The 56448-nt window shown below is 63.3% G+C and carries 52 protein-coding genes, 1 tRNA gene and 1 pseudogene (2 of these 54 cut by a window edge); 15 read left to right on the top strand and 39 right to left on the bottom strand.

Features of this window, described 5'->3' with window-relative positions; genetic code table 11:
• The 8 genes and pseudogenes from NKI18_RS13035 to rsfS all read right to left on the bottom strand — a co-directional run.
• Positions 1 to 1215: pseudogene (locus NKI18_RS13035) on the bottom strand (D-amino acid dehydrogenase); its annotated part reaches 63 nt to the left of the window's first position; the annotation flags it as partial.
• A gap of 117 nt (positions 1216 to 1332) precedes the next feature.
• Positions 1333 to 2484 carry an alanine racemase gene (gene alr, locus NKI18_RS13030; RefSeq protein ID WP_352618058.1) on the bottom strand — a complete coding sequence of 384 codons (1152 nt, stop codon included), beginning with the start codon at positions 2482 to 2484 and terminating at the stop codon, positions 1333 to 1335.
• Between the two features lie 28 nt (positions 2485 to 2512).
• Positions 2513 to 3034 (bottom strand): RNA pyrophosphohydrolase, encoded by a 522-nt coding sequence (locus NKI18_RS13025; protein WP_352618061.1) that lies wholly within the window; start codon positions 3032 to 3034, stop codon positions 2513 to 2515.
• Between the two features lies 1 nt (position 3035).
• Positions 3036 to 4232, bottom strand: a complete 1197-nt coding sequence (locus NKI18_RS13020) for a divergent polysaccharide deacetylase family protein (RefSeq protein ID WP_352450874.1) — start codon at positions 4230 to 4232, stop codon at positions 3036 to 3038.
• Positions 4233 to 4435: 203 nt separating this feature from the next.
• Positions 4436 to 5761 carry a S41 family peptidase gene (locus tag NKI18_RS13015; RefSeq protein WP_023678065.1) on the bottom strand — a complete coding sequence of 442 codons (1326 nt, stop codon included), beginning with the start codon at positions 5759 to 5761 and terminating at the stop codon, positions 4436 to 4438.
• Positions 5762 to 7105: a murein hydrolase activator EnvC family protein gene (locus NKI18_RS13010; protein ID WP_353019843.1), complete on the bottom strand. Its 1344-nt coding sequence runs from the start codon at positions 7103 to 7105 to the stop codon at positions 5762 to 5764. It lies immediately after the preceding gene.
• A gap of 151 nt (positions 7106 to 7256) precedes the next feature.
• Positions 7257 to 7739: a 23S rRNA (pseudouridine(1915)-N(3))-methyltransferase RlmH gene (gene rlmH / locus NKI18_RS13005; protein ID WP_352618068.1), complete on the bottom strand. Its 483-nt coding sequence runs from the start codon at positions 7737 to 7739 to the stop codon at positions 7257 to 7259.
• A 61-nt stretch (positions 7740 to 7800) separates the two neighbouring features.
• On the bottom strand, positions 7801 to 8178 hold the full coding sequence (gene rsfS / locus NKI18_RS13000; protein ID WP_023678068.1) for a ribosome silencing factor: 378 nt from the start codon (positions 8176 to 8178) through the stop codon (positions 7801 to 7803).
• Positions 8179 to 8417: 239 nt separating this feature from the next.
• On the opposite strand from rsfS, the gene NKI18_RS12995 reads away from it, so the two are divergent.
• On the top strand, positions 8418 to 9275 hold the full coding sequence (locus NKI18_RS12995) for a mechanosensitive ion channel family protein (protein ID WP_352454940.1): 858 nt from the start codon (positions 8418 to 8420) through the stop codon (positions 9273 to 9275).
• A gap of 29 nt (positions 9276 to 9304) precedes the next feature.
• Here NKI18_RS12995 and NKI18_RS12990 read toward each other — a convergent pair whose 3' ends face one another.
• The 5 genes from NKI18_RS12990 to obgE all read right to left on the bottom strand — a co-directional run bounded on the left by NKI18_RS12990 (position 9305) and on the right by obgE (position 15257).
• The gene (locus tag NKI18_RS12990) at positions 9305 to 10594 is read right to left on the bottom strand and encodes an MFS transporter (protein WP_352618073.1); all 1290 of its coding nucleotides are present in this window, start codon (positions 10592 to 10594) and stop codon (positions 9305 to 9307) included.
• A gap of 255 nt (positions 10595 to 10849) precedes the next feature.
• Entirely contained in the window at positions 10850 to 11437 is a 588-nt protein-coding gene (locus tag NKI18_RS12985; protein WP_031212055.1) for a nicotinate-nucleotide adenylyltransferase, read from the bottom strand.
• Positions 11438 to 11768: 331 nt separating this feature from the next.
• Positions 11769 to 13055: a glutamate-5-semialdehyde dehydrogenase gene (locus tag NKI18_RS12980; RefSeq protein ID WP_352618076.1), complete on the bottom strand. Its 1287-nt coding sequence runs from the start codon at positions 13053 to 13055 to the stop codon at positions 11769 to 11771.
• A gap of 13 nt (positions 13056 to 13068) precedes the next feature.
• Positions 13069 to 14223: a glutamate 5-kinase gene (proB, locus tag NKI18_RS12975; protein ID WP_352618079.1), complete on the bottom strand. Its 1155-nt coding sequence runs from the start codon at positions 14221 to 14223 to the stop codon at positions 13069 to 13071.
• Between the two features lie 2 nt (positions 14224 to 14225).
• Entirely contained in the window at positions 14226 to 15257 is a 1032-nt protein-coding gene (gene obgE / locus NKI18_RS12970; RefSeq protein ID WP_352618081.1) for a GTPase ObgE, read from the bottom strand.
• 171 nt (positions 15258 to 15428) lie between these two features.
• On the opposite strand from obgE, the gene NKI18_RS12965 reads away from it, so the two are divergent.
• Positions 15429 to 16298, top strand: coding sequence for an endonuclease/exonuclease/phosphatase family protein (locus tag NKI18_RS12965; protein ID WP_352618084.1), 870 nt, complete (start codon positions 15429 to 15431; stop codon positions 16296 to 16298).
• A gap of 10 nt (positions 16299 to 16308) precedes the next feature.
• Here NKI18_RS12965 and NKI18_RS12960 read toward each other — a convergent pair whose 3' ends face one another.
• The 3 genes from NKI18_RS12960 to NKI18_RS12950 form a co-directional block, all read right to left on the bottom strand.
• The gene (locus tag NKI18_RS12960; protein WP_023678076.1) at positions 16309 to 16896 is read right to left on the bottom strand and encodes a GNAT family N-acetyltransferase; all 588 of its coding nucleotides are present in this window, start codon (positions 16894 to 16896) and stop codon (positions 16309 to 16311) included.
• A gap of 120 nt (positions 16897 to 17016) precedes the next feature.
• Positions 17017 to 17286 (bottom strand): 50S ribosomal protein L27, encoded by a 270-nt coding sequence (rpmA, locus tag NKI18_RS12955; RefSeq protein ID WP_023678077.1) that lies wholly within the window; start codon positions 17284 to 17286, stop codon positions 17017 to 17019.
• A gap of 99 nt (positions 17287 to 17385) precedes the next feature.
• A complete protein-coding gene (locus NKI18_RS12950; protein ID WP_352618089.1) occupies positions 17386 to 18093 on the bottom strand; it encodes a 50S ribosomal protein L21 in 708 nt (235 codons plus the stop codon).
• A gap of 351 nt (positions 18094 to 18444) precedes the next feature.
• Here NKI18_RS12950 and NKI18_RS12945 point away from each other — a divergent pair.
• A tRNA-Ser gene (locus tag NKI18_RS12945) sits at positions 18445 to 18534 on the top strand.
• 75 nt (positions 18535 to 18609) lie between these two features.
• Here NKI18_RS12945 and NKI18_RS12940 read toward each other — a convergent pair.
• Entirely contained in the window at positions 18610 to 19185 is a 576-nt protein-coding gene (locus NKI18_RS12940; RefSeq protein ID WP_352618092.1) for a DUF308 domain-containing protein, read from the bottom strand.
• Between the two features lie 77 nt (positions 19186 to 19262).
• The gene (locus NKI18_RS12935) at positions 19263 to 19862 is read right to left on the bottom strand and encodes a TetR/AcrR family transcriptional regulator (RefSeq protein WP_352618095.1); all 600 of its coding nucleotides are present in this window, start codon (positions 19860 to 19862) and stop codon (positions 19263 to 19265) included.
• A gap of 725 nt (positions 19863 to 20587) precedes the next feature.
• On the opposite strand from NKI18_RS12935, the gene NKI18_RS12930 reads away from it, so the two are divergent.
• Complete coding sequence (locus tag NKI18_RS12930) at positions 20588 to 21505, top strand: alpha/beta fold hydrolase (RefSeq protein ID WP_352618098.1); 918 nt, start codon at positions 20588 to 20590, stop codon at positions 21503 to 21505.
• Between the two features lie 210 nt (positions 21506 to 21715).
• The gene (locus NKI18_RS12925) at positions 21716 to 21934 is read left to right on the top strand and encodes a hypothetical protein (protein WP_352618101.1); all 219 of its coding nucleotides are present in this window, start codon (positions 21716 to 21718) and stop codon (positions 21932 to 21934) included.
• On the opposite strand, the gene NKI18_RS12920 is transcribed toward NKI18_RS12925, so the two are convergent.
• The gene (locus tag NKI18_RS12920) at positions 21931 to 23079 is read right to left on the bottom strand and encodes a hypothetical protein (protein WP_352618104.1); all 1149 of its coding nucleotides are present in this window, start codon (positions 23077 to 23079) and stop codon (positions 21931 to 21933) included. The two genes, NKI18_RS12925 and NKI18_RS12920, sit on opposite strands and share 4 nt — an antisense overlap.
• A 180-nt stretch (positions 23080 to 23259) precedes the next feature.
• Between NKI18_RS12920 and NKI18_RS12915 the strand changes: the two genes are divergently transcribed.
• The gene (locus tag NKI18_RS12915; protein WP_353019841.1) at positions 23260 to 24219 is read left to right on the top strand and encodes a DUF1186 domain-containing protein; all 960 of its coding nucleotides are present in this window, start codon (positions 23260 to 23262) and stop codon (positions 24217 to 24219) included.
• A 45-nt stretch (positions 24220 to 24264) separates the two neighbouring features.
• On the opposite strand, the gene recQ is transcribed toward NKI18_RS12915, so the two are convergent.
• The 10 genes from recQ to uxaC form a co-directional block, all read right to left on the bottom strand.
• Positions 24265 to 26100 carry a DNA helicase RecQ gene (recQ, locus tag NKI18_RS12910; RefSeq protein WP_352618109.1) on the bottom strand — a complete coding sequence of 612 codons (1836 nt, stop codon included), beginning with the start codon at positions 26098 to 26100 and terminating at the stop codon, positions 24265 to 24267.
• Between the two features lie 148 nt (positions 26101 to 26248).
• Positions 26249 to 28015 carry an AIPR family protein gene (locus NKI18_RS12905; RefSeq protein WP_353019839.1) on the bottom strand — a complete coding sequence of 589 codons (1767 nt, stop codon included), beginning with the start codon at positions 28013 to 28015 and terminating at the stop codon, positions 26249 to 26251.
• 404 nt (positions 28016 to 28419) lie between these two features.
• Positions 28420 to 28758, bottom strand: a complete 339-nt coding sequence (locus NKI18_RS12900; RefSeq protein WP_352618117.1) for a cupin domain-containing protein — start codon at positions 28756 to 28758, stop codon at positions 28420 to 28422.
• 23 nt (positions 28759 to 28781) lie between these two features.
• Positions 28782 to 29549 carry a 2-dehydro-3-deoxy-D-gluconate 5-dehydrogenase KduD gene (kduD, locus tag NKI18_RS12895; protein WP_352618120.1) on the bottom strand — a complete coding sequence of 256 codons (768 nt, stop codon included), beginning with the start codon at positions 29547 to 29549 and terminating at the stop codon, positions 28782 to 28784.
• Positions 29546 to 30403 carry a 5-dehydro-4-deoxy-D-glucuronate isomerase gene (gene kduI / locus NKI18_RS12890; protein WP_352618122.1) on the bottom strand — a complete coding sequence of 286 codons (858 nt, stop codon included), beginning with the start codon at positions 30401 to 30403 and terminating at the stop codon, positions 29546 to 29548. Before kduI ends, kduD begins: the two co-directional genes overlap by 4 nt.
• Positions 30404 to 30431: 28 nt before the next feature.
• Positions 30432 to 31208 carry a FadR/GntR family transcriptional regulator gene (locus NKI18_RS12885; protein WP_352618125.1) on the bottom strand — a complete coding sequence of 259 codons (777 nt, stop codon included), beginning with the start codon at positions 31206 to 31208 and terminating at the stop codon, positions 30432 to 30434.
• A 10-nt stretch (positions 31209 to 31218) separates the two neighbouring features.
• Positions 31219 to 32499 (bottom strand): TRAP transporter large permease, encoded by a 1281-nt coding sequence (locus tag NKI18_RS12880; protein WP_023678089.1) that lies wholly within the window; start codon positions 32497 to 32499, stop codon positions 31219 to 31221.
• A 4-nt stretch (positions 32500 to 32503) separates the two neighbouring features.
• Complete coding sequence (locus NKI18_RS12875) at positions 32504 to 33031, bottom strand: TRAP transporter small permease (protein WP_023678090.1); 528 nt, start codon at positions 33029 to 33031, stop codon at positions 32504 to 32506.
• Positions 33032 to 33134: 103 nt separating this feature from the next.
• Positions 33135 to 34112, bottom strand: coding sequence for a TRAP transporter substrate-binding protein (locus NKI18_RS12870; RefSeq protein ID WP_352618127.1), 978 nt, complete (start codon positions 34110 to 34112; stop codon positions 33135 to 33137).
• 38 nt (positions 34113 to 34150) lie between these two features.
• Positions 34151 to 35560, bottom strand: a complete 1410-nt coding sequence (gene uxaC, locus NKI18_RS12865) for a glucuronate isomerase (RefSeq protein ID WP_352618130.1) — start codon at positions 35558 to 35560, stop codon at positions 34151 to 34153.
• Between the two features lie 175 nt (positions 35561 to 35735).
• On the opposite strand from uxaC, the gene NKI18_RS12860 reads away from it, so the two are divergent.
• Both NKI18_RS12860 and uxuA read left to right on the top strand, forming a co-directional pair.
• On the top strand, positions 35736 to 37262 hold the full coding sequence (locus tag NKI18_RS12860) for a mannitol dehydrogenase family protein (RefSeq protein ID WP_352618133.1): 1527 nt from the start codon (positions 35736 to 35738) through the stop codon (positions 37260 to 37262).
• Positions 37259 to 38437: a mannonate dehydratase gene (uxuA, locus tag NKI18_RS12855; protein WP_353019836.1), complete on the top strand. Its 1179-nt coding sequence runs from the start codon at positions 37259 to 37261 to the stop codon at positions 38435 to 38437. The genes NKI18_RS12860 and uxuA overlap by 4 nt, the downstream gene beginning before the upstream one ends.
• A 174-nt stretch (positions 38438 to 38611) precedes the next feature.
• On the opposite strand, the gene NKI18_RS12850 is transcribed toward uxuA, so the two are convergent.
• The 6 genes from NKI18_RS12850 to NKI18_RS12825 form a co-directional block, all read right to left on the bottom strand.
• Positions 38612 to 39019, bottom strand: a complete 408-nt coding sequence (locus NKI18_RS12850) for a F0F1 ATP synthase subunit epsilon (protein WP_023678096.1) — start codon at positions 39017 to 39019, stop codon at positions 38612 to 38614.
• A 119-nt stretch (positions 39020 to 39138) separates the two neighbouring features.
• A complete protein-coding gene (atpD, locus tag NKI18_RS12845) occupies positions 39139 to 40704 on the bottom strand; it encodes a F0F1 ATP synthase subunit beta (protein WP_352618139.1) in 1566 nt (521 codons plus the stop codon).
• A gap of 67 nt (positions 40705 to 40771) precedes the next feature.
• Complete coding sequence (locus tag NKI18_RS12840; RefSeq protein ID WP_352450898.1) at positions 40772 to 41656, bottom strand: F0F1 ATP synthase subunit gamma; 885 nt, start codon at positions 41654 to 41656, stop codon at positions 40772 to 40774.
• Positions 41657 to 41684: 28 nt separating this feature from the next.
• On the bottom strand, positions 41685 to 43214 hold the full coding sequence (gene atpA / locus NKI18_RS12835) for a F0F1 ATP synthase subunit alpha (RefSeq protein WP_352618140.1): 1530 nt from the start codon (positions 43212 to 43214) through the stop codon (positions 41685 to 41687).
• Positions 43214 to 43774 carry a F0F1 ATP synthase subunit delta gene (locus NKI18_RS12830; RefSeq protein WP_352618143.1) on the bottom strand — a complete coding sequence of 187 codons (561 nt, stop codon included), beginning with the start codon at positions 43772 to 43774 and terminating at the stop codon, positions 43214 to 43216. The genes atpA and NKI18_RS12830 overlap by 1 nt, the downstream gene beginning before the upstream one ends.
• A 246-nt stretch (positions 43775 to 44020) precedes the next feature.
• Positions 44021 to 44416 carry an AGROH133_08824 family phage infection protein gene (locus NKI18_RS12825; RefSeq protein WP_352618146.1) on the bottom strand — a complete coding sequence of 132 codons (396 nt, stop codon included), beginning with the start codon at positions 44414 to 44416 and terminating at the stop codon, positions 44021 to 44023.
• Between the two features lie 211 nt (positions 44417 to 44627).
• Here NKI18_RS12825 and NKI18_RS12820 point away from each other — a divergent pair, with 211 nt between their 5' ends.
• Positions 44628 to 44873 carry a type II toxin-antitoxin system Phd/YefM family antitoxin gene (locus tag NKI18_RS12820; protein WP_023719709.1) on the top strand — a complete coding sequence of 82 codons (246 nt, stop codon included), beginning with the start codon at positions 44628 to 44630 and terminating at the stop codon, positions 44871 to 44873.
• Entirely contained in the window at positions 44870 to 45325 is a 456-nt protein-coding gene (locus tag NKI18_RS12815; protein WP_352618149.1) for a type II toxin-antitoxin system VapC family toxin, read from the top strand. The genes NKI18_RS12820 and NKI18_RS12815 overlap by 4 nt, the downstream gene beginning before the upstream one ends.
• Before the next feature lie 9 nt (positions 45326 to 45334).
• On the opposite strand, the gene NKI18_RS12810 is transcribed toward NKI18_RS12815, so the two are convergent.
• Positions 45335 to 47518 (bottom strand): primosomal protein N', encoded by a 2184-nt coding sequence (locus NKI18_RS12810; RefSeq protein WP_352618152.1) that lies wholly within the window; start codon positions 47516 to 47518, stop codon positions 45335 to 45337.
• A gap of 90 nt (positions 47519 to 47608) precedes the next feature.
• On the opposite strand from NKI18_RS12810, the gene fsa reads away from it, so the two are divergent.
• On the top strand, positions 47609 to 48262 hold the full coding sequence (gene fsa, locus NKI18_RS12805) for a fructose-6-phosphate aldolase (protein WP_352618154.1): 654 nt from the start codon (positions 47609 to 47611) through the stop codon (positions 48260 to 48262).
• A gap of 70 nt (positions 48263 to 48332) precedes the next feature.
• Here fsa and NKI18_RS12800 read toward each other — a convergent pair whose 3' ends face one another.
• Both NKI18_RS12800 and leuS read right to left on the bottom strand, forming a co-directional pair.
• Positions 48333 to 48914 carry an LPS assembly lipoprotein LptE gene (locus NKI18_RS12800; RefSeq protein WP_352724360.1) on the bottom strand — a complete coding sequence of 194 codons (582 nt, stop codon included), beginning with the start codon at positions 48912 to 48914 and terminating at the stop codon, positions 48333 to 48335.
• A complete protein-coding gene (leuS, locus tag NKI18_RS12795; protein ID WP_352618160.1) occupies positions 48901 to 51525 on the bottom strand; it encodes a leucine--tRNA ligase in 2625 nt (874 codons plus the stop codon). Before leuS ends, NKI18_RS12800 begins: the two co-directional genes overlap by 14 nt.
• Positions 51526 to 51671: 146 nt before the next feature.
• Here leuS and NKI18_RS12790 point away from each other — a divergent pair, with 146 nt between their 5' ends.
• Together NKI18_RS12790 and NKI18_RS12785 are read left to right on the top strand one after the other, a co-directional pair.
• Positions 51672 to 52334, top strand: a complete 663-nt coding sequence (locus NKI18_RS12790) for a YggS family pyridoxal phosphate-dependent enzyme (RefSeq protein WP_352618163.1) — start codon at positions 51672 to 51674, stop codon at positions 52332 to 52334.
• A 108-nt stretch (positions 52335 to 52442) separates the two neighbouring features.
• Positions 52443 to 53492 carry an aldo/keto reductase gene (locus tag NKI18_RS12785; protein ID WP_352618166.1) on the top strand — a complete coding sequence of 350 codons (1050 nt, stop codon included), beginning with the start codon at positions 52443 to 52445 and terminating at the stop codon, positions 53490 to 53492.
• A gap of 60 nt (positions 53493 to 53552) precedes the next feature.
• Here NKI18_RS12785 and NKI18_RS12780 read toward each other — a convergent pair whose 3' ends face one another.
• Positions 53553 to 54461 carry a LysR family transcriptional regulator gene (locus NKI18_RS12780; RefSeq protein WP_352618169.1) on the bottom strand — a complete coding sequence of 303 codons (909 nt, stop codon included), beginning with the start codon at positions 54459 to 54461 and terminating at the stop codon, positions 53553 to 53555.
• 137 nt (positions 54462 to 54598) lie between these two features.
• Here NKI18_RS12780 and NKI18_RS12775 point away from each other — a divergent pair, with 137 nt between their 5' ends.
• The gene (locus NKI18_RS12775; protein ID WP_352618171.1) at positions 54599 to 55780 is read left to right on the top strand and encodes an MFS transporter; all 1182 of its coding nucleotides are present in this window, start codon (positions 54599 to 54601) and stop codon (positions 55778 to 55780) included.
• A 55-nt stretch (positions 55781 to 55835) separates the two neighbouring features.
• A protein-coding gene (locus tag NKI18_RS12770; protein ID WP_353019830.1) for an aldo/keto reductase crosses the window boundary here: on the top strand, positions 55836 to 56448 show its 5' portion. 422 nt of this gene lie beyond the right edge of the window; the window shows 613 of its 1035 coding nt (coding positions 1-613); it begins with the start codon at positions 55836 to 55838; the stop codon falls past the right edge of the window.

Below are 56448 nucleotides of genomic sequence, written 5' to 3'. Positions count from 1 at the left end.
GATGTCGGCCAGAACTTTGGCCGAGCCGCAGGCCATGGTCCAGCCGAGTGTGCCATGGCCGGTGTTGAGATAGAGATTGGAGAAATCGGTGCGGCCGATCAGCGGCGGCCCGTCCGGTGTCATCGGCCGCAGCCCGCACCAGAAGGTCGCCGATCGCATGTCGCCGCTGCCCGGAAACAGGTCGCCGACCGAATGTTCGAGCGTGCGCCGCCGCGATTCGTGCAGCCGCAGGTCGAAGCCGGAAATCTCCGCCGTGCCGCCGACCCGGATACGGTCGCCGAGCCGGGTGATCGCTACTTTGTAGCTCTCGTCCATCACGGTCGAGACCGGTGCGGCGGCGGCGTCCTTGATCGGCAGGGTGATCGAATAGCCCTTGACCGGGTAGACCGGGATGGGCCGCTTCAGCATGCGCATGAACCGTGCCGAATAGCTGCCCATCGCCATCACATAGGCATCAGCGACCATCCAGCCCTTGCTGGTGCTGACGTTGGTGATGCGATCGCGCTTCTTGACGACGCGCCGTATCTCCGTGTCGTATTCGAAGGTGACGCCGCGTGCCGCGCAAAGCTCGGCAAGCCTGTCGGTGAACATCTTGCAGTCGCCGGTTTCGTCGCCGGGCAACCGCAGGCCACCGACGAATTTTTCGCGCATGCCGGCCAGCCCAGGCTCGGCCGCAATGCAGCCGTCGGGGTCGAGGACCTCGTAGGGGACGCCATAGGCCTTCAGCACCTCGACATCGCCGCCGACGCCGTCGAGCTGCTTTTGCGTTCGGAAGAGCTGCAGCGTGCCCTTGGCGCGCTCGTCGTAGGCGATGCCGGTCGCCTCGCGCAGCGCCTTCAGCGTATCGCGGCTGTACTCGGCCAGCGGCACCATGCGCGCCTTGTTCAGCGCGTAGCGTTCAGCCGTGCAATTGCGCAGCGTCTTGACCAGCCATATCCACATATGCGGATCGAGGGCCGGTCGCACCACCAGTGGACCGTGCTTCATCAAAAGCCATTTGATGGCCTTCAGCGGAACGCCGGGCCCGGCCCAGGGCGAGGCATAGCCGGGCGAGATCTCGCCGGCATTGGCAAAGCTGGTTTCCAGCGCCGGGCCTTTCTGGCGATCGATCACCGTCACCTGATGACCGGCCTCGGCAAGAAAATAGGCGGTGGTGACCCCGATCACGCCGCCGCCCAGCACGAAGATCTTCATCGTTTGGTTCTCCGCGGCGGCATCTCGTCGGGATTCGAGACCGGGATCATCGCCGCCTCATGTCTGCCGGATTCTGTGGCGTCAGCCAAGTGCCGATGCTTAGGGAAAAGACATGCGTGAGGACAACAACCTTGCGTCCTAGCCATTCACATAGCGCCGGTGGAAACGGTGGCCGAGGCTGGTCAAGACCTCATAGCCGATGGTGCCGGCCTGGCCGGCTACCTGGTCCACCGTCTGCGACGACGGTCCGATGAGTTCGACGAGGTCGCCGGCCTTCAGCCTGCCGGGCGGCAATGCGGAAATGTCGAGGATGATCGAATCCATCGAAACCCGGCCGACGAAGGGCAGCCGCACATTTTCGAGCCAGGCGGAGGAAGCGGCGCGTCGATGCCAGCCATCGCCATAGCCGAGCGAAATCGTCGCCGCGGCAAGCGGAGCCTTGGTGTGGAAAGTGTGACCGTAGCCGACACCGGCGCCGGCCTCCAATATCCGCGTCTGGATGACCTTGGCTTGCAATCGCACCACCGGCAGCATCGGATTGTCCTTCGCCGGCGTCGGATTGACGCCATAGAGAGCGGCACCCGGACGAACGAGGTCGTAGTGATAGCGCTGCCCGAGAAAAATGCCTGATGAATTGGCAAAGGAAGCCGGCGCTTCCGGCAGCATCCGGCGCAGCCGTTCGAATTCCAGCCGCTGCCGCTCGTTGGCCGGCTGCTCGGGTTCATCGGCGCAGGCGAGATGGCTCATCACGAACGTCAGTTCGACACCGTCGAAAGCCTGCGGATCCTGCGCGACTGCCTTCACCTCGGATGGCATCATGCCGAGCCGCGACATGCCGCTGTCGACCTGGAGGGCGGCCGGCAACTTACGGCCCACCCGCCCGGCCATCTCGCGCCATGCCGCGAGTTGGCTGGCGCTGTTGAGTACGGTGCAAAGCCCTGCCGCAACCGCTTCCCTTTCCGCACCCGGCGGAATGCCGTTCAGCACATAAATGGCCGGGTCTGAGCCGAGCGCCTTGCGCAGCAAGATGCCGCCGGCCAAATGCGCAACAAAGAAAGTATTACAGCCCTCACCCATCAGCGCCGCCGCCACCGGCGCCGCGCCAATCCCATAGCCGTCGGCCTTGACCACTCCAGCACAACGGACGCCGCCCAGCCGCGCCTTCAGCCGCCGGTAGTTCTCGCGGACGGCGCCGAGATCGATGGTCAGGATCGCCCCTGCCGCGGCTTCGCTGATCGGTTCGCCCAGGGTGACGATCGGCGGAAGAGATTTGCTGGAGATGTCGTTCATGCCACCTGTTTTAACGGAAGGCCGGCGGCTACGCCACCAGGTGCCGGAACGCCGCCACCACGTCTTCGTAGACCTTGCGCTTGAACGGCACGATCAGGCCCGGCAATTCCAGCATCGGCCGCCACGCCCACCGGTCGAACTCGGCCTTGTGGCCACCCGGCGGCGGATTGATCGCGATCTCGCTTTCGTCGCCGTGGAAACGGAAGGCAAACCATTTCTGCGTCTGGCCGCGATATCGTCCCTTGAAGGCGACGCCGACCAGATGCGCCGGCAGGTCGTATTTGATCCAGAGCGGCGCCTCGGCCAGCAGCGACACCGAGCGCATGCCGGTCTCTTCGTAAAGTTCACGCGCCGCCGCGGGCAGCGGCTCCTCGCCATCATCGATGCCGCCCTGCGGCATCTGCCAGAGCTGCGTCGTTCCAGCGAATTCGCTGTCCGGCTCGGCAATGCGACGGCCGACCCAGACCAGGCCGGCCTCATTGAGGACCATCACCCCTACGCAGGGCCGGTAGGGCAGCGTCTCGGGGTCAACGAGCTTGTTCTTTGCCATCTCAGCCTTTTTCCGGATCTATGGCCACCGCCGAAACCGGCACGATCTCGATGCCGCGCTTCTTGGCCTCGGTCACCCAGGAAGACACGGTATCCACCGTCAGGTCGAAAGCCGAGCCGATGCCGACGGCAAACCCTTTCGCCCGTGCCGTCGCTTCCAGCCCATCCAGTTTCTTCAATATGGCGCCGCGGTCCTGCACCGCATCGATCGCCGTATCGCCGCCGACGAACGGCACGCCGTCCTTCAGCGCCAGTTCGGGTGCCAGGCTGCGCGCCGACGAACCGTCGTCGACATAGGCCAGACCACGCTTGCCAAGCTCGGCCATCAACGGCCCCATCGCCGTCGCGTCGGCCGAAAAGCGGGCGCCCATATAGTTCATGACGCCGGTGTAGTTGGTCGTTCGCGACAGCGCCCAGCGTAAATTCTTCAAATTCTCGTCCGGCGTTGCAGCCACGGTCAGCGTGTTACGGCCGGGATTGACGTTCGGATAGTCGAACGGCTCAAGCGGTACCTGCATGATGACCTCATGGCCGCTCTGCCGCGCCACCTGCATCCAGCGGCCGATGCTGTTGCCTTGCGGCGCGAAGGCCAGCGTCACTTCCGCCGGCAGCTTGGCGATGGCTGCCTGCGTGCCGGTCTGCGACACGGCAAGCCCGCCGATGACGAGAGCCACGCGTGCACCGCGAGCCCCGGACCACGGCCGCGCATAGACATCGAACGGGCGCCGGCCGTCGGCGGCGCGGATCGGCAGCGGACCGGTCTCGCTGGCCTCGATCAGTGCCTTGTCGGGAATGTGCGCGATCCTGAGGTTCTGGCCGATCGTCGAAGGGTCGCGAATGACTATGGCCGCCTCGGGTGGAGCGTCGCCCCCCTCGGTCTGGACATGGATGATCTGCGGACCGCCCGTCTTCGGCCCGCTTATGTTGGTCCCGCTTGCGTTGCTTGGCGCAGCCATTTCGGGCGTCGCCTTGGCGGGCGCGGCGGCGGTATCCGCCGCCGGCGTCGTCGGCGTCGAAACGGCTACTTCTTGCAGCTTCCGGAACGGCTTGTCTCGCAAGGCGATGGCGCTGGAGACGCCGACCACGGACAGCACGACAAGCGCGGCCGCGACCGCACCGGCGCTGATCCCGCTGCCTGAGCGCGGCAGCCGGATCGCCTGTCCGAGAGGTCGTTCTATGTCCTTGCCGATATCAGCCAAGCCCGCACCCCCCGGCGTGCATCCCCGAAGTAAACCTTCTCCGGAGGCGCAAAATCCAAAATGTCGGCGCGTCCCCTTGCTTCACTGGACGCGCAGCATGCCGGCCGCGGCCCCCGAATCAAACTGCCGGAGCCTCGCGGCCCCGGCAGCATCGCATCGCTTCGCTCAGGCAGCCAGACCTGTTTGGCCCGGCTTGCCTGCCCTTACTGGTTCAACACGGCCTTTTGCGGATTCGGCGGGAACGCCGGATCGGTCTTCTGGCCGCGCAGCAGCTGCTCGGCATAGATGAGCTGCAAATCGTCCTTGGGTTCCGGCGGCACATAGGCTGCCGAGCCCGAACCGGTCGTGCTTTCGTCGGCGCCCTTGATATGGCCCTTGAGGTCCGATTCGCCGCGCGTCAGGTCCCTGCCCTGCAGTTCCGCCGGCAGCGGCTGGTCGACCTTGATGTCGGGCGTGATGCCCTTGCCCTGGATCGACTTGCCGGACGGCGTGTAATAGAGCGCCGTCGTCAGCCGCAGCGCCCCGTTCTCGCCAAGCGGGATGATGGTCTGCACCGAACCCTTGCCGAAGGATTGCGTGCCGACCACCGTGGCGCGGCGCAGATCCTGCAGCGCGCCGGCGACGATTTCCGAGGCACTGGCCGAGCCGCCATTGACGAGCACGATCAGCGGCTTGCCGCCGATGTCGTCGCCGGCCCGCGCGTCGAAGCGGGTGACGTCCTTCGGGTCGCGGCCGCGCGTCGAGACGATCTCGCCACGGTCGAGGAAGGCATCCGACACGCTCACCGCCTGGTCGAGCAAACCGCCCGGATTGAGGCGCAGGTCGAGCACGTAGCCCTTGAGCTTGTCGTTCGGCACCTGCTTCTTGATGGTGTCGATGGCATTCTCGAGGTCGTCATAGGTCTTTTCGGTAAAGGAGGTGATCTTCATGTAGCCGATGTCGTTTTCGACCCGGAACTTGACCGCCTTGACCTTGATGATATCGCGCACGACGGTCAGTTCGATCGGCTTGTCGGCGCCCTGGCGCAGGATGGTGAGCTTGATCGGCGTATTGACCAGCCCGCGCATCTTCTCGACGGCGTCGTTGAGCGTCAGGCCGCGGACCTCCTCGCCGTCGATCTTGGCGATATAGTCGCCGGCGAGCACGCCTGCCTTGGCGGCCGGCGTATCGTCGATCGGCGTGATCACCTTGACCAGGTCGTTCTCCATGGTGACCTCGATGCCGAGGCCGCCGAATTCGCCCTTGGTCTGCACGCGCATGTCCTGTGCTTCTTCGGCATTCATGTAGGAGGAGTGTGGGTCGAGCGACGACAGCATGCCGTTGATGGCATTTTCAACCAGCGACTTGTCGTCGGGCGGCGTCACATAATTCGCCCGTACCCGTTCGAAGATATCGCCGAAGATCGCCAGTTGCTTATAGGTCTCGGAGCCCGCAGCCTTCGCTGTCGAGCCGGGCGCGCCATAGACCAGGCTCATCGCCGATGCACCCATCAGCGCACCGGCAAACAGAAGCGACAGTTTCCGCATCATTCACGTCCTTCCAGAAAAACGGTCCGCCCACCATGGGGCCGGATCGACGGGTTTTCCATCCTTGCGGAACTCGACATAGAGCTCCGGCGTGGCATTTCCATTCTTCGATGCCGAGGTGCTCGCCACCCGGGCCTCTCCCATCGCGCCGACCGGCTCACCTGCGAGCACCGACTGGCCAGACGCGACGCTGATTCTGCTCATCCCCGCCAGGACGACATGATAGCCGTCACCCGCATTCAGGATCAAGAGTTGACCGTAAGAGCGGAAAGGCCCCGCATAAAGCACATTTCCATCCGCCGGCGCTGTGACGATGGCTCCCGATTGTGTCGCAACCATGTCACCGAGCATCACCGCGCCGTTACCGTCGTTGGCCCCGAAGCGCCGCTTGATCCTGCCGGTGACCGGCAGCGCGATCTGCCCTTGAAGCGCGGAAAACGGCGCGGCAGCGGTGAGCCTGTTGCTCTCCGGCACCGGCAGCGAGGCCAATTCCGTCGGCGCCGCAGCCGATGCCGGGCCCTTGTCGGCGTCGGCCGTCTTTTGCTCGGCTGCCTTGGCCGCATCCGCCGCCTTGCGGGCTCTGTCGGCCTCGAGCGAGGCGATCAGTTCTTTCAGGCTGCCGGCCTTGGCCGCCAGCGTCGCGGACCGCTGCTTTTCGGCGGCCAGCGCGGTTTGCGTATCGGCGGCGAGCTTCTGCTTGGCCTCGAGCAGCATGCCGAGCCGCTTTTTTTCCGCCGCCTGCTCGCTGACGGCTGCCGTCAGCCGCGCCCGCTCGGCCTCGATCGAGGCCGTCACCCGCGACTGCTCCTTGAGGTCGGCCAGCAACATGTCGGTCTGCTGGCGCAGTTCCGGCACCACGGCACCGAGCAGGATGGCGCTGCGCACCGACGACAATGCGTCCTCCGGCTTGACCAGGATCGCCGGCGGCGGATTGAGCCCCATGCGCTGCAGCGCGCCGAGCACTTCGGCCAGAACGTCGCGTCTGGCGGCCAGTGAGGCGCGGATCTTCTGCTCCTGCGCCTTCAGCCCTTCCAGCTTGCCGCCAATGTCCTCGATGTCCTGGCCGAGCTTCTGCTCGGTCATCGCCGACTGGATCAGCGCCGCGGTGATCGAGGCGTGGTCCTTCTTGACAGCCGCTATGTCGGCGGCGAGCTTGGCCAGCCGCTCGGACGACAGCGTGATCTCTTTCGATACTTTTTCGTATTCGGCGCGGCTCTGGTCCGGGTCGGGCGCCAGGTCGAGCGTGTTCTCGGCCCGCGCGACGCCGAGCGAAAGCGCGATCGTCGCCACGGCGATGCCGTAGCGCACGCGCCAGGAGCCCGTTCGTGATTTCCAGTCTTCAGACATTGAAGCCTAACTCTATGCGCGGCTTCGTTAACGAACCATCAACCATGTTCGAGCCCCGGCCGCCATCCGCACACCCCATGAGCCCAAACTGTCGACGAGCATTGGGGCAAAAATCCGGGCGGCTGGCATCAATTCGCCGACGGAGCCGACTTCATGAACGATGGTAGGGGTGACCGGAAAGGATCGTGGCCGCCCGGTAAAGCTGCTCGCCCAGCATCACGCGGACCAGCTGATGCGGCCAGGTCATTGCGCCGAGCGACACCGTCAGATCAGCCAGGTCGCGCAGTGACTGGTCATGGCCGTCGGCGCCGCCAATGGCGATCACCAGCGCCTTGCGCCCGCCATCGCGCAGCGAACCCATGCGGCCGGCGAAATCCTCGGAGGAAAGGTTCTTGCCGCGCTCATCGAGCAGCATCAGCGCCGTGCCCGGTTGCAAGTGCGTCTGCAGCTTCTGGCCTTCCTCGCGCCGGCGCTCATTGGCCGTCTGCGCGCGACCTTCGGCAATCTCGACGATCCCGGCGAATTCGAGGCCTACGGCAGGACCGCTCCTGGCAAAACGCTCGAAATAGCGGTCGGCCAACTGCTTCTCGGGGCCGGCTTTCATTCGGCCCACGGCATGAACCGTAATCTTCATCCCTGCCTCGAAGAGCCGCTGATGCATGTCGGACAACGACATGCATCAAGACGAATACGGCTCAGTGGAGGGTCTCCTCCTCGAGATCGGGCGCCTGCCACATCTTTTCGAGATTGTAGAAGTCGCGGACCTCGGGACGGAAGACATGGACGATGATGTCGCCCGAATCGATCAGGACCCAGTCGGCGCCAGCCAGCCCCTCGACGCGCGCCGTGCCGAGCCCGGCATCCTTGAGCGCCTTGAGGAGATGATCGGCAACAGCCGAGACATGACGGTGCGATCGGCCCGATGCGACGACCATGTAGTCGCCGAGGCTCGATTTCCCCTGAATGTCGATTGAGACGATATTTTCGGCCTTGGAGTCTTCCAGACTGGCAAGGACTGTCTTGATGGCGCGGGACACGGCGTCGTTTACGCTGATCCCGGCCGGCGAAGGCACGATGTCGGCCTTCTTCCGCAGTGCTGTTCTCAGTGTATTTCCTTTCGCAGCAAGAACAACCAAATCACCTCTGAAATCAGGTGACACTGCTTAGATAGGCAGAGTTAGGTTGCAGTTTCAAGACACCGCTCGCAAGCAGACGCCCGGCAACGGCCGAATATCCGGCTTTTCGGGCCAGAAAATCGGAACCGCCTCGCCCCGCAGCGGTTATCGGCTCATCCACGAACCGGAATCCCGACATGCCGATCGATCCCCAGAACGCCCTCCTCACCGTGCAATCCGGCCTTGCGCAACTCAGCACGCTGATCGTCTCCTACTCGCTTTCGGCGGTCGGCGCCGTCATCCTGCTGGTCATCGGCTACATCGTCGCCGGCCTCGCCGAGCGTTCGATCTATGCCGGCCTCGGCCATATCAGCGGCTTCGACGAAACGCTCCGCCATTTCTTCTCGCAGGTCGTCCGCTACGCCATCCTGGGACTGGTCGTGATCATGGTTCTCGGCCAGTTCGGCGTGCAGACGGCTTCGATCATTGCCGCTATCGGTGCCGCCGGCCTGGCCATCGGCCTGGCGCTGCAAGGCACGCTGCAGAACATTGCCGCCGGCATCATGCTCCTGGCGCTGCGGCCGTTCCGCATCGGCGAATATGTCGAAGTCGGCGCGATATCCGGCACCGTCGAGGAGATCGGGCTGTTTGCCACAACGCTGAGGACGGTCGAAGGCGTCTACGTGCTTGCACCCAACTCGACCCTGTGGAACCAGCCGGTCCGCAATTTCACCCGCAACGGTGTGCGCCGCGGCGACATCACGCTCAGCATCGGCTCCTGGAACGACATCGATTTTGCGCAGAAGACCATGCTCGGTGTCGCCGCCGCCGACCGGCGCGTCAGGCGGCAGCCGGCGCCGATCGCCTTTGTCGCGACTGTCGGCGACAGCACCGTCGCCATCACCTTGCGCTACTGGACGGCGGCTGCCGATTTCTTCGCCGCCCAGATCGACCTCACCAAGCGTGTCAAGCAGGCGTTCGATGCCGAAGGCCTTTCAATCCCGGCGCCGGCGCCGAAAGCGCCGCAGCCGGATGCCTCTGCCACGCGGCAATAGAGCATTTTAAGACGGCCGGCAGATGGCCCTCAAAGCTCTCTGCGCCCGCGCTGATCTTCGGGCGCGAAGGCGAGATCGACAGGCAACGGCGCCTGCGCCGTCATCGGCGCGAAACTGCCGGTCTCGGTGGCGGGCACCGGCCGCACCATGACGACGCGCCAGAGAACGAACAGGCAGTAGGCGGTGGCAATGACGATTGCCACATAGATGAAGGCCTGCGTGCCATAGACGGCGGAAAGTCCGGTCACAATGCCGGGCACGACGAAGCCGGACAGCGACCAGGCAAACAAAAGCGAGCTCGACAACGCCACCATGTCGTCCTTGCCGGCGCGGTCGCCGGCATGGGCGCTGGCCAGCGAGTAGATCGATTCCGAGGCGCCGTCCCAGACCACATAGATGACGAGCAGCGCCGCCAGCGCGCCGCCGTCGAAACCGAGGGCAAACAGGCCCGCCGCGGCGGCAAGCGCCGACGCCGCGATCAGCACAAAGCGCCGGTCGGTGCGGTCGGAAATCCAGCCGAGCGGAATCTGCAGGATCAGCGTGCCGACCGGCATTGCCGAAAGCAGCAAGGCGACGTCGGCCTGGCTGTAGCCCTTGGCCGTGGCATGGATCGGCGCAAAACCCGAGATCGTCATCGACAGGCCGCCGACGGCAAGCATGCCGGCAACTCCGACCGGGGAGATCCGCCAGGCGCGGCCGAGCGCCACGGACGCCGCTTGCGGCGCCGGTGGCTGCGCAAGCCGAGTCAGCCCGACGGGAAGGATCGACAGCGCGGTGAAGGCAATGCCGATCAGCGGCGCGTCGGCCGCGCGGATATCGATCAACGCCAGCGTCGAGTAGCCGACGCCGAGCCCGGCGACGTAGGCAACGTAGAAGATAGCCATGACCCGGCCGCGGATGGCGTTGGCGACGACATCGTTCAGCCAGCTCTGAGCGACAATGAACAGGCCGCATATGCCAAAGCCGTAGAGTGCCCGTGCAGCGATCCATGGCAATGGGTGCGGCCCGGCGCCGACCGCGGCGTTGGACAGCACGATCAGCGCCGACAGCACCATGAACACGCGGGCATGGCCAACACGCCGCACCAGCGGCCCGGTCAGGATGCAGCCGGCGAGGCCGCCAGCCGAAAGGCCGGTGACGATCAGCCCCGCCCATGTCGGATCGAAGCCCTCGGCGCCGAGCCGGACTGGGATATAGGCGAACATCAGCCCATTGCCGACGGCGATCAGCGCCATCGACAAAAGGATGCTGGCAATGGCGATCGACGGCGCCGGCTGCCCTAGACCGTTCTTGTCCTGGTCGCGCTCGAGAATCGTCATGACCGAGGATCGCCCATCAAGCAGGTCAAGGCAGCGGCAAAAGCGACATCACCGGACTTGCCTTCTCTCCTTGTGGGAGAAGGTGGATCGGCGCGTAGCGCCGAGACGGATGAGGGGTGCTGGAAGAAATGCAGCGTAAAAAGACCGAGGGATTTTAAGTGTTTAGTTCTTCAAGATAGCGATCATTCCAGCACCCCTCATCCGACCGAGCTTCGCTCGGCCACCTTCTCCCACAACAAGGGGAGAAGGAGACTCCTATCCCTTTGCCACCTTGCGGATCGCGCTCGACGACAGCGACGAACGCGGGCCGTGGATGAAGGTCCAGGCCGGCGCCGTCATGCGGGCTAGCCGCGGTGCGTCGCCCTCGTCGACGCGAGCATAGTCGAAGGTCTTGGCGACCACCGACGACAGGAACGACAGCGTCGCACCTGGCCGGTCGACCACCGCGATCGGAAACGTCATCACGATGCGGCGCCAGCGCTGCCAGCGGTGGAAGTCGCGAAGCGAGTCGGCGCCCATGATCCAGACAAAATCGACGCCCGGGTTACGCGCCTTGACCAGCGCCAGCGTGTCGGCGGTGAAGCGGACGCGGTGGGCCGCCTCGAATGCGGTGACCTTGATCTTCGGGTTCTTCGCGATCTTTTCGGATAGCTGCAGCCGCTCGGCCAGCGGCGCCAGGTCTCCGGCATTCTTGAGCGGATTGCCGGGCGTCACCATCCACCACAGCTGATCGAGCGCAAGGCGTCTGAGTGCGATCTCGGCGACCAGCGCATGGCCGGCATGCGGCGGGTTGAACGAACCGCCGAACAGCCCGACCGCCACGCCTTTCCCGGCATGCGGCATCTTGAGATAGCGGGAGGATATGGCATGTTCGGACAAGGCAAGCATGCGTCAGGCACCCCCCTCTGCCGCGCCGGGCATCTCCCCCTCAAGGGGGGAGATTGTCAGCTTCATCGCAGGCGCAAATCTTGCAACGCCGCCGATTGGCGAAATCAGAAATGACAGCCAATCTCCCCCCTTGCGGGGGGTGAGGCGTGGTCCGCGTAGCGGACGGAAAGCCAATTGCTTGGCTTTCCGAACGACGAACGCCCGGAGCGACAGCGAAGGGCCGGGTCCGGCAGGACAGAGGGGGGTGGCTGGGCGCACGCCTCTCAGGCTCGGACTGTGGACGGATTCAAGGCCTCACCTGTCCCGACCCGCGCACGCGATATTTGAACGAGGTCAGCTGCTCGACGCCGACCGGCCCGCGTGCATGCATCTTGCCGGTGGCGATGCCGATCTCGGCGCCCATGCCGAACTCGCCGCCATCGGCAAACTGGGTCGAGGCGTTGTGCAGAAGAATCGCCGAATCGACCTCGTTGAAGAACCGGTCGACCGCTGTGGCGTCCTCGGCGATGATCGCCTCGGTGTGATGCGAGGAAAACGTCTCGATATGCTCGATGGCGCCGCCAATGCCGTCGACCAGCTTCACCGCAATGATGGCATCGAGATATTCGGTCACCCAGTCCGCATCGGTCGCGGGCTGGGCATCGGCATAAAGCCTCAGCACCTCGGCGTCGGCATGGATCTCGCAGCCTGCCGCCCGCAGGGCCTCGAGGATCGGCACCAAGTGCGTGCCGGCGGCGGCACGGTCGACCAGCAGCGTCTCGGCAGCACCGCACACCCCGGTGCGCCGCATCTTGGCATTGACCGCGATCTTGACCGCCATGTCGAGATCAGCCGACCGGTCGATATAGAGATGGCAGATGCCTTCGAGATGCGCGAAGACCGGCACCCGCGCCTCGTTCTGCACACGCTCGACCAGGTTGCGGCCGCCGCGCGGAATGATGACCTCGAGATTGCCGGAAAGCCCTTTCAGCATTTCGCCGACGGCGGCGCGATCGGTAGTCGGCACCAGTTGGATGGCATCCTCCGGCAGCCCGGCTGCTTTCAGCCCCTCGACCAGGCAGGCATGGATCGCGGCGGAAGAGTTGAGCGAATCCGAGCCGCCGCGCAGGATCACCGGATTGCCCGCCTTAAGGCAGAGCGCGCCGGCATCGGCGGTCACGTTCGGCCGGCTCTCATAGATGACGCCGACGACGCCGAGCGGTGTGCGCACCCGTTCGATATGCAAACCGTTCGGCCGGTCCCATGCGGCGATGACATCGCCGACCGGATCGCGCAACCCGGCGATTTCACTGATGCCGTTTGCCATGGCGCGGATGCGGGCGGGATCGAGCTTCAGCCGATCCATCGACGCTGCCGATAGGCCAGCCTCCTCGCCATTTCTGACGTCGATGGCATTGGCGTCAAGGATATCCTGCTCATGCCGAAGAATCGCCTGAGCCATGCCGATCAGCGCCGCGTGCTTGCGCTCGGCCGCAGCGCTGGCCAGCGGTCGGGCCGCGGCACGCGCGCGGCGGCCGATATCGGCCATCAGCGTAATGGTGTCGTCCCGGGATTTTTCATGCAGCGTCAGCATGGCTCATCCTCCGCTATGTAACCTGGTCACCGACTACTTGCTCACCACCGGCATGGCTCACCACCAAATCGTCGCGGTGGATCATCGCCGAACGCGCCTCGTAGCCGAGCACCGTTTCGATCTCTGTCGTCTTCAGGCCAGCGATCCTTACGGCATCGGCGGCATCATAGGCAACCAGCCCGCGCGCTATCTCGCGGCCCTCGGGCGACAGGATCGCCACCGTGTCGCCACGCGCAAAATTGCCGCTGACCAGCTTGACGCCGGCCGGCAGCAGCGACTTGCCGGAGAGCAGCGCGCCGATGGCGCCGGCATCTACGGTCAGCCGTCCGGCCGGTTCGAGCTGCCCGGCGATCCAGGTCTTGTAGCCCTTGACCGGATTGGCGCTCGGCCGGAAGAAGGTGGCGCGCTCGCCGCGCTCGATTGCCAGCAACGGCGACAGCCGCGTGCCTGATGTGATGATCATGGCGGTGCCGGCGGCGGTCGCAATCTTGCCGGCGTCGAGCTTGGTGCGCATGCCGCCGCGCGACAATTCCGAAGCAGCGGCACCCGCCATCGCTTCGATGTCAGGGGTGATGCGGTCGACGACCGGAATGAACCGGGCTTGCGGGTCGCGCGCCGGCGGCGCCGTGTAGAGCCCGTCAATGTCGGAGAGCAGCACCAAAAGATCGGCGCCCATCATGGTGGCGACACGCGCCGCCAGCCGGTCGTTGTCGCCATAGCGGATTTCGGAGGTGGCCACCGTATCGTTCTCGTTGATGACCGGCAGCGCCTTCATCTTGAGCAGTGTCGAGATCGTCGCCCGCGCGTTGAGATAGCGGCGGCGCTCTTCGGTGTCGCCGAGCGTCAGCAGGATCTGGCCCGATTTCAAGCCATTCTTGCCGAGCGCATCCGACCAGGCGCCGGCCAAGGCGATCTGCCCGACGGCAGCAGCAGCCTGGCTCTCCTCGAGCTTCAGCGCCCGCTTGCCGAGGCCGAGGATGGTGCGGCCGAGTGCAATCGCCCCGGAAGACACGACGAGAATTTCGGCGCCGCCATTGGCCAGCGCGGCGATGTCGTCCGCCAGCGAGGCCAGCCAGTCGCGCTTCAGGCCCGTCGTGCGGTCGACAAGCAGCGCCGAGCCGATCTTGACGGCAATGCGCCGATAATTTTTCAGCGATTGCGCGGCCATGGCTATGTGTTCCAGCGCGTCTCGACCGGCGCAGCGACAGCTTCGCGCGCCTCCGCCACCACAGCCATCAGCGCGCGCAACACCGCTTCGACGCCTTCGCCGGTGACTGCCGAAAGCAGCATCGGCGCGCGGCCGGCCGCCCGTTTCAGCGAGGCGGCCTTCTTCTTGCGTGCGTCGGCATCGAGTATGTCGACCTGGGCAAGCGCGACGATTTCGACCTTGTCGGTCAGCCCATTGCCGTAGGCTTCGAGCTCGGCACGCACGGTCTTGTAGGCATTGGCCGGATTTTCTTCCTGCGCCGAGACAAGATGCAGAAGGACCCGCGTGCGCTCGACATGGCCAAGGAAGCGGTCGCCGATGCCGACACCTTCATGCGCGCCTTCGATCAGGCCGGGAATGTCGGCAATGACGAATTCGCGACCGTCGATGCGGGCCACGCCAAGGCCCGGATGCAGCGTGGTGAAGGGATAGTCGGCGATCTTCGGCTTGGCCGCGGTGACCGCCGCCAGGAAGGTCGACTTGCCGGCGTTGGGCAGCCCGACAAGGCCGGCATCGGCGATCAGCTTCAGCCTGAGCCAGATGTTGAGCTCTTCGCCCGGCAGTCCGGGATTGGCGCGGCGCGGCGCCTGGTTGGTCGAGGTCTTGAAGTGCTGGTTGCCGAAACCGCCATTGCCGCCCTTGGCCAAAAGAAAGCGCTGGCCGACGACCGTGAGATCGCAGATCAGCGTCTCATTGTCCTCGGCAAAGACCTGTGTTCCGGCCGGCACTTTCAGCGTCACGTCGGCACCCTTGGCGCCGGTCATATTGCGGCCCATGCCGTGCGTGCCGGTCTTGGCCTTGAAATGCTGCTGGTAGCGATAGTCGATCAGCGTATTCAGCCCATCGACCGCCTCGACCCAGACATCGCCGCCGCGGCCACCGTCGCCGCCGTCCGGACCGCCGAACTCGATGAACTTTTCGCGCCGGAACGACACCGAACCGGCGCCGCCGTCGCCGGAGCGGATGTAGACCTTGGCTTGATCGAGAAATTTCATCGGATTGTATGGTTTCTGCTATTGGCTTTGCGGGATTGCTCTAAACCAAGGCGGGTCGAAGGGCGAGGGCCGTTTTTGCTACTGTAACGTCGCGCGTATCTCTGGACGCGTAGCATTTGGTTGACCCTTGCCGAAAATCGATCTTCGGCTTTCCAAGCGCGAGATGTCGGAATGAAGCTGGTAACTTACAATATCCACTACGGCGTCGGTCTCGACGGCCGGTACGATATCGGCCGTATCGCCGATGCCGTGCGCGGCGCCGACGTGATCGCGCTGCAGGAGGTCACCCGCGCCAACCCGAAGAATGGCGGCCGCGACATGGTGGCCGAGCTCGGCGAGGCGCTGCCCGACTATTTTGCCGTCTACGGCAGCAATTTCGAAGCCGACGCCGGCTCGCGCCTGGAGAACGGCCGCGCCATCACGACCACCTTCCAGCTCGGCAACATGGTGCTGTCGAGGACGCCGATCCATCTGTCGCGCAATCTCCTTTTGCCGCGCAGCCGCAGTGTCGAGGCGATGAACTTCCAGCGCGGCGCGCTGGAAGCGCTGATCGAAACGCCGCTTGGTCCGATCCGCTTCTATTCCACCCATCTCGACCACCGCAGCCCGGTTGAACGGCTGAGCCAGATCCGCTTTCTGCGCCAGCGTCTGTTGAAATACCCGCTCGAGGGCGGCGGGCTCTCCGGCGTCGCCGAGATCGGCTTGCCGGACCTGCCTTGTCCCGAAGCCTTCGTCGTCATGGGCGACTTCAACATGCTGGCCGGATCGCCGGAACATGTCGAACTTGCCGGCCAGCCTGACCATGAATTCGGCATGCCGGTGACCGCCGACCTCGCCATCGATGCTGCCACACGCCTCGGCGCTGCCGGCGCCGATCTCGTCACCTGGGTCGACCCCAAGCGGCCGGGCGATACCAGCCGCTACAAGCGCATCGACTACATCTTCACCAGCGCCTCGCTTGCCAAATCGCTGAGGCGCCTGTGGGTCGACCGGCAAGCGGCCGGTTCGGATCACTTGCCGGTCTGGCTCGAGATGACGTGAGCCGCATCCATCAAAAATGCACCCAGTTCCGCAGGCTGGTCCAGGTCTTGCGATCGAGGCGGTAGCGCTCGACCGGCACCTGACCGGCAACGATCGAATTCAGCATGCCCTGGCCGGCATACTGGAAGCCGCATTTGTGGATGACCCGGCGCGAGGCCGGATTGATAACCCGCGTCGAGGCGTGCAGCACCTGGATCGTGGTTCTCTGGAAGGCAAGGTCGACCAGTGCGTGCGCTGCTTCCGTCGCGTAGCCGCGTTTCCAGTACGGCTCGCCGATCCAGTAGCCGAGCTCCAGCCCACGATCCGTGGTGTTGAGCCCGGCACAGCCGACGAAGGTCTCGGTGCCGGCCAGCGTCAACGCATAGGCGATTCCGGCCCGGCGCGATGCCGTCATGGCCAGGAAAGCGCGTGCCTCCGCCTCGCCATAGGGATGCGGCATGCGAGCCAGCATTTCCGCGACGTGGCGGTTGTCGGCGAGCGCCACCAATTGCTCGATATCGCTTTCACGCGGGGCACGCATGACCAGCCGCTCGGTGACTAGGACCGGGCAATCTATCGTGTAACTTTCGTCGTCTGTCGCTTCCGCTTCGGCAACCATATCAAAGTCCTCCAGGCACAAGAAAAAGGGGAGATGGAAACCCATCTCCCCTGATCCATTTCCTGGCTTGGCCAGACACCGGTTCCCGAGATGGGTGCCGGTGTTCTCGTGCGGAACCGGCTACTCCGCTGCCTTCGTCATCGGGTTCACCGATACGTAGGTTCGGCCATTGGCTTTTTTGTTGAAGGTGACTGCGCCAGCTTCGAGCGCAAACAGCGTGTGGTCCGTGCCAATGCCGACATTGGTGCCGGGATGCCACGTGGTGCCACGCTGACGAATGATGATGTTGCCCGGAATCACGGCTTCGCCGCCGAACTTCTTCACGCCGAGCCGCTTGGAATGGGAGTCGCGACCATTGCGCGACGATCCGCCAGCTTTCTTGTGTGCCATCTAACTAACTCCGATGCGCCGCGAGGCGCCTAAACGATCTTATGAACGCGTTCGCGTTCCGTTTCAAGTCCGATCCGGCGACGATTGCGCCGGTTCGTTCTACTTCTTCGCCAATTCCTTGGCCTGGTCGCGCCAGTCCTTGATCTGGTCGGCGCTGAACGGCATGTGCTCGTCGATCTTGGCGACGTCCTTGTCGGACAGCTTGGCGATCTGGGCAAAGGTGGTGATGCCCTGTTCGTTGAGCTGGCCGGCGGCGACCGGGCCGATGCCCTTGATCACGGTCAGGTCGTCCGGCTCGCCCTTCGGCGCCTTGAACAACGGCGCGGCGGCTTCGGCAGCCTTGTCCTCGGTCGTCTCGGCCTTGGCTTCCTTCTTCGGCGCAGCCTCTGCCTTCGCTGCTGCCTTCGGCGCGGCTTCAGCCTTCGCCTCGGTCTTGGCTGCGACTTCGGCCTTCGCTTCGGTCTTGGCGGCGGCCTTCTTCGCCGGCTTGGCGCCACCCAGCAGGATTTCGGCAATCCTGACGGTGGTCAAAAGCTGGCGATGGCCGATCTTGCGGCGCGAATTCTGCCGGCGGCGCTTCTTGAAGGCGATGACCGTGCGGTTCTTGCCTTGCTCGACGACTTCGGCGGTGACCATCGCACCATCCACGAACGGCGCGCCGAACGTGACGTTCTCGCCCTCGCCATGCGCGAGCACATTACCGATCTCGACGATGTCGCCGACATTGGCTTCGAGTTTTTCGATCTTCAGGAGATCGTTGGCGGCAACGCGATACTGCTTGCCGCCCGTTTTGATGACTGCGAACATTTTTTGCCTTTCGCTGTTCGGTCGGCCTTGATGAACCGCTTCAGGCGGTTCGGCCGTCTTTTTGTCAGTCTGCGGGTTCAAAAAACAAGCGGCGCGGAAGATCCCTCCACGCCGATTGCGCGCTGTCCCTAGCCGAAGGTTCGGCTTGAGTCAAGGCAAGCGCCGCGGGCAAGCTGCAAACGGGTTGAGCCCAGTCCTTGCAAATATCGAGTGCAAATATCGAGCAGCGGCTGCCGGAGGCTCGAAGGAAGCAGGGACAGAAGCTGCGGCGACGGGGCAGATTGGCCCTTGTAACCTGCCTGTCCAGCCGTTATCTAGTGCGCCGCGCCGGCAACGGCGGACCATGACCGCGGAGAGGTGGCAGAGTGGTCGAATGCACCGCACTCGAAATGCGGCATGGGTGCAAGCCCATCGGGGGTTCGAATCCCTCCCTCTCCGCCACTTCGGAATGGTCCATTCCGGACCCATAGGTAACAGCATCTCTCATCGCGCCGGTAATGGCTTAAGATCGCGGGCCTATGCAGCCTTCCGCCGCAATTGGCTCACGCTCAGCCACACCGCCGAAACCAGGAAGTAGAGGGCGCCTACTGCGGCATAGCCGGCCACGTTGGTGATGGATGGCGGCATCGGCATCCGCGCCTGCGCGATGAAAAACGTGCCTGCCAGTGCTGATTGCCCTCCGCTCAGGATCATCGCCCACTGCGCACCAGAGCTCTTCCAACGGCGGACAGCCGTGCCGAGTTGAAGCAGGCCGGACAGGATCGCCCATAGGCCGAACACGCCCAGCACCCAATTCATGCTCATCTTCAGCGCAAAAACGACCGCGAGCGTTGTCGCCACACTGACCACGACGTTGATGGTCTGGGTGCGATTCTGTCCCAATCCTCCGCTGCGCGATGCGTCGACAAAATTGGCGAGAGCATCCCATGCAGGATAAGCCACGAGTAATACCGCCGCGACCACCCCGGAATGCTGTCCCACCGTAAAGGCAGCCGCCACCCAGACAGCCGAGAACGCAGTCCGAGCGAAGTAATAGAGCTTGAGCCATTGTTCCTGGCTGGCGCGGGAAAGATCGCCATCGTGAATCGTCATTGGATCATCCTTTCGACTAGTAGGTAGGGCTCTCGACGAATGTCGCAGAGTCGTTACGGCTATGGTTAGTTGAGGTCTTAGGGTCGTATTTGGAGGGAACGCAGAGCGAGCCGCTCCAGGAGCGGGCCCGTCACGACGGCGAATGCCTTCGGATCGCCATAGGCCCGTGCTGAAAGCATCGCGCCGTGAACGGTCGCCATGAACGCTTCAGCCTCGGCACGAGGGGTGCTCATCAGTCGAAATTGGCCGTGCCGCACGCCGCGCTCCAGCACCGACGTCAGCCAAGCCGACAGCGAGCGGAAATGCGCCCGGACCTCAAGGCCAACTTCCTCGGGCAGCACGGGGAGCTCGCTTGCCAGCAGCGCGCAGATACAAAATGGGGCGCTGGCGTTCGCGATGCAGGCTTCCCAATACCCGGCATAGATCCGCAACTGTTCGAGCGGATCGGATTCGTGAAGTTCGACATTTGCCATCCCCGCTTCAGTTTCTTCGCGGTACCGCGCAACCAGCGTCCGAACCAGATCGACCTTGCTTGGGAAATGGTGATGAATGCTCGCTTTACGGATCCCGACCACATCAGCAATGTCGGCATAACTGAAACCGTTGTAGCCGCCAGCGACGATCAGTGAACGTGCACAAGCCAGGATGGCATCAGAGGTGGTAGACAAGTTGCTCATGCTTTTACCTACCTTCTGGTAGGATGGCAGTCAAGCCTCCTTGCAACGCGAGTAGCGTGAAATTGCGTGGCTATGGCGTAGACGTCATTCGATCTTCATTGTTTTCGGCCCGCCATCCATTCAGAAAGCTCCGGGTGTTTGTCGATCGAGGTAGCCATCCCACTTCGAGGACGAGGCAACACCCCTCCGGCCGACCGGACCACCGCTAATCGCCGTGCGGCACTAGGCGTTCGCACCGACTGCGCTATCTCCCCATCGTTAGCTTGTTCTATCGCTGGTTGAAGACTGGGAGGTTTCCATGGATCGGCGACTATTTTTGACAGGAATGTTTGGCATTGCCGGGGCCGCGGCCCTTGCAAGCACAGTTCGGCCAATCAACGCAGTGGCCGGCGTTCCAACTGCCAGAAGCGGCATTCTCGATGAACTCGAGGCGCCGGATGTCGAGACCTTCGACGACGACGAAACTCAAGCAGAGTTGCAACCAGTCTATCATCGCCGGTGGCACATGCCGCGCCGGCGCCGCCGGCGCGCCTGGAGAAGGGTCTGTCGCGTTTACTGGCGAAACGGCTATCGGCGCAGGCGGTGCTTCCGCAGGCGCGTCTGGGTCTGGTTTCGATTCTAGCAACTGGCCGGCTTGAACCCTGGCCATCGCGGCCGGGGTTTTCGCCCCAGGCGGCCGTTAGCGCCCTTAGGGAGCTTTCCTAAGGGCGCGGAGGAAGCTGACGGTGTTTGCAGGTTTCAGAGCCACCAGCCTACGACTGGACGATACGACGATTTTCGCAAGGGTCGGAGGCACCGGTCCGCCGCTGCTGCTTCTTCACGGTTTTCCAGAAACGCATCTGATGTGGAGGGATATCGCCGCAGCCTTGGCGCCCCGTTTCACGGTGGTCGCCGCCGACCTTCGAGGCTATGGGCAAAGCGGATGCCCGGTTTCCTCTGCCGATCATAGCCCATACGCCAAGCGCGCCATGGCCGGCGACATGGTTCAGGCCATGAAGCAAGTGGGGTTTGAGCGGTTCATGGTTGCCGGGCATGATCGTGGCGGGCGGGTTGCCTATCGCCTGGCGCTGGACCATCCCGACAAAGTGCTCAAAATCGCCGTCCTCGACATCATCCCCACCGCCGCAACATGGGATCGGGCGGATGCCAGACTGGCGCTCGGCTTCTGGCCCTGGGGCCTTCTTGCCCAGCCGGAGCCCCTGCCGGAGCGTCTGATCGGCGCGGCTCCCGATGCTGTCGTCGACGATGCAATTACGCACTGGGGATCGTCGGCGAAAATGGTCTCCAAAGAGGTCCGGAACGCCTATGTTGATGCGCTTCGCGATCCCGCGCATATTCATGCCATCTGCGAAGAGTATCGCGCCGCTGCGACGATCGATCATGAACATGACGCGTTGGACCGCGCAAACGGTCGTCGCATCGACTGTCCGCTACTGGCGCTATGGAGTGGCGAAGGCGCCCTGGAGAACTGGTATGCGCAAGAAGGCGGGCCGCTGGCCATCTGGAGGAAATGGGCCGACAGAGTGGCAGGACACGCTGTCCAAGGCGGGCACTTTTTCCCGGAACAGCACCCCGACAAGACGGCAGCGGCTCTCTCCGAATTCTTTGAAGACAAACAGGTCGGTCAGCACAGGGTATTGTAGAGGTCACATGCTTCAGTTACGCGGAACCTCGGGAGCGCTTCGCGGCCTGAGATCGAGAACCCTCCGGAAATCCGCCTGTCCGGCATCAACGTGCTTGATAAGGGAATGAAGGCGATCTCCACGGCCGCGCCTCTGATATGCAGCCTCATGTTTGTCGGAAGTTGCGCATCGCCTTTGCCGGCATCCTTTGATGCTGCGAAATACGACAAGATGAGTTGCGTCGAGCTCAACGTGGCGATCGGCGCTGTCGCCGACGAAATGTCGGCGACAGCCATCGCTCGTGGCAAAGTCGTCCACACCAAGATTCCGGGCTGGCTGTTGGGAGGGCAGCGTGTCGCCTCGACCGTAGCTGCCCGCCAGAGTGCGAAGATCGAGCACTTGCGGCAGCAGGAGGCTGCGATTGCGGCGGCGAGACGAAGCCGGTGCTAATCGTCTCTTAGCCGTTCGATAAAACGCCTCTTATGGATATGCCGATCGCGGATCGCCTGCAGCCTGCGAGCAAAATCGTGGGTCGTGCCACATTCCTCGGCGATTGCCTTGAGGTCGAGCAGAAGGCTGGCGGCCTCATCGTAGCCGGGAGGGTTGCGGCGTTCGATCTCGCTCTCCACCTCACGCCAGACGCTTTCGCCGCGCCGCGAGAGCGCATCGAGCCGAATACGGCGGGCGCGCGCCTCTTCCGCCGCCTGCCGTTTTCTTTCAGCCTCTCGTTGCTCCTCCTGCGCGCGCTCGCGGGCCTGACGGATCGCCTCGGCACGGGCTCGCAGTTCGCCGGCCGAGCGCGGAACAGTGGCCATGGGGCTTCCAACAGAGACTTTCAACATCGAGCGATTCCGGACGAACGCCCGAAGCTCGTTTTCAACATGCCGATCGCCGTCGACGAGACGAACGAGCAGCGTCGTCTTTTCATGATCGGACAAGGCGCCGACTGAACGCCGGACCATATCCGGCGACAATTCCGTTGTCGTGCCGGCGGGACGCTCGGCCGCCGCAGCGACGAGGTCGGCGTCGAGCTGAAAGAAGCGCGCGAAAGCGTCGAGCGCGGGCGTCATCGGGCCGATCCCCGGCAAAGGCTCCGCCTCGTCCGGCTTGACGGAACCGATCTCGGCCGCCTTCAGCCACAGCAGGTAGAAAAGCCTCAGATCGCCGCCGAGCACGTCGGCGCGCAGCGGCGCCAGTGCTTCGAGCCAGTGCGAGTCGTCGTCCCAATTATCCCAATCGTCCGCAGGTTCCAGTTCTTCGCACAGGATGTCGACGATCAGGTTCTCGCCGGACGTGCTGATCTCGAGGCAATCGACCGCATGCAGGAATCCCTCGAGACGCTGCCGGTCGATTAATGGCGCTGGAAACCGGATCATCAGCCGGTGGGTGCCCCAATTCGCCAAATAGAGATGAAGATCGAACCAACGCCGCATCAACGCGACCGGATCGCCTTTGAAGTCGCCCCACTCGTAGAAATTCGTGAAGCTCGTGGCCGTAATCCGCGCCCGCGTCGACACATCGCGCAAGTCCCGGCGATCCGCTTCGCTGAGTGGGCGGTCGACCGTCCGAAACTCGTAGTATTGATATTCGCTCATGGTTGCTTGGCTGCTGGCCGATCCTCATCCCACAGGTCAGTTCAGGATAGAGCTGTGTCGAGATCGAACTCGCCCCGTCTGGCACTTTCTGCACAGGAATTTGCCGTTTGTGCGGATGAACTGTTGAAAGGCAGCCGGCCTGTCGTAGATTTGGCAAGCGCGAACGGCAGCGAGGATGCCATGAAGAAGGACGAACTCGACTCCGTCCTTGCCCGGGGCAAGCCCGACTTCGATCTCGGTCCGATAGAAGATCAACTACATGCCGTGGCAAACGAGCAGCAATTGCCGGATGTCGCAATCATTCACTGCATAGCGAGGATTGAAGAATCGGCTCCCGCGCTGCGTGCCGTCGTCACAAGAGCGGCCGAAGGAGAGGCTCTGTCGCGGGATGATCAGATGCTGCTCTTGCGAGGCATCTACATTCTGGGCGGCGCTCGCGACACTAGAACGTTCGGGCCCTTGTTGCGCCTGCTGCGCCGGCCGGGACGCGACCTCGATGACCTGCTCGGCGACGTGGTGACCGAGAGCATGGCGCGTATCGTCGCCGGCGTATTTGATGGCGACGCCGACGCTTTGTTCAGCTTGATCAGCGACCGCTCCGTCGATGAATTCGTCCGCGATGCAGTTTTGGGCGCAGCGACCTTCCTGACCTGGGAAGGCCGCATCGAGCGTGACCGAATGCGAGATTTTCTCGAGCGATTCCACACCGAGAGGCTGGCCGATGACGACGATTTCGCCTGGATCGCCTGGCTGGGGGCGATCGCCCTGCTTGGCTTGCGCGATCTGGCGTCACTTGTTCACAGCGCATGGGACGACGGCCGCATCCCCGAAGGGGTAATCGACCGCCGCGATTTCGAAGACGATCTCCTGACCGCCGAGCAAAGCCCAAACGACATCGATCGATTCGAGCGCGCCGCTCTCGGCTATATCGACGACGTGCTTGAAGCGTTGGAATGGACCAGCCACCTTGAGTATTTTGGCGAGGAAGATTGGCAATCGCCCTTGCCGGAACAAACTTGGCTCGACGAGTTGTCGAGATTGACAGCGCCGGTCACAAATCCTTGGCGCCATGTCGGACGCAATGATCCGTGTCCCTGTGGAAGCGGCAAGAAAGCAAAGAAATGCTGCCTAGCAAACTAACCTGTTGCAGTGTCGCGCAATTGCGAGTTTGATTTTTGGCTACCCTCACGCCGATCCAGCGGATTGATGCGCAGCGATCGCGCCGAGGAATATCTCGCCGAAATCCTTGAGCTTGGCGGCGCCGACGCCGTTGACCGCGGCGAAGGCGTCCAGATCACGCGGGCAGCGTTCGGCCATATCGATCAGTGTACGATCCGAAAAGATCACGAAGGCCGGCACCTGGCGTTCCCGGGCAAGACGCAGCCGTACCGCCTTGAGCGCGGCCAGCAGCGCCGAATCCAGACCTTCCGTGCCGGCTGCGGTATCTTCAGGACGTATCTTGCCTCGCGATGACTGGCGCGCGTCCACGCGATACCGGAACGAAGCCTCGCCCCGGGCCAGCGCACGGCCCTTTTCGGCGATGGCGAGACCGCCATGGCCGGCTGAGTCCAAAATCAGGAACCCTCCCGCGACGAGTTGGCGGAGCAGCGACAGCAAGAAACTCTTTTTATTCGCCACACCGGTGCCGAAGCTGGCAAGCCTGTGGTGGTTCCTGTCCAGGACCTTCTCGGTCTCATGGCCGAGCAGGACATCGACGACATGGGCGACGCCGAAGCGCTCACCGGTCTGTGCGATCGCCGCCAGGATAAGCCGCGCCTCCGCCTCGCCATCCGCATGCGGCGACTGGTCGAGGCAGTTGTCGCAATTGCCGCAAGGCGAAGAACTTTCGCCGAAATAGCCAAGCAGGATCTGGCGCCGGCACTGCGTCGTCTCGCAATATCCGATCAGCGTATCGAGTCGGCCATGCGCGCGCCTTTTGTGCTCAGCCGGCGCGTCCTCGTCTTCGATGAAAAGCCGGCGCATGCGGATATCGCCGAGACCGAAGAGCATATGTGCCTCGGCCGCCCGCCCGTCGCGGCCCGCCCGCCCGATTTCCTGATAATAGGCCTCCAAGCTGCCCGGCAGGTCGGTGTGGAAGACATAGGCGACGTCCGGCTTGTCGATCCCCATGCCGAAGGCGATGGTCGCCACCATCACCACGCCGGACAACGTCATGAAAGCGTTTTGATTCGCTTCACGCGCGTCCTTGCTCATGCCGGCATGATAGGCGAGCGCGCGTACGCCGTTCCGCTCGAGGAACGCCGCCATCTCTTCGGTCTTTTTGCGCGACAGGCAATAGACGATCCCGCTGCGGCCCGCATGGCGCTGCACGAAGTTTAGCAATTGGCGCTTGCTGTCCTGCTTGGGCTCAATGCCTAGCTTGATGTTCGGCCGGTCGAAGCCGAGCACCACGGTATCGACGCGCCCGTCGAACAGCTGCGCGGCAATGTCGGTGCGCGTCGTCTCGTCCGCCGTAGCGGTCAGCGCAATAATCGGCACTTTCGGGAAGATATCACGTAGTCTCGACAATTCTTCGTATTCGCGCCGGAACGCCGGTCCCCATTGGGAGATGCAATGTGCCTCGTCGATGGCGATCAGCCGGACATCGAGCTTGGTCAACGCCTCGAGCATTCGCACCGTCATCAGCCGCTCCGGTGCAAGATAGAGCAGGCGCGTCTGGCCTGCCGCGACACGGCGCCATGCAGCGACATTGGCATCGCGGTCGAGCGAGGAATTGATCGTATCAGCCGCCACACCGGCAAGGCGCAATGCGGCGACCTGATCCTGCATCAGTGCCACCAGCGGCGAAACGACAATGGTGAGCCCGCCCAGCACCAGCGCCGGGACCTGGTAGCAGAGCGATTTGCCGGCGCCGGTCGGCATGACAGCCAGCACATGATGCCCGGTCAGCAGCGCCTCCATCACGGCCGCCTGGCCGAGACGAAAATCATCGAAACCGAATACATCCCTGAGGACGCGCCGCTTGGAATCCTCTGTCGGGATGCTCGCTGCTACCTGCATTACGGCGTTTCTGCAATCGGCGCGGCCGGACTGCGCTGGAATCGAGTTTTTCGGGGATTCGAGAGGGTGTGGAGAGCGATCAACCCACTCTCCCCACGGCACTTTGCATTAGCAGATGGCATCTTTCGTGGGCGTCCTCAGCTTCTGTTCAAGTGAAGGAGGGAACAACCCTTTCGCGGAACATTGAAGCGAAAGTTTCTGAGCGGATGGTGTCTCGAATTCGCTCTTGGGTGGCTACGCCCATGTCTTTCAGCCGCTCCTCGACGAGCTTTACAATGTCCGTTACTGCGTCCTTCAGCCCATCCTCGTTCTTGCAGAGCTCCAGCAGCGCGTCGGATACACTCGCCAGCTTTCCCTTCTTCATTGTAAAAACATTCTTGGCTTCTGTAAGTCTAAGCCCTATCCCCGCTAATATATAGTACCTGAATGTCTTGTAACCATTCTCAATGCGTTGATTTCGCCACAAGAATTCTAACCGATAGTAAAGGTACGCTACAGCGTGATAGATTCGGACATCCTGTTCATCCAAGAAGATCACATTTTCGTACTCGGAGAGAATGCCACGGTAGTCTCGAGCCGCTCGCTGAGGTTGGAACAGCAAGCACGCAGCAACGGCCTTCATCAAAACCGAGGGCTGCATCACGCGAGTGCGCTCAACGTCCTGATTTCGGTACTGATTATCGCGCCGCTCGAAATAAATAATCTCCTCCGCTTCAAGGCTTCGGCAGTACTCTTCAAAACTCTTCATAAATGGGCGAAGCGCCCAAAACTGTTCGTCCCGCACCGGATTTTGCCTGTTGGTGCCGACGATGATGGAAGAAACGAATTCGTCGTCTTTAGAGCCGATCAGGCGGAAGGGGACTTGGATCGCTTTCGTCAAATTCCGATCGCCCTTCCCCTCGCTGCCACCATCACCGTAGACCAGGTCGAATATGACGTTACTGGTTTGACACCCGTTGACGATCTGGAAATCTTCCAGACGAAAGCGATCTCCAGTTCGGTCTATGTTCTTCGAAACAACAGTTATTCCATTGTTACGGAATACGAACTCCGCGCCACCGCCTGCACGGACGCTGTCCTTGATGGAGATATTAATCTTGGACTTTGAATCGTAGTCGCGGATGTTGTCAAAAAACACCGACCTGTTAATGCCGACAACCTCTTCATCGGCGTCCTTGGAGACATAAAGGGCCAACAGGTTCGCTGCATCAATGTAGCCAATGTAGGCCTCCTCCACATGCTCGTTGGTGGGCATAACAACGTTTCGTGGAAAATCAATTTCGACCTCCACAGCGGTGGTCGCGGCTCGGTACCACTGCTGGAGGTCGCGCGCTCCGACTATCTCGATAGCAATGGTGTTTGAATCAAAGATATTTAGCTCCTCAAGTTCAACACGAGAACCTGCTCGAAGCTTCTCGATCCTTGTCGGTTGCTCATAGTTGCCTGTCGCTACGTAGTAGCAGCTAAGCTTTGGATTTCGTTTGCCGACACCTTTTTCGTATATGGCATCCATCGCACCTATGAGATCGTCAATCGCGTCGCTCTCACCTTTTAGACTCCCATCAAAGAATCCTGACACCGCGTCAAAAAACTTTGAGATGTCGCCATAGTCGTAGCCAGTGCTTGTTTTAGCTTGAAAGAAGATGAACTCAATCGAGGGGTTGTTTATGGTGGCCAACTTGTCTTCAGCTTCTTGACGGCTATTTACAGACTCACCCTGAATGACCACAGCGATTCCGTCGACGCCGAACTCGTCTCCTTCCAGATGGACGTTGTAAGCGTCAACGCTCTCGCCAAGCAGTCCATTAAGGATTGAAAATATACTGTAGATTTCGAACTGTTTCTCTTGCGTGTAGGCTGTAATTGAGTTCGCCTTCGCGAAGTCACGGAGTTGGGCACGGATCACTGGATTCATGGTGCTTCGCTTATGTAAGTTAGGGTGCTTTGGGTGATCATAGCCGCGCGGCCCCTCGACCGCTAGGCGGGCATCATATTTTCTAACGACGTTCGCTGAAGGACAGTCGCAGCGACTTCGATACGCAGCCCTTCCCGACAATAAGAACTCGGCTCCTGCAGTTCGCGGCTGGGGCGGGCAGACTCCGGCATTCATCCTATGGAAAAACGTTCGAGTGCATGTCCACATGCTCCCGGTACAGCTTGCGGTTAATCCTATCTTCACCATCATTCGGCAGGTTCAGGTTCTGCGGTGATGTTTTGAGTACCGCGGCGCCACAAGCGCCCAGGCAACACGCCCGCGTCTCTCCGGAGGCGCGGGTTTTTCGTTCCGAGAACCGGCTGCCTGATCTTCGGGCCCGCAGCTCAGTCGAGGAAATCGGCGCGGTGCGGCGTGAAGCTGTCGACTAGCCGTCCCGCCTCCAGCGCCTTGACGCCATGGATAAGGTTGGACGGAACGATGAAGCTGCTTCCCGTTTCCAGGACCTCGGTCCTGCCGTCGATGGTGACCTCGAAACGGCCTTCGGCGACGTAGCTTGCCTGGACATGCGGGTGCGAATGCAGCGCGCCGACGCCTCCCTTGTCGAAACCGAACTCGACCATCATCAGTTCGTCGGTGTGCAGGAGCACGCGCCGGCGGTTGCCGTCGGGCGTCGGCGTCCACCCAGCCTCGCCGGCATGCGAGAAGATTTTGGTTCCGGTCATCGCGAAACTCTCATCGTTGCTGTTCATCGCGCCAGCCAGCCGCCGTCCACCGGCATCACCGCGCCATGCATATAGTTCGACGCCGGCGCCAGCAGGAAGACGGCTGCGTCGCCGATGTCTTCCGGCGCGCCCCAGCGCCCGGCCGGAATGCGCGCCAGGATCGAGGCGCTGCGGTCGGGATCGGCGCGCAGCGCCTCGGTGTTGTTGGTCTCGATATAGCCCGGCGCAATGCCGTTGACGTTGATGCCCTTTGCCGCCCATTCACATGCAAGCAGGCGGGTGATGCCGAGCACGCCGTGTTTGGAGGCGGTGTAGGAGGCGACGCGAATGCCGCCCTGAAAGCTCAGCACCGAAGCGATGTTGACGATCTTGCCACGCCGTCCAGATTCGGCAAGCACGCGCCTGGCAAAACTCTGGCTGAGGAAGAACACCGTCTTCAGATTGACGCCCAAGACGTCGTCCCAGTCGGCTTCGGTCAGGTCGACCGCATCGGCACGCCGGATGATGCCCGCATTGTTGACCAGGCCATCGAGCGGTCCGGTGCCGTCCCAGACGCGGTCAAGCATCGCCTGGGCAGCTGCATCATCACCAAGATCGCAGCGGACCGCCTCGAAGCGGCCGCCGACAGCCGCAATCTTCTCCGCCGTCTCGTCCATCGCCGACCGGCCGACGCCGACGACCGCGCCGCCGGCGCGCGCGATCGACACTGCGATGCCCTGGCCGATGCCGGTATTGGCGCCGGTGACGAGGATGCGCTTGCCGGCAAGGCTGAAGGCCGAGAGATCGCTCACTTGAGCTCCTCCATCGCCACCAGGTCGACATCGGTATAGTCGACATTGTCGCCAGCCATCGCCCAGATGAAGGCGTAGTTCGAGGTGCCGGCGCCCGAATGGATCGACCATCCCGGCGACAGCACCGCCTCCTCGTTGCGCATGACGAGATGGCGCGTTTCGTCCGGTTCGCCCATGAAGTGAAACACCCGCGCCGCCTCCGGCAGGTCGAAATAGAGATAGGCCTCCATGCGCCGGTCATGCACATGGCATGGCATGGTGTTCCAGACGGAACCGGGGGCAAGCTGCGTCATGCCGACGACAAGCTGACAGGTCTTTACCCCATCGGCATGGATGAACTGGAAGATCGAGCGCTCGTTGGAGGTCGCCTGGCTGCCGAGATCGAGCCGCTTGGCATCGCCGATGCGGATCAGCCGGTTGGGATGGCCCTGATGCGCCGGCGCGCTGAGCAGGTAGAATTTAGCCGGCGCTGCCGGATTGGTCGCAGCAAACGATACCTCATCCGTGCCCATGCCGAGATAGAGCATGTCGCGCGCCTGCAACTCGTAGGATTGACCGCCGGCTTTCACGACGCCGGCACCGGCGATGTTGACGATGATCATCTCACGGCGGTCGAGAAAATTCTTGGTCCCGGTCGGCTTGATCGCCTGCAGCGGCAGCGGTGTACCGGCGGGCATGGCGCCGCCGACTATCATGCGGTCGTAATGGGTGTAGGTCAGGCTGATGCGGCCGGGCTGGAACAAGTCCTCGATCAGGAAATTGTGTCGCAGCTCGTCCGTTCCCATGGCTGCGGCAGAAACAGGATCGATGGCGAAGCGGGAGGTGAAATCCGTATGATTGTCAGTGTGATTCATTGCTGTCCCATGGGGCTGCCTCAATTGCTTATTCAGTTGCCGCGGCCTTGACCGAGTCGGCATAAAAAATCTGGCGCGCGTGCAGGCGCTCGCGATAGCGCTGCTGGCTGGCACCGAGATGCGCGCGCATCGCCTCCCGCGCCGCTTCGGCATCGCCTGCCGAGATGGCGTTGAGGATCATCAGGTGTTCGCGCTGTAGGCCGCGCTGGTAGGCGTCGGACTGTGCGAACTCGGTCGACCAGGGCGAGGTCACATCGCAAGGAATAGCGCGCCGGCCGAGCACGTCGAGCATCTCGACATAGAACGGATTGTTGGTGGCGCTGGCGATTGCGCGGTGGAAGGCAAGGTCTGCCGGTCCAGTCGGCTCGCTGTTGAGGAGCAGCCGTTCGAACTCGAAGAAGGCTTCCTGGATTGCCGCTTCCTGCGCGGCGTTGCGCCGGATGGCGGCGAGCCCGGCGGATTCGATCTCGATCGCCAACCTGACTTCGAGCACGTTGAGGGCAATCGAATCCTTGCTGCCCATCTCCGCTGCCAGAGCACCGAACGCTGTCGAGATATGTTCGGTGACGAAAACGCCGGCGCCTTGGCGCGGCTCGACCAAGCCGTCCGCGGCAAGCTTGGCCAGCGCCTCGCGTATCACGGTGCGGCTGACCCCGAAGGTTTCCGTCAGCTGGCCCTCGGTCGGCAGCTTTTGCCCAGGCTGGATCTCGCCCGCCTGCAGCTGCTTGCGGATCGCCGCGACGACGGTTTCCGAAAGCTTCGGTCTTCGTTCGACGCGGAGCCCGACGGCAGTGTCCGATGCCATGTCGCACCCCCTATTTGAAGACGCTCGGCAGCCATAGCGAAATGGCCGGAATGTAAGTGACGAGCGCCAGCACCACGAGGCCTGCGCCATAGAAGGGCCAGATCGAGCGCATCGATTCCCAGACGGATATCTTGCCCACTGCGCATGCCACGAACTGAACTGCGCCCACCGGCGGCGTGTTCAGCCCAATGCCGAAATTGAGGATCATGATGACGCCGAAATGCACCGGATCGACGCCGTAGGCCTGCGCCACGGGCAGGAAGATCGGCGTGCAAATGATGATCGTCGGCCCCATGTCCATGAACGTGCCGAGGAACAGCATCAAGAGGTTGAGCAGGAGAAGCACAACCAGCGGATCGTCCGAGATCGCGTTCATGGAGGCTATCAACGCTGCCGGCACTTTCAGGAAGGCCATCAGCCACGAGAACGCCGCCGCCATGCCGATGATGAGCAGCACCATGGCCGTGGTGCGCACGGCGCCATGGGTGGCATGAACGAACCCTTCCCAGGTCATCTGCCGGTAAACGAAGACGGTCACGAGCAGCGCATAGATGACGGCGATACAGGAACTCTCGGTGGCGGTGAAGACGCCCGATCGCACGCCGCCGAAGATGATCGCGATCAGCAGCAGGCCGGGCACGGCGACGGCGAAAAGATGCGCGACCGCGGTGAAGCCCGGAAACGCCTCGGTCGGATAGCCGCGGGAGCGCGCCACGATATAGGCGGTGACCATCAGCGACAGGGCCAGTAGCAGGCCCGGGATGATACCGGCCGTGAACAGATCGGCGATCGAGATCTTTCCGCCTGCCGAGATCGAGTAGATGATCATGTTGTGCGACGGCGGCAGCAGCAGCGCGATCAGTGCCGCCATCGACGTGACGTTGACGGCGTAGTCCGCTCCATATCCACGCGCCTTCATCTGCGGGATCATCAGGCCGCCTACCGCCGCTGCCTCCGCCACCGCTGAGCCGGAAATGCCGCCGAACAGTGTAGCGGTTGCAATGTTGACCTGCCCGAGGCCGCCACGCAAATGGCCGACGAGCGAGCCAGCGAAGGCAACGATCTTGCTGGCGATGCCGCCGCGCACCATCAAGTCGCCGGCGTAGATGAAAAACGGAATGGCCAGCAGCGAAAAGACGCTCATGCCGGAATTCAGGCGCTGGAACACGATGAGCGGCGGCAGGCCCATATAGAGGACGGTGGCGAGGCTTGCGACGCCGAGGCAGAAAGCGATCGGCGTGCCGATAAGCATCAGCAGGGTGAAGACGCCGAAGAGAATCCACAGTTCCATGGCGTCAGACCTTCACGTTGGCGGTGTCGAGTTCGGCTGCGACTTCGGCTGGCGGCAGTTCATCGAGGGCATCGTCGATCGGCGCGCCGGAGAGGCGAAGCACGATGCGCTCCAGCGTGAAGAGCACGATGAGCGCGCCTCCCGCGACAAGCGGGACATAGTCCCAGCCCCCCGAAATGCCGAGTGACGGCAAGACGGAGCCCCAGGTCAATGCGACCAGCTGGCTGCCATACCAGATCATGCCGATGCCGAAGGCGAGCGCGACAATATCCGAAATCATCCGCAGCCAGCGCTTGCCGCCTTTCGGCAGCACGTAGAGCAGGACGTCGAAGCCAAGATGGTAGTTCTCGCGAACACCGACGGCAGCGCCGAGGAAAATGAACCAGCTCATCAGCATCACCGAGCCCGGCTCGGTCCAGCTCGGCGAGCGGTTCAGAACATAGCGGCCGAACACCTGCCAGGCGACGAAGGCGGTCATCAGCACCAGCCCGATGCCGGCGATCGACAGCGCCGCCGTGCTGACGCGCGACATCACTTGCGCGACGCCGGACAGGAGCGGTGTTGGTCTTGGGCTGGAAGTCACCGGTTTTCTCCCCAGGAGGATGGCGGCACGGAATGTCCGCGCCGCCGCTTGATCACTGCACGGCCTTGATGGCTTCGACCATGGCCTTCAGCTTGTCGTCCTTGACGTGCTTCTCGTAGACCGGCCCCATCGCGTCGATGAAGGGCTGCTTGTCCGGCGTCGTGATCTGCGAACCGGCCGCCTCGACCTTGGCGCGCGATTCCTTGACCTTGGCGGTCCACAGCTCGCGCTGCTTGGCGACGCTTTCCTTGGCGGCCGCCTTGAAGATCGCCTGGTCTTCCGGCGTCAGCTTGTCCCAGCTCGACTTCGCCATGACGAAGGCTTCCGGCACCATCGTGTGCTCGTCGAGCGAATAGTACTTGGCGACTTCCGCATGCTTGGCGGTGTCGTAGCTCGGAAAATTGTTCTCCGCGCCGTCGATGACTCCGGTCTCAATCGCCGAATACACCTCGCCATACGGCATCGGCGTCGCGTTGGCGCCGAGTGCCGCCACCATGTCGACGAAGATGTCGGACTGGATGACGCGGAACTTCATCCCGGCCATGTCGGCCACGGTGTTGATCGGCTTCTTCGAATTGTAGAAGGAGCGCGAGCCGCCGTCGTAAAAGGCGAGCAGCACCAGCCCGACCTGGTCGAACGCCGCCGCGATCTGGTCGCCGATCGCCCCGTCCATGACCTTGTGCATATGCTCTTCCGAACGGAAGATGTAGGGCAGCGAGGGCACGGTGGTCTCCGGGATGAGCCCGTTGAACGGCGCCATCGAGACGCGGTTGAGATCGATCACGCCGGTGCGCACCTGCTCGATCGTGTCCTTTTCCTCGCCGAGTTGCGCGGAAGGATAGAGTTCGACCACATAGCGGCCGGCCGTGCGCTCCTTCACCAGCTCGCCGAAATATTTGACCGCCTCGACCGTGGGATAGCCGTCCGGGTGCGTATCGGACGAGCGCAGGACCGTCTGGGCGCTTGCCGATCCGGCCAGCAGTGCGGCGGCAACTAGCGTAGCTCCCGCCAGTCTCGAAAAATGCAGCATTGGTTTCCTCCCTTTTTGAACGATGGCGGCAAGCGCCGTTAGAGCCGGTACGCCTTTTTCGCGAGCGTATAGGCAAGTTCCTGCGCCAGCTCGTGCGCCTCGTCTTCGCCGAGCCGATGCTCGGCGACGAGACGCGCCAGAAAAGCGCAATCGACCCGGCGCGCCACATCATGGCGGGCCGGTATGGATGGAAAGGCGCGGGTGTCGTCGTTGAAACCGACGGTGTTGTAGAAACCGGCGGTTTCGGTAGTCATCTCACGGAACCTGCGCATGCCTTCGGGGCTGTCGTGGAACCACCAGGCCGGCCCGAGCTTCAATGCCGGGTAGACGCCGGCGAGCGGCGCCAGCTCGCGCGCATAGCTGGTCTCGTCGAGGGTGAAGAGGATGATGGTGAGGTCGCGCTCCAGCCCGACGCAGTCGAGCAGCGGCTTCAGCGCCGTCACATAGTCGGTTCGGGTCGGAATATCGAAGCCTTTGTCCCTGCCGAACTTCTGAAAGACAGCCGGCGAATGATTGCGCCAGGAGCCGGGATGGATCTGCAGGACCAGCCCGTCGTCGCGGCTCATCTTGGCCATCTCGGTCAGCATCTGGGCGCGGAACAGCTTTCGCTCGCGCTCGTCGTCCGAGCCCCGGCGGATGCGGTTGAACAGCTCCTGCGCGGCGGCATCCGAGAGATTGGCGGTTTCGGCCGTCGGATGGCCGTGATCGGAGGAAGTCGCGCCAAAGCTCTTGAAGAAGGCGCGCCGCTGGCGATGCGCATCGAGATAGCCGGCCCAATTGCCGGTGTCGCAGCCGGTGATCTCGCCAAGCCGGTCGAGATTGGCCGAGAACCCTTCGAAGTCGGGATCGACGATCGCATCCGGCCGATAGGCGGTGACGACGCGGCCCTCCCAGCCGCTGTCGCGGATCATCTGGTGCCATCTGAGATCGTCGAGCGCGCCTTCGGTCGTTGCGATGACTTCAATGTTGAAGCGCTCGAACAGCGCTCGCGGGCGAAAATTCTCCCACTGCAGCAAGGTCGAGATCATATCGTAATGGCGGTCGGCGGTTGCGGCCGTCAGCGGCTCGTCGATGCCGAACAGATGGGCAAGCACATGGTCGAACCACAGCCGGGTCGGCGTACCCCGGAACAGGTAATAATGCTCGGCGAAGCGCCGCCAGATCGTTCTGCCGTCGGTTTCAACCGGCGAGCCGTCAAGCGTCGGCACACCAAGCTCCTCAAGCCGAACGCCCTGGCTGAACAGCATGCGGAAAATGTAGTGGTCCGGCACGATCAGCAACTGCGCCGGATCGGGAAACGCCTCGTTGAGCGCATACCAGCGCGGATCGGTGTGGCCGTGCGGGCTGACGATCGGCAGGTCCTTGACCGTGGCGTAGAGACCGCGGGCCAGCGAACGCGGGCGCCCCTCGGCGGCAAACAGCAAGTCCGGATCCGTCAATGCGGCCACGCAAATCCTCCCAATCCGGACATCGGTAGGGTTGAAAAGAAATAATGTCAACATACAAAAACTGGGTTGTTGTATGATGACTTTTCGTCGGCCATTGCCCATTGTGCGTGACGGCATCGGGTGTTACGCCGCCTGACAGCAGTGACCCAACAATCTCGATCAGACACGTGGCGCAATGACCAATAGACGCCTTTCCAACAGCACGCTGAAGGCACTGCCGGCTTCGGTCACGGTTCCGCGCTACGCCCGCGGCGGCGGCGCACCGGGCATCGTCCATCTCGGTGTCGGTGCCTTCCATCGCGCCCACCAGGCGGCCTATGTCGACGACTGCCTGGCGGCGGGAGAGGCGGACTGGGGCATTGTCGGCGTGTCCTTGCGCAGTCCAGACACGCGCGACGCACTGGCGCCGCAGGATGGCCTCTACACGCTGGCGATCAGGAGCAGCATCGGCGAAGAGCTGCGCGTCGTCGGTTCGATCCTGTCGCTGCTGGTGGCGCCGGAAGATCCGGCTGCCGTGCTCGCCGCCCTGACCGATCAGCGCACCCGCATCGTCACGCTCACGATCACCGAAAAGGCTTATCTGAGAGCAGCCGGCGGCGGTCTGGACAGCACCCATCCGGACATCGCCCATGATTTGGCTAACCCGCAAATGCCACGGACGGCGCATGGTTTTCTCACCGAAGCGCTGTCGCGCCGCCGTGCCGCCGGCATCCAGCCTTTCACCGTGCTCTGCTGCGACAACCTTCCGGCCAATGGCGCCACGCTGCACCGCCTGCTGGTCGAATTCGCCGCATTGCGCGATTCCAGGCTCGCCACTTCAGGCGATGCCAGGCTCGCCACTTCAGGCGATGCCAGGCTCGCCGCACACATTGCCGACGGCGTCGCCTTTCCGTCGAGCATGGTCGACCGTATCGTGCCGGCGACTACCGACGCCGACCGGGCGCGTATCGCCGTCGAGCTCGGCGTCGAGGATGCCTGGCCGGTGATGACCGAGCCGTTCTGCCAATGGGTGGTCGAAGACGATTTCCCGGCAGGCAGGCCGGCCTGGGAAAAGTTCGGCGTCACCATGGTCGGCGACGTCGGGCCCTTCGAGGACATGAAGCTGCGGCTGCTCAACGGTTCGCATTCGGCAATCGCCTATCTCGGCCTGCTCAGCGGCTACGACACGGTCGACCGCGCCTTTGCCGATCCGGCGATCCGGCAATTCGTCGACGGACTATGGGCCGAGGCCATCCCGACGCTGCCGCAGGACGCCGGGCTCGATACGGCCGGCTACACGGCCCAGCTCGCCGAACGCTACTCGAACACGGCGCTCGCCCATCGCACCGCGCAGATCGCCAATGACGGCAGCCAGAAGCTGCCGCAGCGCATCGTCGCCTCGGCCCTCGAGCGGCTGGGCGCCGGCGACCCGCCAGCCCATCTGATGCTGGTGGTGGCGGCCTGGGTCGCCGCTTGCGAGGCGCGCGGCAAAACCTTGCCGGAAGCCCATTTCACCGACCCGATCGACACTCGGCTTACGGCGCTCGGCAGCCGGCCGGCTGGTGAAACGGTGACAGCGATGTTCGATCTCGCCGGCTTCGCCAAGGATCATGCCCACCGCATGACACTGATCGATCTGACGGCAGCCCATCTCGAGCGCCTGCGGCGGGGCGGCACTGCCGCAGCTTTGGCGGCGCTTGGCATAGGGAGTGAGAAGCCATGAGACAGACCTGGCGCTGGTTCGGGCCGGACGATCCGGTGACGCTTGCCCATGTCCGTCAGGCCGGCGCCGTCGGCATCGTCAGCGCGCTGCACCACCTCAACGACGGCCGCGCCTGGCCGGCGGACGAGATCGCCAGGCGCAAGGCCGAGATCGAGGCAGCAGGCCTGACCTGGGATGTGGTCGAGAGCATCGTCGTCCACGAGGACATCAAGACCCGCAGCGGCGACTGGCGCAGCCTGATCGACAATTACAAGGCCTCGATCCGCGCCGTCGCCGCCGCCGGGATCAACACCGTCTGCTATAATTTCATGGCGATCACCGACTGGACGCGCACCGACCTCGATTATCCGATGCCGCATGGCGGCACCGCGCTGCGCTTCGATGTCGTCGAGCTCTGCGCCTATGACGTCTTCATCCTTGAGCGAGAAGGGGCGGAGGCCGATCACCCACCGGCCCGTATCGAGGCCGCGCGTGTGCGGCTGCAAGCCATGAGCAACAGCGACAAGGCAAGGCTGGAGCGCAATCTGATCGGCTGGGTCCCGGCGCGCGAATTCATCTTCGATCGGGCAAGCTTCCGCCGCGCCCTCGACCTCTACAAGGACGTCTCCACCGAAGGCCTGCGCGAAAACCTGTTTGCTTTCCTGCGCGAGATCGTGCCGATCGCCGAAGAGGCCGGAGTCAGGATGGCGATCCACCCCGACGATCCGCCTTTTTCGTTGTTTGGCCTGCCGCGCATCGTTTCCAAGGCAGCCGATGCCCGCGCGCTGCTCGACGCGGTCGCTTCGCCGGCTAACGGGCTGACGCTGTGCACCGGCTCCTACGGTGCGGGCGCGCAGAACGATCTGCCGGCAATGGCAAAGGCCTTCGCCGAAAACATCCATTTCGCCCATCTGCGCAATGTCACCAAGGAGCCAGACGGCTCTTTCCACGAAGCCGAGCACCTCGACGGCGACACCGACATGGTGGCGGTCGTGTCGGCGCTGATTGGCGAAGAACGGCGGCGCAAGGCGGCAGGCAGGGCGGACTGGCAGATGCCGATGCGTCCCGACCATGGCCACGCCATTGTCGATGACATCGGCAAGAAGGTGAACCCCGGCTATTCCTGCATCGGACGGCTGAAGGGCCTCGCCGAACTGCGCGGCGTCATGCGCGCAGTAGAGGCACTGACGGTGTGACCAGCCCCCCTTCTCCTCTTGTCTTGTGGGAGAAGGTGGCCGAGCGAAGCTCGGTCGGATGAGGGGGTGTTCCAGGGAACGCCGACGTCTCGTTTCTTCCAACACCCCTCAACCGTCTCGGCGCTGCGCGCCGATCCACCTTCTCCCACAAGGGGAGAAGGCAAGGGGCGCCTGTTAAGCCGGCAACAGCGCACCTTCGAGCGTGGTGAGCTGGTTGAGGAACTGCTCGGCCTTGCTGCGGGTCTGATCGTCCTTGGCGTCGGCGGCGTCTTCCCTGGCCTCCTGGATGCGGCGGGCAAGGTCGGCGCGGTCGATGTCGCCCACGGCCACAGCCGATTCGGCGAGCAGCGTGCAGCCGGCCGGAACGATGTCGGCAAAGCCGCCGAACACCACATAGCGCTCTTCCTTGCCTTGCGCGGTCTTCAGCGTAACGACGCCCGGCTTGATTGTGGTCATGACCGGCGCGTGATGCGCCATGACAGTCATCTCGCCTTCGGCGCCCGGGATGACGACGGATTCGACCTGCTCGGAAACCAAGAGGCGCTCCGGCGAGACCAGTTCGAATTTGAAAGCTTCAGGCATGATCAATTTAGCGACTGGTGAATGGTGAATGGTGAACGGTCAGAAAGAATGACCTTCACTCAGCCCCCGATTTCCTATCCGCTACTCCCCATTCACAATTCACTATTGACCATTCACCATCAGGCCGCTTCAGCGGCCAGGCGCTGTGCCTTCTCGACCGCTTCCTCGATGCCGCCGACCATGTAGAAGGCGGCCTCCGGCAGATGGTCGTAATCGCCGTTGCAAAGGCCCTTGAAGCCCTTGATGGTGTCGGCGAGGTCGACCAGCTTGCCCGGTGCGCCGGTGAACACTTCGGCGACGAAGAAGGGCTGCGACAGGAAGCGCTCGATCTTGCGGGCGCGGGCCACGGTCTGCTTATCCTCTTCCGACAGCTCGTCCATGCCCAGGATGGCGATGATGTCCTGCAGCGACTTGTAGCGCTGAAGGATCGACTGCACCTGGCGGGCGACCTGGTAATGCTCTTCGCCGACAACCATCGGGTCGAGCATGCGCGAGGTTGAATCCAGCGGATCGACCGCCGGATAGATGCCCTTTTCCGAAATCGCGCGGTTGAGCACGGTCGTCGCGTCGAGGTGGGCGAACGAGGTCGCCGGTGCCGGGTCGGTCAGGTCGTCGGCCGGCACATAGATCGCCTGCACCGAGGTGATCGAACCCTTGGTCGTCGTGGTGATACGCTCCTGCAGCGCACCCATGTCGGTAGCCAGCGTCGGCTGGTAGCCCACGGCCGAAGGAATGCGGCCGAGCAGCGCCGACACTTCCGAGCCCGCCTGCGTGAAGCGGAAGATGTTGTCTACGAAGAACAGCACGTCCTGGCCCTGGTCGCGGAAATATTCGGCAACCGTCAAGCCGGTCAGGCCGACGCGGGCGCGGGCGCCCGGCGGCTCGTTCATCTGGCCATAGACGAGCGCGGCCTTGGAGCCTTCGCCGCCGCCCTTCTTGTTGACGCCGGACTCGATGAACTCGTGATAGAGGTCGTTGCCTTCGCGGGTGCGCTCGCCGACGCCGGCGAACACCGAGAAGCCGCCATGCGCCTTGGCGACGTTGTTGATCAGTTCCTGGATCAGCACCGTCTTGCCGACGCCGGCGCCGCCGAACAGGCCGATCTTGCCGCCGCGGGCATAGGGGGCCAGCAGGTCGAGCACCTTGATGCCGGTGACCAGGATCTGCGCTTCCGTCGACTGCTCGACATAGGTCGGCGCCGGCTGGTGGATCGAGCGCATCTCGATGCCGTCGACCGGGCCTGCCTCGTCGACCGGCTCGCCGATGACGTTGATGATGCGGCCGAGCATGCCCGGGCCGACCGGCACGGTAATCGGTGCACCGGTGTCATAGACGTCCTGGCCGCGAACCAGACCTTCGGTCGAGTCCATGGCGATGCAGCGCACGGTGTTTTCGCCGAGATGCTGGGCCACTTCGAGCACCAGGCGATTGCCGACGTTGATCGTCTCAAGCGCGTTCAGGATCGCCGGCAGATGTTCGCCGAACTGGACGTCGACAACGGCGCCGATGACCTGGCGAACCTTGCCTGCCAGGCCGGTTTTCTTGATGGTGGCGGCCGGCGTATTCACAGCGGCGGCCTTGGTTGCTGCCGCCTTCTTGGCCGGAGAGGCCTTTGCTGCTGCCGGAGCCTTCGCTGGTGCCGCGGCCTTAGGGGCTGCCGTCTTCGGGGTCGCTGCTTTCGCCATCGTCTTTACCCTTTTCGTCTCTTTGTTTCTCACACGCTTGAGGTCGATGACCTCCTTGTGGGCGTGCCTAGAGCGCCTCGGCGCCCGAAATGATTTCGATCAATTCCTTGGTGATCTGCGCCTGCCGCTGGCGGTTGTAGGTGATCGACAATTTGTTGATCATGTCGCCGGCGTTGCGCGTCGCATTGTCCATGGCACTCATCTTGGCGCCCATCTCGCCGGCAGCATTCTCGAGCAGCGCGCGAAAAACCTGCACGGAAATGTTGCGCGGGATGAGATCGGAGAGGATCTCGCCCGGCTCCGGCTCGTATTCGTAGACGGCGCTGCCGCCGTCCTTCACTTCCGCGGCAGCCGAAGGCGCGCCCGCCGGGACAATTTGCTGCGCCGTCGGGATCTGGCTGATCACCGACTTGAACTGCGAATAGAACAGCGTGCAGATGTCGAAGCCGCCTTCGTTGAACAGGTGGATCACCTTCTTGGCGATGGCATCGGCATTGACGAAGCCCAGCGTCTTGACCTCGCGCAGGTCGACACGCTCGATGATCAGCGCGCCGTAGTCGCGGCGCAATATGTCGAACCCCTTCTTGCCGACGCAGATGATCTTGACCTGCTTGCCGTCGGCCAGAAGCTTGCGGATATGGTCGCGGGCAAAGCGGGCGATCTGCGAATTGAAGCCGCCGCACAGGCCGCGTTCGGCGGTGCAGACGACAAGCAGATGCACGTCGTCCTTGCCGGTGCCGGTCATCAGCGCCGGGGCATCGCCGCCGCCGCCGATCGCCTGGGTGATATTGGCCAGCACCGCGCCCATGCGCTCCGAATAGGGACGCGCCGCTTCCGCCGCTTCCTGCGCGCGACGCAGCTTCGCCGCGGCGACCATCTGCATCGCCTTGGTGATCTTCTGCGTCGCCTTGACCGAGGCGATACGGTTACGAAGGTCTTTTAACGAAGGCATGCTTCAAACCTGATCCCGTCCGTCCTGCTCAAGCAAAGGTCTTGGCGAAGGCGTCGATTTCTGCCTTCAGCCTGGCGCGCAGATCGTCGGACAGCGCCTTCTCCTTACGGATGCCGTCGAGCACGTCCTTGCCGGCCGAGCGCATATGCGACAACAGACCATGCTCGAACTTGCCGACCTGGTTGACCGCCAGCTTGTCGAGATAGCCGTTGACGCCGGCGAAGATCACCGCGACCTGCTCCTCGACTTTGAGCGGCGAGAATTGCGGCTGCTTCAACAGCTCGGTCAGACGCGAGCCGCGGTTGAGCAGGCGTTGCGTGGCGGCGTCGAGATCGGAGCCGAACTGCGCGAAAGCAGCCATTTCGCGGTACTGCGCGAGCTCGCCCTTGATCGACCCGGCAACCTGCTTCATCGCCTTGATCTGCGCCGAGGAGCCGACGCGCGACACCGACAGGCCGACATTGACCGCCGGGCGCACGCCCTGGAAGAACAGATTGGTTTCCAGGAAGATCTGGCCGTCGGTGATCGAGATGACGTTGGTCGGGATATAGGCCGACACGTCGTTGGCCTGCGTTTCGATGATCGGCAGCGCCGTCAGCGACCCACCGCCATTTTCGTCATTGAGCTTGGCGGCGCGCTCGAGCAGGCGCGAGTGCAGGTAGAAGACGTCGCCCGGATAGGCTTCGCGGCCCGGAGGACGGCGCAGCAGCAGCGACATCTGGCGATAGGCGACGGCCTGCTTCGACAGATCGTCGTAGCTGATCAGCGCGTGCATGCCGTTGTCACGGAAATATTCGCCCATGGTGCAGGCGGTGAACGGCGCCAGGAACTGCATCGGCGCCGGATCGGAGGCGGTCGCGGCGATGATGATCGAATAGTCGAGCGCGCCGCGCTCTTCCAGGACCTTGACGAACTGCGCCACCGTCGAGCGCTTCTGGCCGACGGCGACATAGACGCAGTACAGCTTTTCCTTCTCAGGGCCGTTGTCGTGCACCGATTTCTGGTTGAGCATGGTGTCGAGGATGATCGCGGTCTTGCCGGTCTGGCGGTCGCCGATGACCAGCTCGCGCTGGCCGCGGCCGACCGGGATCAGCGCGTCGATGGCCTTGAGGCCGGTCGACATCGGCTCGTTCACCGATTTGCGCGGGATGATGCCGGGCGCTTTGACGTCGACGCGCTTGCGTTCGGTGGCCTGGATCTGGCCTTTGCCGTCAATCGGGTTGCCGAGCGCGTCGACGACGCGGCCGAGCAGGCCCATGCCGACGGGCGCATCGACGATGGCGCCGGTGCGCTTGACGGTGTCGCCTTCCTTGATGTCGCGGTCGGCGCCGAAGATGACGACGCCGACATTGTCGGCCTCGAGGTTGAGCGCCATGCCGCGGATGCCGCCGGGGAACTCGACCATCTCGCCGGCCTGGACGTTGTCGAGGCCGTAGACGCGGGCGATACCGTCACCGACGGACAGCACCTGGCCGACTTCGGAGACCTCGGCCTCCTTGCCGAAATTCTTGATCTGGTCTTTCAGAATTGCGGAAATTTCCGCGGCGCGGATGTCCATCAGCCGACCTCTTTCAGTGCAAGCTTGAGCGAATTGAGTTTGGTTTTGAGCGACGTATCGATCTGGCGCGAGCCGATCTTGACCACCAGTCCGCCGAGCAGCGACGGATCGACGGTGACCGTGATCGCCACGTCCTTGCCGGCGACGCTTTTCAGCGCCGCTTTCAGCTCGGTTTCCTGGGCAGGCGTCAGCGCATGCGCCGAGGTGACCTCGGCGGCGGTCTCACCGCGGTGTTCGGCGGCAATCTGGCGGAATGCCTTGATCATGCCGGGCACTGCGAACAGCCGGCGATTCTGGGCAACGACGCGCAGGAAATTGCCGGTGAGGCCGGTAATCCCTGCTCTGTCGGCGATCGCGGCGATCGCCTTGGCCTGGTCCTCGCTGGAGAAGACAGGGCTCCTGATCAGCCGCGAAAGGTCGGCGCTGCCTTCGAGCATCGTTTCGAACCTGTTGAGGTCGGCCTCGACGCTGGCGACCGAATTGGCCTGCAGCGCGAGTTCGAACAGCGAACCCGCATAGCGTTCTGCGACACCTGAGATTGGCGATGACGATTGGGCCACGGACCGTCTTTTCTCTTGTCTGACAGGCCGCAGATTGTTGGCGCGAGCAAAAACTCTGGCTAAATCTTTGACCTTACTGCATTTTTCCAAGCACGGAGGCGCGGCTTCCGCTATCCCCGGTCGAAAGTCGATTGCCGTCTAGCACAGGCATTTTCAGACCGCAATGCGTCGTCCGGCATGGTTTTCAGGCACTATTGTCGCATCCGCCGGGCGAGTTCAGCAACCAACCCCGGATTGATCCCTGATTCAGGGCAAAAAGCCGAAGGCGAAGGCAAGCGGCAGCGCCGCCAGCACCAGCTCGACGACGATGGAAGCCCGGTTGAACGGCGTGTTGGCGCCATCCGACATCATCGACAGCAGCCGGCCGAAGGCGGTGAACAGCCAGGAGAAGCCGAGCGCCATATAGAGCAGCGGCTGCGCCAGGAGGATGCAGCACAGGCCGAGGCCGAGATAGAAGCCCGACATCCGGCCGCGCCCCTCGGCGATCGCCGCCGCCTTCTCCGGTCTGACCTGCAGCCGCAGGATGCGGAATGCCAGCTGTGGCGCCAGGAATAGCAATAGGCCGAGCAATAGGGTCGCGACCGCGCTCGACCACGCCAGCCACTCGCCCTGGCTCATCGGCCATGGAAACGCAAATTCCATCTTGTCCCCTCGTAAATGCATAGTCGAAATTTCGGACATTCTAGCGAAGCAACTGACATGCGCCAGATGCGCCGTCGGCAATATGCAGGGCGCGTCAGCCCAACGCGAGCGCCGTTGTCTCGACCGGGCTAACAGGACGTTACACAACGGGCTGTTTTTTTCTGCACAATTCCTATATTGTGACTACATGAGACCACAAGAGGTTCCGCGCATGAAGACGATGCAACTACGAGAGGCAAAGGCCAGCCTTTCCGCGCTCGTGGAGGCTGCCGAGAACGGTGAGCCCACGGTTATCACCAAGCACGGCAAGCCCGCAGTCATGGTGGTGCCAATCGGTGAGGGACGGAAACTTTATCCGCAGAACAGCCAAAAAGACTTCGTGGATTTCCTGCTTCGGTATCCAGGCGGCATCGAGCTTGAGCGAAACGAATCGCCGTCGCGGGAAGTGGAGTTTTGACCGGCTATCTGCTTGATACGTCTTTTCTCTCGGCATTTGCACCTGGTCGGCCTCTGCTTCCGGCACACGTGCAGAACTGGGTTGCCGAACAAGGAGAACGCGGCTCTTGGCAGCTCTCGTCGATCATCATCTTGGAGGTGGAACGAGGAATCGCGAAACTGAAGCGGACGGGCGGACATATGAAGGCAGAGCGCATCAATGAGTGGTTCGAAAGGTTGCTTCTAGAGTTCAACCAGCGCATCCTTCCCATCGATTTAGCAATCGCGCGAGAAGCCGGAAAACTGGAAGACGCCACGATCGCCAGAGGCGCCAATCCGGGTCTGGCGGACGTTCTGATCGCAGCTACTGCCCGTTTGCACGGCCTGTCAGTTTTGACGGCCAACACCCGGCATTTTGCGATTCTCGACGTGCCTTACCTGAACCCATTCACCGAACGCGTCTCGAAAGGGTAATTCGACAGCTTACAAAAAGCTCTGCGGGTCGATGTCGACCTGGACTCGCACCGAGCCCCTTATCTTCGGTCCCTCGGCCAACATGGTGCGAATGAACCCTTGCATGTCGGCGCGCCGCTCGCCCTGGATCAGCAGGCGAAAGCGACGGCGGCCGCCGATCAATGACAGCGGCGCCTCGGCCGGGCCGAGCACGAACAGGTCGGTGGCTTGCGGCGCGGCGCGACGCAGGCCACGGGCGTGCCCTTCGGCTTCGGCCCGTGTCGCCGCGCTGACGATGACGCCGGCGAGCCTGCCGAAGGGCGGCAGCCCCGCCCGCTCACGCTCGGCGATCTCGCGCTCGTAGAAGGACTCGGCATCGCCGGAGACGATCGCGCGCATCACCGGGTGGTCGGGTTGGAAGGTCTGCAGCAGGCCGAGGCTTTTCTTGCCGGTACGGCCGGCGCGGCCGGTCACCTGGCTGAGCAGTTGGAAGGTGCGCTCGGCGGCGCGCGGATCGCCATTGGCAAGGCCGAGATCGGCATCGACCACACCGACCAGCGTCATGTTGGGGAAATTATGGCCCTTGGCGACGAGTTGCGTGCCGATGACGATGTCGGCCTCGCCATTGGCGATGGCTTCAAGCTCGAGCCGCAGCCGGCGCACGCCGCCCATCAGGTCGGACGACAGTACGATAGTGCGGGCATCGGGGAAATGCGCGACGACCTCCTCGGCGATGCGCTCGACGCCTGGCCCGCAGGCGACCAGATGATCGAGCGTGCCGCATTCCGGACAGGCTTCGGGCCGGCGTTCATTGTGCCCGCAATGGTGGCAGACGAGCTGGCCGCGAAAGCGGTGCTCGACCAGCCAGGCCGAGCAGACCGGACAGCCGAAGCGGTGGCCGCAGACCCGGCAGAGCGTCAGCGGCGCATAGCCGCGCCGGTTGAGGAACAGCAGCGACTGTTCCTTTCTTTCCAGCGTCTGCCGTATATGGCCGACCAGTACAGGCGACAGGAAGCCGCCGCGTGCCGGCGGCGCGCGGCGCATGTCGATCGTCTTGAGATCGGGAAGTGCCGCCTCGGCAAAGCGCGCCGAAAGCACCGCCCTGCTGTAGCGGCCCTGGCTGGCATTGACCCGGCTTTCGACTGACGGTGTCGCCGAAGCGAGCACGACCGGAAAGCCGCCGATATGGCCGCGCACCACGGCCATGTCGCGCGCGTTGTAAAAGACGCGATCCTCCTGCTTGTAGGCGGGATCGTGCTCTTCGTCGACGACGATCAATCCAAGCTCGCTGAACGGCAGGAACAGCGCCGAGCGCGCGCCGGCGACGACCCGCACGCCGCCTTCCGCCACCTGCCGCCAGACCTTTTCGCGCATTCTTGGCGGCAGGTCCGAGTGCCACTCCGCCGGCTTGGCGCCGAACCGCTCCTGGAAGCGTTCGAGGAAAGCGTGGGTCAGCGCAATTTCCGGCAGCAGGATCAGCACCTGCTTGCCACGATCGAGCGCGGCCGCGACCGCCTCGAAATAGACCTCCGTCTTGCCGGATCCGGTTACACCGTCGAGCAGGGTGACGCCGAATGTACCGGTCGCGACATTGGCGCGCAGCGTCTCGGCGGCATCGCTCTGGTCGGGCATCAGTGAAGGCACGGCGTAGCCGGGATCGGGTGCTGCGACCACCGGCCGCGGCGGGATCATCACCGTCTCGAATACGCCCTGCGCCCTCAGCCCGTCCACCACCGTCGACGACACGCCTGCCGCATGCGCCAGGCCGGATCGCGTCCAGGCAAGTCCGCCTTCGGCCGTCTCCAGCACGCGCGTCCTCGCCTCCGTCATCCGGTCGGGCTTGGCGAAGGTGCGCTGCAGCCCTTCGATCCACGGCTCCGGGTCGAACGCCTCCGGCGCCCTGAGCAGCATGCGCGCCACCATGCCGGGCGGCGACAGTGTGTACTGCGCCACCCAATCGACAAAACGCCGCATCGCGCGGTCGATCGGCGGGCAGTCGAAAACCTGCTCGATCGGCCGCAATTTCTTCGCGTCGACCTTTTCGACGGCGCCGTCCCAGACGATGCCGGCGACCTGGCGGGGCCCAAGCGGAACGCGCACGATCGAGCCCGGCACCACGCGCATGCCAGCCGGCACGGCATAGGTGTAGGGGCGCTCGGCGGGCATCGGCACCAGCACCGGTGCGGCCGCGACAAAGGGCGAATCTTCGATCATGAGGCGTGACCTTGCCCCGACTTTGGTCTAGATCAAAGTCCGACCCCAAATGTGCATGACGTGCACATGAAAAATCTTCAGGAGACCGCCATGAAATTTTTTGTCGACACCGCCGATGTCAAGGAAATCCGCGAGCTGAACGATTTGGGGCTGCTCGACGGCGTAACCACCAATCCGTCGCTGATCCTGAAATCCGGCGGCAAGATCGCCGACGTCACAAGAGAGATCTGCGAGATCGTCAAGGGCCCAGTCTCGGCCGAAGTCGTCGCCACCGAATACAAGGACATGATGACGGAGGCCAAGATCCTGGCCAGGATCGCCGACAATGTCTGCATCAAGGTGCCGCTGACGCTCGACGGCCTGAGAGCCTGCAAGGACATCCGGTCGGACGGCCGCATGGTCAACGTCACGCTGTGCTTCTCGGCCACCCAGGCGCTGCTCGCCGCCAAGGCCGGCGCCTCCTTCATCTCGCCCTTCGTCGGCCGCATCGACGATAGCGGCTGGGACGGCATGGAGCTGATTGCCGATATCCGCACCATCTACGACAATTATGACTTCCACACTGAAATCCTGACCGCTTCGGTGCGTACCGTGAACCATGTCAAGCAGGCGGCGCTGATCGGTGCCGATGTCATCACCGCGCCGCCGGCGACGCTCAAGGCGCTGGTCAAGCACCCGCTGACCGACAAGGGCCTGGAACTGTTCCTCGCCGACTGGGCAAAGACCGGGCAGAAGATCGGCTGAAGCGACTATCCTACGAACAAAAAAGGCCGAGCAATCGGCCTTTTTTGCAGATTGCGCACTCTGGAAAGACCTAGCTTGCCGCCGGCTTGCCGTGCTTGATCAGATCCTGGGCAATCGACAGCCGCAGCACATCTGCCAGCTCGCGCGCCGCACGGTTCTCGGCGTCGATCTGGGCCCGGTATGACGCGAATTCCTGGCGCGGCCTGTCGTATGACGACGGAATCGAGCGCTTGCCCCTCGCTATGACCGTGCCCGTCTTGGCATCGCTGAGCACATAGTTGGCAGTCAGCGTCACAGTGCCGGCGGTCGGCTCGTCTTCGTCGGTCGTGACCTGCTCGATTGCCGCCGATTCGACGAGTTCGGAGACGCCGAGATCAAGCGAATAGACCGGCGAAGCCGGCTCGCCGGCGCCCTGGCCGAGCGCGAAGATCAAATTGTTGCGGACCTGCTGAGCGTAGCGGGTCTTGACCGGCTTGACCGAGATCGATGCCAGCTCGGCAGCGGCGCCGACCTGCGAGCCGGCGATCAGCGGCGCGCTCGAATAGAGCGGCCGCACCGTGCAGGCGGACACCAGCGCCACCGAGGCGAGCAGCCCGTAAAGCACGATACGGCGCAGCGTCAGCTCCGCTTTTTTCGGATCAGGCAACGACATTGACGATCCTCTGCGGCACGATGATCACCTTGCGCGGCGCCTTACCTTCGAGCGCTTTCTGCACGAAGTCGAGGGCCAGAACCGCTTTTTCGACCGCACCTTGGTCCGCGTCGCGGGCAATTGTCAAATCGCCGCGCTTCTTACCGTTGACCTGGACCGGCAGCACGATCTCGGCGTCGACGACAAGCGAGGGATCGTAGTCCGGCCAGGGCCGTTCGGCGACAAGGTCGGTGCCGCCGAGCCTCTGCCAGCACTCCTCGGCCAGATGCGGCATGACCGGCGCGATCAGGTGCACCAGGATCTCGACGGCCTCACGGCAGGCCGCTTGCAGCGCCGGATCGGCCTTGCCCGCTGCCGCCTCGTTGAGCGGCACGGTCAAGGCATTGGCGAGCTCGTAGATGCGGGCGATGGCGCGGTTGAACGCGAGCTTTTCGATATCCTCGCCGACCGACTTCAGGATCTTGTGCGCGGCCTTGGACACTGTCCCGGCCTCGCCGTCCTTCGCCGCCTCTGGCCGGACTCCGGCGAGCGATTCGGCAGCCGTCGACACCAGGCGCCAGATGCGCTGGATGAAGCGATGCGCGCCTGCCGCACCCTCGTCGGTCCATTCGACATCGCGTTCGGGCGGCGAGTCCGACAGCATGAACCAGCGCGCCGTATCGGCGCCGTAGCCGTCGGTGATCTCTTCCGGACTCACCGTATTCTTCTTCGACTTCGACATTTTTTCGAGCGGACCGATCACCGCCTCTTCGCCGGTGGCGATTTCGAAGGCGCGGCGCTTGCCGTCGGCGTCTTCAAGCCTGACCTCGCTTGGCGCAAGCCAGCGGCCGTTCGAGGCGCCGCCAACCCGATAGGTCTCGTGCACCACCATGCCTTGCGTGAACAGGCCCCTGAACGGCTCGGCGAGATCGACATGGCCGGTCTCGCGCATGGCGCGGGTGAAAAAGCGCGAATAGAGCAAATGCAGGATCGCATGCTCAATACCGCCAATATACTGGTCGACCGGCAGCCATTCAGTCGCGGCCTCGGGATCGGTCGGATCGTTTGCCCAGGGCGCGGTGAAGCGCGCGAAATACCACGAAGAATCGACGAACGTGTCCATCGTGTCGGTTTCGCGCCGCGCATCCTTGCCGCAGCGTGGGCATTTGACGTGCCGCCATGTCGGATGCCGATCGAGCGGATTGCCCGGCCGGTCGAACTCGATGTCGTCCGGCAGCTTGACAGGCAGGTCGGCTTTCGGCACCGGCACCACGCCGCAATCCTCGCAATGGATCATCGGGATCGGGCAGCCCCAATAGCGCTGGCGCGAAATGCCCCAGTCGCGCAGGCGGAAATTCACCTTGCGCTCTGCCATCGGCCGGTTGCCGATGGTCCTTTGTTCCAGCAGCTTCGCCACCTCGTCGAATGCCTGATCCGGCTTCATGCCGTCGAGGAAGCGCGAATTGATCATCGCGCCATCATCGACATAAGCCTCGTCGATGACCTGGAAGCTTCCTTGATTCTCGCCTTCCGGCATCACCACCGGAATGACCGGAAGGCCGTATCTGTTGGCGAAGTCGAGGTCGCGCTGGTCATGTGCCGGGCAGCCGAAGATGGCGCCGGTGCCATAGTCCATCAGCACGAAATTGGCGACGTAGACGGGCAGAGTCCACCTCTCGTCGAACGGATGGACAACGCGAATGCCGGTATCGAAACCCTTCTTCTCGGCCGTCTCCAAGGCCGCCGCCGAAGTGCCCATATGGCGGACCTCGTCGATGAACTTTGCCAATGCCGGATTGTCTTCGGCGGCCTTTTTGGCCAGCGGATGGTCGGCCGCAATCGCCATGAAGGAGGCGCCGAAGATGGTGTCGGGCCTGGTCGTATAGACTTCGAGCTCATGCTCGCCGGCGGCTGGCTTGGCCAGCGGCCAGCGGATCAGCAGCCCTTCTGAACGGCCGATCCAGTTCGCCTGCATCAGCTTCACTTTTTCCGGCCAGTCATCGAGTTGGTCGAGCGAATCCAGCAGATCCTGCGCGTAATCGGTGATCTTGAAGAACCACTGCGTCAGCTCGCGCTGTTCCACCAGCGCGCCTGAGCGCCAGCCGCGTCCGTCGATGACCTGCTCGTTGGCAAGCACCGTCATGTCCTCCGGATCCCAGTTGACCTTGGAGGATTTGCGCGTCACCAGCCCCTTCTCGACGAAATCGAGGAACAGCATCTGCTGGCGGTGATAGTAGTCGACATCGCAGGTGGCGAACTCGCGCGCCCAATCGAGCGACAGGCCCATGACCTTGAGCTGCTCGCGCATGGCGGCAATGTTCTGATAGGTCCAGTCCTTGGGATGGACCTTGTTCTGCATCGCCGCGTTTTCGGCTGGCATGCCAAAGGCGTCCCAGCCCATCGGGTGCAGCACGTTGAAACCCTTGGCCCGCTTGTAGCGCGCCACCACGTCGCCCATCGTATAGTTGCGGGTATGACCGATATGGATGCGCCCCGACGGATACGGGAACATCTCCAGCACGTAGTATTTCGGGCGCGGGTCGTCATTGTCGGCTTCGAACAGCTTCTTGGCGTCCCAGGCCTTCTGCCATTTGGGCTCTGACGCGCGCGGATTGTATCGTTCGGTTGCCATCGGGTGTTTTTCACTTAAAAGCATGCACGAGCCGCCGGACAATGCCCGGGCGGCTCAGGAAATGTCGTCGCGGTGTTCACCATGGATTGCCGGACCCGTCAACTGCGGCGATCCGGCGAAAAGCCAAACACAGGCAGGATATAGGCATGGCGAGCGCCGTCGAACAGCTTTTCACGGTCAAGGCAAGGATCGCTGTCGCCGAGCGCGAGGCAGGCCGCGAGGCCGGAGCGGTGACGCTGGTCGCAGTCTCGAAAACCTTCGATGCCGCCGACATCCGCCCGATTATCGAGGCCGGCCAGCGAATCTTCGGTGAAAACCGCGTCCAGGAAGCACAGGCCAAATGGCCGGTGCTGAAGGAGGCGTTTTCCGACATCGAGCTGCATCTGATCGGTCCGCTGCAATCGAACAAGGCCAAGGAAGCGGTGGCATTGTTCGACGTGATCGAAACCGTCGACCGTGAAAAGATCGCCGCAGAGCTGGCCAAGGAGATCGCCAGGCAAGGCCGGTCACCAAGGCTGTATGTCCAGGTCAACACCGGCTCCGAGCCGCAAAAGGCCGGCATCGAGCCGCGCGAGGCCGTCGCCTTCGTGGCCCGTTGCCGCTCGGTTCACGCCCTCGCCATCGAAGGGCTGATGTGCATTCCGCCGGCCGACGAGAACCCCGGTCCGCATTTCGCGCTGCTGGAAAAGCTTGGGCTTGAGGCCGGCGTCGACAAGCTCTCCATGGGCATGTCCGGCGACTACGAAACCGCGATCGCCTTCGGCGCGACCAGTGTCAGGGTTGGATCGGCGATTTTCGGCGCCAGATGAGGCGCAGCCGGCCTTAGGCCACAGGCTGACATTGACTAAGGCAGCGTATAGAAACGGAACGTTTCGTTCCTATATGGGTCGAGTTATCTCAACCCGTCTGGAGCCACCATGCGTTACAATCAACTTGGAAATACGGGGATGTTCGTCTCCGAACTTTGCCTCGGCACGATGACGTTCGGCGCGGCCGGCGAGAATGCCCAATGGGGCCTGATCGCCAGCCTCGACCAGAAGGGCGTCGACGAGATCGTTGCCCGCTCGCTCGCCGCCGGCGTCAATTTCTTCGACACGGCGGATGTCTATTCCTTCGGCGCCTCGGAACGGCTTCTCGGCCAGTCGCTCAGGAATCTTGGCGTCAACCGACAGGACGTGATCATCGCCACCAAGGTCCATGGCGCCATGGGCGGGGGCCCGAACCAGCGTGGTTCCTCGCGCGGCCACATCATGGATTCGGTCGAAGGCAGCCTTGAGCGGCTGCAGCTCGATCACATCGATCTCTACCAGCTGCACGGCACCGACACGGTGACGCCGATCGACGAAACGCTGCGGGCGCTCGACGACCTGGTTGCCGCCGGCAAGGTCCGCTATGTCGGCGTCTCGAACTGGCAGGCTTGGCGCATCGCCAAGGCGCTGGGTATTGCCGAGCGCAAGGGATTTGCCCGCTTCGAGACCGTGCAGTCGTACTACTCGATCGCCGGCCGCGATCTCGAGCGCGAAATCGTGCCGCTGCTCAACGAGGAGAAGCTCGGGCTGATGGTCTGGTCGCCGATGGCTGGCGGCCTGCTCTCCGGCAAATACGGACCGGGCGCCCCCGGCAATGGCGAGGGCCGCCGCGCCAGCTTCAATTTCCCGCCGGTCAATGAGGACCGTGCCTGGGCAGCAGTCGCCGTCATGCGCGAGATCGCCGCCAAGCACGGCGTCAGCGTCGCCACGGTGGCGCTCGGCTATGTCCTGGCCAAGCCATTCGTGATGAGCGTCATCATCGGCGCCAGCCGCATGGAGCAGCTGGAACAGAACCTTGCAGCCACCGAGTTGAAGCTCGATGCCGATGATCTCGTTCGCCTCGACGAAGTCAGTACCCTGCCCGCCGAATACCCCGGCTGGATGGTGGAACGTCAGGCTGCCGGCCGGCGTCCGGCGCCCGTTGTGCCGAAAACGTAACTCAAACTCACCTTCGATTCGATGCTTCGGGAGCCGGCAGGCTCCCGATCTTTTTTGGGCTCAGGTCAGCCGGACAGTCTCGACCAAAAAGTCCAAAAACGCCCGCACCCGCGCCGGCAGATGCTTGCCTTGGCCGACATAGACGGCGTGGGTGAGTTCCTCGTCGCCGGGGTTGAACTCTTCCAGCAGCGGCAGAAGCCGGCCGGCGGCAATGTCGGCCTCCACATGCCAGCGTGCCAGCCGGGCGATGCCCGCCCCCGAGAGCGCCATCAGCCGCATCGCCTCGCCGTCGCTGACCAGCGTATTTCCGATGATCGACAGGGTGATCGGCTTGCCGGCCGCGTCGATAAAAGGCCAGCCCTCGAGGTGACGTACGAAACGGAAGCCCATCCGGTTGTGACGATCGAGATCGGCGGGCTCCTTGGGCGTGCCACGCGCTTCGAGATACGATGGCGCCGCAACGACGACGACCCGGCTCTGCCCGAGCTTGCGCGCCACCAACCGTGATTCGCCGAGCGGTCCAGCGCGGATGGCGACGTCAGCGCGCTCCTCCATCAGGTCGATGACATCGTCGGTCAACACCAGATCGACCGAGATTTCGGGGTAGCGCTCCAGGAAACGCGGCAAAAGCGGGATCAGCCGATGCTGCCCGAAAGGCACGTAGCTGTTGATCCGCAGCCGGCCACGCGGCGCGGCACCCGCCGCTGCCTCGCGCTCGGCCGCCGCCATGTCGGCCAGGACGCGCACGCCGCTGTCGAAGAACGCCGCCCCCTCCGGCGTCAGTTGCAGCTTGCGCGTCGAACGGCTGACCAGCCGCGCACCAAGCCGCGCCTCCAGCCGCGCGATCAGCTTGCTCACCGCCGACGGTGTCATCCGCAACGCGCGGGCAGCGGCTGAAAAGCTGCCCGCCTCGACGACGCGGACGAACACTTCGATCTCGCCGGAGCGATTGATGTCGGGCCTGGCCATTGGTGAATCTATTTCACAGACGATGTGCCCGATGCAAGGCTGGTTCACAGCACATCGCGGCACGATCTTCCGGATCGGGGCGTGGGAGGACACGGCGCCCGTCGTCAAAACTGGTTGTCATCGAAGTGGGAACCGCCATGCCCCTTGCTCTTTACGCTCTTGCCGCCGGTGCCTTTGGCATCGGCGTCACCGAATTCGTCATCATGGGCCTGCTGCTCGACGTCAGCACTGATCTCGGCGTCTCGATCTCAGCTTCCGGCCAGCTGATTTCCGGCTATGCGCTGGGCGTCGTCATCGGCGCGCCGCTGCTGACGATCGCGACCGGCCGTTGGCCGCGCAAAACCGTGCTTCTGGCGCTGATGGCGATCTTCACGCTGGGCAACCTCGCTTGTGCGCTTGCCCCAGACTACTGGACGCTGATGGGTGCGCGCGTACTGACCGCCTTCGCTCACGGCACCTTCTTCGGCGTCGGCTCGGTCGTGGCGACCGGACTGGTTGCGCCCAACAAGAAAGCCTCGGCGATCGCCCTGATGTTCACCGGCCTGACCATCGCCAGCATCCTCGGCGTGCCCTTCGGCACATGGCTCGGCCAAGCCTTCGGCTGGCGCGCGACCTTCTGGGCGGTGACCCTGGTCGGCATCGCAGCCTTTACCATCATTCTGCTGCTGGTGCCGCGCAGCCGAACAGAGCCTGAGAAGGGCAATTTGCGCGCCGATCTCGCCGTGCTCGGCCGCACGCCGGTCCTGCTTGGCTTTGCCACCACCGTGCTTGGCTATGCCGGCGTCTTTGCCGTCTTCACCTACATCGCCCCGTTGCTGACCGAGATCACCGGTTTTGACGAAGCAGCGGTGTCGCCGATCCTGCTGGTCTTCGGCGGCGGCCTCATCGCCGGCAACCTCGCCGGCGGCAAGTTCGCCGACCGCTGGCTGGTACCATCCGTTCTCGGCAGTCTTGTCGTGCTGACGCTGGTGCTCGGCACCATGACCTTCGCCCTGCACAGCCAGGTCATGGCCGTTATTTATGTCGGCCTGCTCGGCGCCGCCGCCTTCGCCACCGTGGCGCCGCTGCAAATGTGGGTACTGGAAAAGGCACAAGGCGCCGGCCAGAGCCTCGCCTCATCCTTCAACATCGCCGCCTTCAACCTCGGCAATGCTGCCGGCGCCTGGCTCGGCGGCGTGGTCATCGCCCATGGTCCCGGCCTCGATGCCGTCACCTGGGTCGCGGCGCTGTTGCCGCTTTCAGCGCTTGCCGTGGCGGCGTTTGCGCTGCGTCTCGACCGAGATCCTGTCCTCGCTACACCGGAAATCGCGCGGTCATAGAACGCAAACCTCAACCAATCTTTGAAACAGCCATCCTTCCACAAGGAGCAAACCCATGGATTATCGAAATCTTGGCGCATCAGGCCTGAAGGTCCCGGTGCTTTCGTTCGGCGCTGGAACCTTCGGCGGTTCAGGCCCGCTGTTCGGCGCCTGGGGAAACAGCGATGCGACGGAAGCACGGCGGCTGGTCGACATCTGCCTTGAGGCCGGCGTCTACCTGTTCGACACCGCCGACGTCTATTCGAATGGCGCTTCCGAACAAGTGCTCGGCGCTGCCATCAAGGGCCGCCGCGATGCCGTGCTGATCTCGACCAAGACCTCGCTGCCGATGGGCGACGGTCCCAACGATGCCGGATCGTCACGTTCACGCCTGATCAAGGCTGTCGAAGACGCGCTGGGGCGCCTTGGCACCGACTACATCGACCTGCTGCAACTGCACGCCTTCGACGCAGCAACACCGATCGAGGAGGTGCTGTCGACACTGGACAGTCTCGTGCGCGCCGGCAAACTGCGTTATGTCGGCGTCTCCAATTTTTCCGGCTGGCAAGTGATGAAATCGCTCGGCCTGGCGGGCAGATACGGCTATCCCCGATACGTCGCCCATCAGGTCTATTATTCGCTGGTCGGACGCGACTATGAATGGGAGTTGATGCCGCTCGGCCTCGACC

This window comes from Mesorhizobium sp. M0800, assembly GCF_040320095.1.
Lineage (GTDB): Bacteria > Pseudomonadota > Alphaproteobacteria > Rhizobiales > Rhizobiaceae > Mesorhizobium.
The sequence above is the reverse complement of the archived record's forward strand: the minus strand, read 5'-3'. Positions and strand labels throughout refer to the sequence as shown.

Coding starts and splice junctions, on each gene's coding strand:
- alr (WP_352618058.1), bottom strand. CDS start 2,484: ATGAACGACATCTCCAGCAAATCTCTTCCGCCGATCGTCACCCTGGGC.
- NKI18_RS13025 (WP_352618061.1), bottom strand. CDS start 3,034: ATGGCAAAGAACAAGCTCGTTGACCCCGAGACGCTGCCCTACCGGCCC.
- NKI18_RS13015 (WP_023678065.1), bottom strand. CDS start 5,761: ATGATGCGGAAACTGTCGCTTCTGTTTGCCGGTGCGCTGATGGGTGCA.
- NKI18_RS13010 (WP_353019843.1), bottom strand. CDS start 7,105: ATGTCTGAAGACTGGAAATCACGAACGGGCTCCTGGCGCGTGCGCTAC.
- rlmH (WP_352618068.1), bottom strand. CDS start 7,739: ATGAAGATTACGGTTCATGCCGTGGGCCGAATGAAAGCCGGCCCCGAG.
- NKI18_RS12995 (WP_352454940.1), top strand. CDS start 8,418: ATGCCGATCGATCCCCAGAACGCCCTCCTCACCGTGCAATCCGGCCTT.
- NKI18_RS12990 (WP_352618073.1), bottom strand. CDS start 10,594: ATGACGATTCTCGAGCGCGACCAGGACAAGAACGGTCTAGGGCAGCCG.
- NKI18_RS12985 (WP_031212055.1), bottom strand. CDS start 11,437: ATGCCGCATGCCGGGAAAGGCGTGGCGGTCGGGCTGTTCGGCGGTTCG.
- NKI18_RS12980 (WP_352618076.1), bottom strand. CDS start 13,055: ATGCTGACGCTGCATGAAAAATCCCGGGACGACACCATTACGCTGATG.
- proB (WP_352618079.1), bottom strand. CDS start 14,223: ATGGCCGCGCAATCGCTGAAAAATTATCGGCGCATTGCCGTCAAGATC.
- obgE (WP_352618081.1), bottom strand. CDS start 15,257: ATGAAATTTCTCGATCAAGCCAAGGTCTACATCCGCTCCGGCGACGGC.
- NKI18_RS12965 (WP_352618084.1), top strand. CDS start 15,429: ATGAAGCTGGTAACTTACAATATCCACTACGGCGTCGGTCTCGACGGC.
- NKI18_RS12960 (WP_023678076.1), bottom strand. CDS start 16,896: ATGGTTGCCGAAGCGGAAGCGACAGACGACGAAAGTTACACGATAGAT.
- rpmA (WP_023678077.1), bottom strand. CDS start 17,286: ATGGCACACAAGAAAGCTGGCGGATCGTCGCGCAATGGTCGCGACTCC.
- NKI18_RS12950 (WP_352618089.1), bottom strand. CDS start 18,093: ATGTTCGCAGTCATCAAAACGGGCGGCAAGCAGTATCGCGTTGCCGCC.
- NKI18_RS12940 (WP_352618092.1), bottom strand. CDS start 19,185: ATGACGATTCACGATGGCGATCTTTCCCGCGCCAGCCAGGAACAATGG.
- NKI18_RS12935 (WP_352618095.1), bottom strand. CDS start 19,862: ATGAGCAACTTGTCTACCACCTCTGATGCCATCCTGGCTTGTGCACGT.
- NKI18_RS12925 (WP_352618101.1), top strand. CDS start 21,716: ATGAGTTGCGTCGAGCTCAACGTGGCGATCGGCGCTGTCGCCGACGAA.
- NKI18_RS12920 (WP_352618104.1), bottom strand. CDS start 23,079: ATGAGCGAATATCAATACTACGAGTTTCGGACGGTCGACCGCCCACTC.
- NKI18_RS12915 (WP_353019841.1), top strand. CDS start 23,260: ATGAAGAAGGACGAACTCGACTCCGTCCTTGCCCGGGGCAAGCCCGAC.
- recQ (WP_352618109.1), bottom strand. CDS start 26,100: ATGCAGGTAGCAGCGAGCATCCCGACAGAGGATTCCAAGCGGCGCGTC.
- NKI18_RS12905 (WP_353019839.1), bottom strand. CDS start 28,015: ATGAATCCAGTGATCCGTGCCCAACTCCGTGACTTCGCGAAGGCGAAC.
- NKI18_RS12900 (WP_352618117.1), bottom strand. CDS start 28,758: ATGACCGGAACCAAAATCTTCTCGCATGCCGGCGAGGCTGGGTGGACG.
- kduI (WP_352618122.1), bottom strand. CDS start 30,403: ATGAATCACACTGACAATCATACGGATTTCACCTCCCGCTTCGCCATC.
- NKI18_RS12885 (WP_352618125.1), bottom strand. CDS start 31,208: ATGGCATCGGACACTGCCGTCGGGCTCCGCGTCGAACGAAGACCGAAG.
- NKI18_RS12880 (WP_023678089.1), bottom strand. CDS start 32,499: ATGGAACTGTGGATTCTCTTCGGCGTCTTCACCCTGCTGATGCTTATC.
- NKI18_RS12875 (WP_023678090.1), bottom strand. CDS start 33,031: ATGTCGCGCGTCAGCACGGCGGCGCTGTCGATCGCCGGCATCGGGCTG.
- NKI18_RS12870 (WP_352618127.1), bottom strand. CDS start 34,112: ATGCTGCATTTTTCGAGACTGGCGGGAGCTACGCTAGTTGCCGCCGCA.
- NKI18_RS12860 (WP_352618133.1), top strand. CDS start 35,736: ATGACCAATAGACGCCTTTCCAACAGCACGCTGAAGGCACTGCCGGCT.
- uxuA (WP_353019836.1), top strand. CDS start 37,259: ATGAGACAGACCTGGCGCTGGTTCGGGCCGGACGATCCGGTGACGCTT.
- NKI18_RS12850 (WP_023678096.1), bottom strand. CDS start 39,019: ATGCCTGAAGCTTTCAAATTCGAACTGGTCTCGCCGGAGCGCCTCTTG.
- atpD (WP_352618139.1), bottom strand. CDS start 40,704: ATGGCGAAAGCAGCGACCCCGAAGACGGCAGCCCCTAAGGCCGCGGCA.
- NKI18_RS12840 (WP_352450898.1), bottom strand. CDS start 41,656: ATGCCTTCGTTAAAAGACCTTCGTAACCGTATCGCCTCGGTCAAGGCG.
- atpA (WP_352618140.1), bottom strand. CDS start 43,214: ATGGACATCCGCGCCGCGGAAATTTCCGCAATTCTGAAAGACCAGATC.
- NKI18_RS12825 (WP_352618146.1), bottom strand. CDS start 44,416: ATGGAATTTGCGTTTCCATGGCCGATGAGCCAGGGCGAGTGGCTGGCG.
- NKI18_RS12820 (WP_023719709.1), top strand. CDS start 44,628: ATGAAGACGATGCAACTACGAGAGGCAAAGGCCAGCCTTTCCGCGCTC.
- NKI18_RS12810 (WP_352618152.1), bottom strand. CDS start 47,518: ATGATCGAAGATTCGCCCTTTGTCGCGGCCGCACCGGTGCTGGTGCCG.
- fsa (WP_352618154.1), top strand. CDS start 47,609: ATGAAATTTTTTGTCGACACCGCCGATGTCAAGGAAATCCGCGAGCTG.
- NKI18_RS12800 (WP_352724360.1), bottom strand. CDS start 48,914: ATGTCGTTGCCTGATCCGAAAAAAGCGGAGCTGACGCTGCGCCGTATC.
- leuS (WP_352618160.1), bottom strand. CDS start 51,525: ATGGCAACCGAACGATACAATCCGCGCGCGTCAGAGCCCAAATGGCAG.
- NKI18_RS12790 (WP_352618163.1), top strand. CDS start 51,672: ATGGCGAGCGCCGTCGAACAGCTTTTCACGGTCAAGGCAAGGATCGCT.
- NKI18_RS12785 (WP_352618166.1), top strand. CDS start 52,443: ATGCGTTACAATCAACTTGGAAATACGGGGATGTTCGTCTCCGAACTT.
- NKI18_RS12780 (WP_352618169.1), bottom strand. CDS start 54,461: ATGGCCAGGCCCGACATCAATCGCTCCGGCGAGATCGAAGTGTTCGTC.
- NKI18_RS12775 (WP_352618171.1), top strand. CDS start 54,599: ATGCCCCTTGCTCTTTACGCTCTTGCCGCCGGTGCCTTTGGCATCGGC.